The sequence below is a fragment of the Pseudoruegeria aquimaris genome, from assembly GCF_900172235.1.
GTDB lineage: Bacteria > Pseudomonadota > Alphaproteobacteria > Rhodobacterales > Rhodobacteraceae > Pseudoruegeria > Pseudoruegeria aquimaris.
This window is the reverse complement of sequence record NZ_FWFQ01000006.1, coordinates 110,224-151,580: the sequence shown is the minus strand read 5'-3', so window position 1 is coordinate 151,580 and position 41,357 is coordinate 110,224. Positions and strand designations below refer to the sequence as shown.

Genomic DNA, 41,357 nt, shown 5'->3' with positions numbered 1-41,357 from the left:
TGCCTCCTGCTCCTTGATCATCCCGATGATCTGCGCCTCGGTGAAACGGCTTTTCCTCATGTCGTCTGCTCCTTCAGGGTTGAGCAGACTCTACATCATGGTGAGGGATTTTGCGGGGGGCAGGTCAACTTGGTTGGACATCGGTATGTTCCTCTAAAAAGACTTGTTTTCGTGTCGGCTTGTTGCGACACGGACAGAGGTAGCCGAGGCAAACACACACGTTCCACTCACATGGGCGTGCATCACGAGCGCGTTATGTGCCGTGATGGCGCGCCGGCGCAAAATTGGATGTTCCCGGCCGCTTGGTGCCCGGATGTTGCAGGCAAACCGTAAAGAAAGCCTTGCGCTGAAACATTCCCGCACCGGCGGCAAGGGGCGGCAAAGCAAAAGCGGCGCCCGATCACGGCGCCGCTTTCGGAATCGTCAGGAGTTTGTCAGCGCACAACGGGAGGATGTGCCGCCCGGCGGCACGCCGGGAAGTCCCCGGCCGCCTCCACGGGCGGGGGCTTTCAGCCCCACACCCGCGGCCGGGGGCGCCCTCATCACCTTGTGAAGCGTCAGCGCAGGTCCGGCGGGGTCGCTTCGGCGGAGAGCTCCTCGACGATGGCCGCAAGCGGTTGAACCGAGGTCTGTTTTTCGCCAAGCCGGCGCACCGAGACCGTGCGCTCCTCGACTTCCTTCATGCCCACCGCGAGGATCACGGGCACCTTGCCGAGGCTGTGCTCGCGGACCTTGTAGTTGATCTTCTCGTTGCGCACGTCGGCCTCGGCGCGCACGCCGGCGGCCTTCAGCGCGGCCACGACTTCATGCACGTAGTCGTCGGCATCCGAGACGATGGCGGCCACGACGACCTGCCGCGGCGCGAGCCAGAAGGGCAGCTTGCCGGCGTGTTCCTCGATCAGGATGCCGATGAAGCGCTCGAAAGAGCCCAGCGTGGCGCGGTGCAGCATGACGGGGCGATGCTTGGCGCCGTCCTGGCCGATGAAGGTGGCGTCCAGCCGCTCGGGCAGGTTGGCGTCCACCTGAAGCGTGCCGCATTGCCACTGGCGCCCGATCGCGTCCGTAAGGGTGAATTCGAGCTTCGGCCCGTAGAAGGCGCCTTCGCCTTCGAGGATCTCGAACTCATGCCCGGCGGCCTTGCAGGCATCGCCGAGGGCGCGCTCCATCTCGTCCCAGGTCTCATCGGAGCCGATGCGCTGCTCGGGGCGGGTCGAGAGCTTGATCGTCCAGTCATCGAAGCCGAGATCGCTGTAGATCTTCGACAGGAAATCGATGAAGCGGGCGGTTTCGCTCTCGATCTGGTCCTCGGTGCAGAAGATGTGGCCATCGTCCTGCGTGAAGCCGCGCACGCGCATGATCCCGTGCAGCGCGCCGGAGGGCTCGTAGCGCGCGCAGGAGCCGAATTCGGCCATGCGCAGGGGCAGGTCGCGGTAGGATTTCAGGCCCTGGTTGAAGACCTGCACGTGGCAGGGGCAGTTCATCGGCTTGAGCGCGTTCACCGCCTTCTCGCGGGCGTGATCCTCGTCCACTTCGACGATGAACATGTTCTCCTGGTACTTGTCCCAGTGGCCGGAGGCCTCCCAGAGCTTGCGGTCCACGACTTGCGGGGTGTTCACCTCGACGTAGCCGCCGCGCTCCTGCTGGCGGCGCATGTAATCCTGGAGCGTGGTGTAGATCTTCCAGCCGTTGGGGTGCCAGAAGACCTGGCCCGGTGCCTCTTCCTGCATGTGGAACAGATCCATCTCACGGCCCAGACGGCGGTGATCGCGTTTGGCGGCCTCTTCGAGCATGTTGAGGTGCTTGCGCAGATCTTCCTTGTTCTGGAAGGCCACGCCGTAGATCCGCTGCAGCATGGCGCGGTTGGAATCGCCGCGCCAATAGGCGCCGGCGATGCTCATCAGCTTGAAGCCGTCGGCGGGCACCTGCCCGGTGTGCTGCAGGTGCGGACCGCGGCAGAGATCCTGCCAGTCACCGTGCCAATACATGCGCAGCGGCTCATCGCCGGGGATGGCCTCGATCAGCTCGACCTTGTAGGGCTCGCCGTTGTCTTCGTAGTGCTTGATCGCGCGGGCGCGATCCCAGACCTCGGTCCGCACGGGCTCGCGCTTGTTGATGATCTCCTTCATCTTCTTCTCGATGACGGCGAGATCTTCCGGGGTGAAGGGCTCGGCGCGGTCGAAATCGTAATACCAGCCGTCCTTGATGACCGGGCCGATGGTGACCTTCACGTCGGGCCAGATCTCCTGCACGGCGCGGGCCATGATATGGGCCAGGTCGTGGCGGATCAGCTCGAGCGCGGGCTCGGCGTCCTTCATGGTGTTGATGGCGATGGTGGCATCGGTTTCGATCGGCCACTGCAGATCCCAGTGCCGGCCGTTGACCTGCGCGGAAATCGCTTTCTTGCCAAGCGAGGTGGAGATGGAGGCGGCGACCTCGGCAGGGGTCACGCCGGCGTCGTATTCACGCGCATTGCCATCGGGGAAGGTGAGGGAAATCTGGGCCATCTGCTGGCTCTCCTCGTCGGTTTGGCGCCCACGGAACGCCCGGTTGCGGGTTTATGTGTGTGGCGCCTGTTTGGCGCCGGGCGGCGGGCAAGTCAAGCGCGGATGGCGCGCGGGGCGGGGGCGCTGCCCCCCGGCCCTCGCGGGCCTCCCCCCGAGGTATTTGGTGCGAGAGGAAAGCCTGTGCGGCGGCGCGTGCTTCGCGCGTGCGGAAAGAGGCGCGGTGCGGATGGGCGAGTTCAGGCCGCGAGGCTGGCCCGAAACGCGCTCGCCCCCGGCGCTCGGGGCACCGGGGGCGAGAAAAAAGTGCGGCGCCTTGCGGGGCTGGACGTTACTGGGCGAGTTTCTTCGCCACCAGTTCGTTCACGGCCTTCGGGTTGGCCTTGCCGCCGGTGGCCTTCATCACCTGCCCGACGAACCAGCCGGCCAGCTTGGGATTCTGCTTGGCCTTCTCGACCTGGGCCGGGTTGGCGGCGATCACCTCGTCCACGGCGGCCTCGATGGCGCCGGTGTCGGTGACCTGCTTCATGCCACGGGCTTCGACGATCTGGGCCGGATCGCCGCCTTCGGTGTAGACGATCTCGAACAGCTCCTTGGCGATCTTGCCGGAGATGTCGCCGGCCTTGATCAGCTTGATGATGCCGCCGAGCTGCTCGGGGCTGACCGGGCTTTCGGTGATCTCGCGATCGTCCTTCTTGAGGCGGCCGAACAGCTCGTTGATGACCCAGTTGGCGGCGAGCTTGCCGTCTTCGCCCACAGCGGCGACTTTCTCGAAGTAGTCGGCGCTTTCCACCTCGGCCGTCAGCACGGAAGCGTCGTATTCGCTCAGGCCGTAATCGCCCACGAAGCGGGCCTTCTTGGCATCCGGCAGCTCGGGCAGGGAGGCGGCGATGTCATCGACCCAGGCCTGTTCGATTTCCAGCGGCAGAAGATCGGGGCAGGGGAAGTAGCGGTAGTCATGCGCTTCTTCCTTGGAGCGCATGGAGCGGGTTTCGCCCTTGTCCGGATCGTAGAGGCGGGTTTCCTGATCCACCGTGCCGCCGTCTTCGAGGATGGCGATCTGGCGGCGCGCCTCGTAGTCGATGGCTTGCTGGATGAAGCGCATGGAGTTCATGTTCTTGATCTCGCAGCGCGTGCCGAGATGGCTGAAATCCTGCGTTTCCTGGTATTTCTCGTAGTCTCCCGGGCGGCAGACCGAGACGTTCACGTCGGCGCGCAGGTTGCCGTTCTGCATGTTGCCGTCGCAGGTGCCGAGGTAGCGCAGGATCTGGCGCAGCTTCACGATGTAGGCGGCGGCCTCCTCGGGGCCGCGGATGTCGGGGCGGGAGACGATCTCCATCAGCGCGACGCCGGTGCGGTTGAGATCCACGAAGGACATGTTCGGGTCCATGTCGTGCACGCTCTTGCCGGCGTCCTGTTCGAGGTGGATGCGCTCGATGCGCACCTTGCGGCCCACGCCGGGGCCCATGTCCACGAGGATTTCGCCCTCGCCCACGATCGGGTGGTAGAGCTGGCTGATCTGGTAGCCCTGCGGCAGATCCGGGTAGAAGTAGTTCTTGCGGTCAAACGCCGAGAAGAGGTTGATCTGCGCCTTCAGGCCGAGGCCCGTGCGCACCGCCTGTTCGACGCAGAATTCGTTGATGACGGGCAGCATGCCGGGCATGGCGGCGTCCACGAAGGCCACGTTGGAGTTGGGTTCGGCACCGAAGCGGGTGGAGGCCCCGGAGAACAGCTTGGCGTTGGAAGAGACCTGGGCATGGACCTCCATGCCGATCACGAGTTCCCAATCCTCTTTCGCACCGGCGATGACTTTCGGCGCGGGGGCGGTGTAGGTCAGGTCGAGCATTGTTTCGGCGTCCTTCGCGTTGATCGCCTTGCCTTCTAGGGCAGGGCGCGGGCAGGGGCAAGCCTCGCCGGCGCGAAATGGTGGCCGTTCGGGGCAGCGCGCGATCGGCGGAAATCCGTCCATGCACGGCGGCGCGGATGGACGGGGCGCGCCGGTTGCGGCTAGCGTTGCGGATGGGTCAACAACGGATGGAGCCCGCGATGCGCAAGGCCGGCTTTCTGATCTCTTTCCTCTGTGCGGCTTTCCTGTCGAGCTGCGGCGATGCGGCCTTGAGAGACGGCGAGGCCGAGGTCGATGCGCTGCCCGTGATGCGCTGGGATTTCCGCCCCGAGAGCGAGGCCTGGACCCAGGCCGCGATCGCCGCGCTGCTGGAAGATGCCCCGACGCTGCTGGCGATGGTGCCCGCCGACACCGACACCTGGTGCCCGGCCTATCCCGAGAACGGGCCCGAGGAGCGCGCCGCCTTCTGGGCGGGGGTGCTCTCGGCGCTGGCCAAGCATGAAAGCACCTGGAACCCGAAAGCTGCCGGCGGCGGCGGGCGGTGGCTGGGACTCGTGCAGATCGCGCCCAAGAGCGCCAACTACTACGGCTGCGGATTGAACCGAAGCGAACTGTTCGTGGGCACCAAGAACCTCGAATGCGCCGTGAAGATCATGGAGCGGCAGGTGCCCAAGGGCGGCGTCGTCTCGGGCACGAAATCGCCCTGGCCGGGCATGGCGCGCGACTGGGCGCCGTTCCGCTCCGCCTCCAAGCGGGCCGACATGGCCGCCTGGGTGCGCCAGCAGGATTACTGCCGCAAGGAGTGACGCGCCGCGCTCGTGCGTCGGGCCGGTTCGCCGGGCCAGTTCGCCGTGCCAGTGCGCGGGGGCGGTTCGCGGGCGGCCTTCGGGTCAGCCCGTGGCGGGCGCGGCGCCTTTGGCCCAGCTCGGGCGGCGGGTGCTGTCCACCAGAGAAACCGTCGGCGCGTGGCGCCCGCCGAGGGCCAGCGTGGCGGCCCTCAGCACCTCGATGCCCTCGGCGGCCTGCGCCGGCAGATCGCCGGGCGGGATCGGTGCGCCGATGGTGATGCGGTAGGGCTGGCGATCCTTGTTCAGGGTCTCGTGGAAGAGCGTGATGTCGCGCAGCGAGGGGTGGACGAGATCGAAGAGGTAGAAGAGCGCCGAGTTGCGCGCGCGGATGTTGAGCGGGATGACCGGAAGGTCGAACTTGCGCGCCATCATCGCCGCGGAGGCCATCCACGGCCGTTCATGCAGCCGCAGTCCGCGACGCTTGGCCAGCCGGCCGGAGGGGAAGATCACCCCGATCCGTTCCTCGGCCACGGCGGTGCGCATGTAGTCCATCGTGGCGCGGGTCTTCGCGCGCGTGCGCTTTTCCTCGCGCCATTCGACGGGGGCGATGATCGCCTCCATCTGGGGCAGCACGCGCAGGATGTCGTGGTTGGCGAAGTAGAAGATGTCGGGCCGCCGGGCCGACAGCGCCTGCCAGAGCATCACCCCGTCGGCGATCCCGGTGGGGTGGTTGGCCACGATCAGGGCGGGGCCCTTGGCGGGGATGTGTTCGAGCCCGGTCACGGTCAGGTGGTTGGCGAGCATCGCGGCCACCCTGTCCATGATCTCGGGCGCCGGTTCGTCGCGCAGGGTTTCGCCGAGGTCGAGCGTGCGCTGATAGCCCAGCAGCCGGTTCAGCCCGGCACGGCAGGCGCGGGCGACCGGATTGGAAGAAAACAGCCACTCGGCCCGTTCTTCAATCAAAGGATCGATTCTATCTTTCATGGGCCTACACAAACAGACATCAGCTAAGCTTCTATGACATGCAGTCTAGACCAATGAAAATAATACCGTTTCCACTTCAATGCCAGCTTCCTCGGCCGCGGCCTTGAAGGCGGGCACGGGCGGCAGGCACTCCCAGGGGATCGGATGGCGCTGGCCGTTGGTGGCATACAGGGTGGCGGCATGGGAGAAATCCAGCCGCCGGGACAGCCGCAGCCGGCCGATTTCGCCCAGCGTGAAGGCCTCTTCACGGCGGCCGGACCGCCAGCGCAGCCCCGAGGCGTCAAGGCTGAGGCTCGCGCGCCGATCGGTCAGCACGTCCCAGAGGATCAGGGCGGCAAGCCCTTGAACGATCAGGAGAAACCAGATGGAGGCCCCCAGCGCGATCAGCCCGGCGAAGGCCAGAGCGAGCCCCGCGAGCGCGGCGTAGTTCTTCGCGTTCTTGCCGCGGGTCTCGAAGCGGTAGGGCAGCACCGCGCCTAGCGCCCGCCGCTGGCGTCCAGGAACGCCCCCGTCACGTAGGAGGCGCGATCGCTTGCGAGCCAGAGAATGGCCTCGGCGATTTCCCGCGCTTCGCCGGGGCGGCCCATCGGGATCCTGTCTTTCAGGCGCTCTTCCCGGCCCGGCTCGCCGCCCTTGGCGTGCAGTGGCGTGGCGGTGATTCCCGGCCGCAGCACGTTGACGCGGATGCCCTCGCGGGCGTTCTCGTCGGCAAGCCCCTTGGAGAAGGTGTCGATCGCGCCCTTGGAGGCGGCGTAGTCCACGTATTCCCCGGCCGAGCCCAGCCGCGCGGCGACGGAAGAGACATTGACGATGCTGCCGCCCTTGCCGCCGTAGCGATGGGCCATGCGGCGCACGGCTTCCTGCGCGCAGTAGATGCTGCCCAGCACGTTCACGGCGAACATGCGTTCCAGCCGCTCGGGGGGCAGATCCTCCACCCGGCTGGCCGCGCCGACGATGCCGGCGTTGTTGATGAGCGCATCGAGCCGGCCGAGGGTGTCGTCGAAAGTGCTGAACATGCGTTCCACGTCGGCGATGTCGGAGACGTCGCCCGGCAACAGAACGACGCGGGCGCCCGCGGCCTCGGCGCGGGCGGCGACGGCGCGGGCGGCGGCTTCGTCCTTGCGGTAGTTCAGGCCGATGTCCCAGCCTTCCTGCGCGGCGAGTTCCGCCAGCGCGGCGCCGATCCCCGAGGAGGCCCCCGTGATGAGCATGTTCTTGCGGTCCATCGGCCTATCCCTCCAGGATGCGCGTGATCATTTCCGTGGTGTCCCGGCTGAGGCCGGGCTGGTTCAGGATCCGTTCGAGCTGGGCGCGGATCAGCCCCTGCCTGTCGGCATCGTAGCGGCGCCATGTCTCGAAGGCCGAGCACATGCGCGCAGTGGTCTGCGGGTTGACCGGATCGAGCCGGATCAGCCAGTCGGCGAGCAGCGCGTAGCCGGCGCCGCTTTCATGATGGAAGCCGGCCGGGTTTGTGGCGAGGCTGCCGAAGACGGCGCGGAAGCGGTTGGGGTTCTTCCAGTCGAAATCGGCGTGTTCGGTCAGGGCGCGGGCGGTTTCGGCCGCCGCTTCCGGCGCGGCGCAGGCCACCTGGAGCCCGAACCATTTGTCCATCACGAGGCGGTCGGCCTTCCACTGGTCGTAGAAGGCGGCGGTTTCGGCGCGGCCGCGCTCGATGGTGAGCAGGCTCGCCAGCGCGCCGAGCTGCATCGTCATGTTGTCGGCGGCGGCATACTGCCGGCGCGCGGCCTCACCGGAATCCAGCCGCGACAGCAGCCCGAGCACCGTGTTCTGAAGCGCGCGCTTGCCGGCGGCCTTGGCGTCGGGGCTGTAGGGGCCGGGCACGTGCATCTCGGCGTAGAGGCGCGGCAGCAGATCCTGGAGAGCCTCGGCGCGTGCCTGCGCCAGTGTTTCGGCGGCATCGTGGATTCGCGCCGGATCCGGGGTGCGGCCGGCGTCGAACAGGGTCTGGGCGATGTCCTCCTCGCTCGGCTGGCGCAGGGCCAGTGCCCGGAAGGCCGGATCGAGGCTGTCGTCACGGGCCACGCGCTGCAGGGCATCGAGGTAGGCCGGATCGGCCGGGGCGCCGTCGCAGATCATGCGGGTCAGCACGTCCTTGGCCAGCGCGCGCCCGGCCTCCCACTTGTTGAACGGATCGGTGTCATGGGCCAGCAGGAAGGCACGCTCGGCGTTGCTGCTTTCGCGCTGCAGGATCACGGGGGCCGAGAAATTGCGCAGGATCGAAGGGATCGGGCGCGCGGAGAGCCCCTCGAAGCAGAAGGATTGCCTTTCCTGCGTCATCTCCAGCAACGTCGTGGGCTGGATCTCCGCACCGGTGTCGTCAAGCAGCCCGACGAGGATCGGGATGACCTTCGGATCCTTCACGGGCTGGCCCGGCGTGGGGGGCGTGCTTTGCGTGAACGTCAGGGTGTAAGTGCCGTTCTCGAATGCCTCTTCCACCTTCAGGCGGGGCGTGCCGGCCTGGCTGTACCAGAGTTTGAACTGCGAAAGATCGCGCCCGGTGACATCCTCGAAGACCTTCAGCCAATCCTCGATCGTGGCCGCCTGGCCGTCGTGGCGGCGGAAATAGAGATCCAGCGCCTCCTTGTAGGCGGCATCGCCCACGAGCGTCTTCAGCATCCCGATCAGCTCGGCGCCCTTCTCGTAGACGGTGGCGGTGTAGAAGTTGTTGATCTCCACGAAGCTTTCCGGGCGCACCGGGTGGGCGAGCGGGCCGTTGTCCTCGCGGAACTGGCGGCCGCGCAGGGTGAGCACGTCGTCGATGCGCTTCACCGCATGGCTGCGCTGATCGCCGGTGAACTGCTGATCCCGGAAGACGGTGAGCCCTTCCTTCAGGCAGAGCTGGAACCAGTCGCGGCAGGTGATGCGGTTGCCCGTCCAGTTGTGGAAATACTCGTGGGCGATGATCGCCTCGATGCGCTCGAAGTTGGCGTCGGTGGAGGTTTCCGGGCTGGCGAGAACGCAGGAAGAGTTGAAAATGTTCAACCCCTTGTTCTCCATCGCGCCCATGTTGAAATCGTCCACGGCCACGATGTTGAAAATGTCCAGGTCGTAGGCGCGGCCGTAGACCTCTTCATCCCACTTCATGGAGCGTTTCAGCGCGTCCATCCCGAAGGCGCATTTGCCCTCGTCGCCCGGCCGCACCCAGATGTTGAGTTCCACGTCGCGCCCTTCCATCGTGGTGAAGCGGTCGGCGTGGTTGACCAGATCCCCGGCCACCAGCGCGAAGAGGTAGGAGGGCTTGGGCCAGGGATCGTGCCATTCGGCCCAGCCCGCCCCCTTGCCCAGCGGGTTGCCGTTGGAGAGCAGCACCGGCATGTCGCTTTCGATGCGCACGGTGAAGGTGGCCATCACGTCGGGGCGGTCGGGGTAATAGGTGATCTTGCGGAAGCCTTCGGCCTCGCATTGGGTGCAATACATCCCGCCCGACATGTAGAGCCCTTCGAGCGCGGTGTTCTTCGCCGGGGCGATCTCCACTTCCGCTTCCCAGAGGAAGGGGCCGTCGGGCACGTCGGCCTCCAGCCCGCCGTCCACGAAGCGGGGGGTGATCGGGGCGCCGTCGATCCGCGCGCTCAGCAGCTTCAGCTGCTCGCCGTGCAGGAAGAACCGGCGGTCGGTGGCCTCGGGGTTGGGGGCGAAGCGGATGCGGGACAGCACCCGCGTGGCCTCTGGCGCGAGGCGGAAGGTCAGATGCACCTCCTCCACGCGGTAGCCGAAGGGGGTGTAATCCGACAGGTAGATCTTTTGCGGCGCGGCATCTTTCATCGCGGCTCTCCATATGCTGTTGGCGGTAAGGTGTAGCGGTTTGGCGGGCGGGTGCAAGGCGGTGGCAGGGGGCGTGCGATGGGCTTTCCGGCCGCGCGCGGCGTTCTATCTGCCCCGCCATGGTGACGATTCTCTGGTTCAAGCGCGATCTGCGGGTGCAGGACAACGCCGCCCTCCGGCTGGCGGCCGGGCAGGGGCCCGTGATCCCGCTCTACATCTGCGAGCCGGCGCTCTGGGCGCTGCCCGACAGCTCCGGCCGCCAGTGGGCCTTCCTGGCCGAGTGCCTCGCGGAACTGGCGCGCGATCTCGCGGCGCTGGGCGCGCCGCTGCAGATCCGCACCGGCGAGGCGGTGGAGGTGCTCGACGCGCTGCGCGCGGCGCATGGGGTGCGTCGGCTGGTGAGCCACGAGGAGACCGGCAACCTCTGGACCTTCCGGCGCGACAGGCGCGTGGCCGACTGGGCGCGCCGGGCGGGCGTGGCGTGGCAGGAGGTGCCCCAGCCCGGGGTGGAACGGCGTTCGCCGGGGCGCGACGGCTGGGCTGCGCGCCGCACCGCCCGCTTCCGTGGGCCGCTGCTGGAGCCCGTGGCGTTGATCTCTGTGGCCGCCTTGTCGGACCCGCTGGGCGGTGGCGCCATCCCGGCCGATCTCGCGCCGCCGGATACCTGTCCGGCGCGGCAGATAGGGGGGCGCACGCAGGGGCTTGCCTGCCTCGGCGGCTTCCTCACCGAGCGGGGCCGGCATTACCGCAAGGCGATGTCATCGCCGCTGGCGGGGGAGGCGGCCTGTTCCCGGCTGTCGCCGCACCTGGCCTTCGGCACGCTCTCCCCGCGCGAGGCGGCCCATGCCGGTGCCGCGCGGCAGGCCGAGGTGAAGGGCGCGCGGGATGGCTGGCGCGGCAGCCTCGCCAGTTTCCAGGCCCGGCTCGCCTGGCGCGACCACTTCATGCAGAAGCTCGAAGACGCCCCGGACCTCGAGCGGCGCTGCCTGCATTCGGCCTACGAGACCCTGCGCCCCGCCACGCCCGACGCCGCGCGGCTGGAGGCCTTCTTCGCCGGTGAAACCGGGGTGCCCTTCGTGGATGCCTGCATGCGGATGCTGGCGCACACCGGATGGCTGAACTTCCGGATGCGGGCGATGGTGATGTCCTTCGCAAGCTACAACCTGTGGCTCGACTGGCGCGCCACCGCGCCGCTGCTGGCGCAGCGCTTCACCGATTACGAGCCGGGCATCCACCTGAGCCAGTGCCAGATGCAGAGCGGGGTGACAGGGATGAACACGGTACGCATCTACAACCCGGTGAAACAGGGGCACGAGCAGGATCCGGACGGCATCTTCACCCGCCGCTGGCTGCCCGAGCTGGCCGAGGTGCCCGACGTTTTCCTGCAGACGCCCTGGGCCTGGGAAAGGGCGGGCACGCTTCTGGGCCGCCGCTACCCGCATCCCCTGGTGGACCCGGCCGAAAGCGCCCGCGCGGCGCGGGAAGCCGTCCACGCGGTGCGCAAGAGCGCCGGCTTCAGGCAGGAGGCGGTGCAGGTGGTCAGGGCGCACGCCAGCCGCAAACCGCCCCGCAGCCGCCGCCGCAAACCGGCGCGCTTTGATGCCCGGCAGCTGGATCTGGGGCTCTGATGCGGCGCGGCGGCAAGCGGGTGGAAAAGCGCGATCTGCCCAGCAAAACATGTGCCACCTGCGGTCGCCCCTTCACCTGGCGGCGCAAGTGGGCGAAGGATTGGGAGCACGTGCGCCATTGCTCCGAGCGCTGCCGCAGGGCGCGGCGGATTTCAAATTCGGATTGAAGGTGTTTCGCCTCCGTCTTGCAAATTGGTAAAGTAAATTTACCAAAGCTGTTTACTATCGGAAACTTTTTGCGTAACAGGAAACCGGCGCCCCGCGCGCCGGCAAAACGTTCACAGGAGGATCTCGGGGATGGAACGTCAGGAAAAGCACGGTTTGCAGGTGGACAGCCGCCTCGTGGATTTTCTCGAAGGTGAGGCGCTCCCGGGCACGGGCGTCAGCGCCGATGCCTTCTGGGCGGGGCTCTCCGCCCTCGTGCACGAGCTCGGCCCGAAGAACCGCGCCCTGCTGGAGAAGCGCGAGGCGATCCAGGCGCAGATCGATGCCTGGCACGTGGCGCGCCGGGGGCAGCCCCATGACGCCGCCGCCTACGAGGCCTTCCTGAAGGATATCGGCTACCTGCTGGAGGAGGGCGAGGATTTCGAGATCGAGACCGCCAACGTGGACGACGAGATCGCCGCGATTCCCGGTCCGCAGCTGGTGGTGCCGATCATGAACGCCCGGTTCGCGCTGAACGCGGCCAACGCCCGCTGGGGCAGCCTTTACGATGCGCTCTACGGCACCGATGCGCTGGGCGATCTGCCCGCGGGCAAGGGCTATGACGCGGCGCGCGGCGCGCGCGTGGTGGCCTGGGCGAAGGCCTTCCTCGACAAGGCCGTGCCGCTGGCCGAGGGCAGCCATGCCGCCTGCACCGGCTATGCCGTCGAGAACGGCGCGCTGGTGCCGGCGCTGGCCGATCCGGCGGCATTCGTAGGCTACATCGGCAAGGCCGAGGCTCCGGAAGGAATCGTGCTCAGGCACAACCATCTGCACATCATCATCCGCATCGACCGCGGCCACCCGATCGGCAAGGACGATCCGGCCGGCGTCTCCGACGTGACGCTGGAGGCCGCGATCTCCACCATCATGGACTGCGAGGATTCCGTCGCCGCCGTGGATGCCGAGGACAAGGCGCTGGCCTACCGCAACTGGCTGGGCCTGATGAAGGGCGATCTGGAAGAGAGCTTCGAGAAGGGCGGCAAAACCGTCACCCGGTCGATGAACCCCGACATCGCCTACACCACCGCCGGCGGCGCGGCGGCCACGCTCAAAGGCCGCTCGCTGATGCTGGTGCGCAACGTGGGCCACCTGATGACGAACCCGGCGGTGCTGGACCGTGAGGGGCGGGAAGCGGGCGAGGGGCTGATGGATGCGCTCTTCACCACGCTGATCGCCATGCACGATCTGAAGCGGGACGGCGGCAACTCGCTGAAGGGCTCCGTCTACGTGGTGAAACCGAAGATGCACGGGCCGGAGGAGGTCGCCTTCGCCGACGAGATCTTCACCCGCGTGGAAGAGATCCTCGGCCTGCCGCGCCATACAGTGAAGCTCGGCATCATGGACGAGGAGCGCCGCACCTCGGTGAACCTCAAGGAATGCATCCGCGCCGCGAAGCACCGCGTCGCCTTCATCAACACGGGCTTCCTCGACCGCACCGGCGACGAGATCCACACCAGCATGGAGGCCGGCCCCTTCCTGAAGAAGGGCGACATGAAATCCACGCCCTGGATCGCCTCCTACGAGGATCGCAACGTCGATATCGGGCTGCAATGCGGGCTTCAGGGCAAGGCGCAGATCGGCAAGGGGATGTGGGCCATGCCGGACCTGATGGCCGACATGCTCGCCGCGAAGATCGGCCACCCGATGGCCGGGGCAAACTGCGCCTGGGTGCCGTCGCCCACCGCCGCCACGCTGCACGCCACGCACTACCACGAGGTGGACGTCTTCGCCCGCCAGAACGAGATCAAGGCGCAGGGCCGCCGGGGCACGCTGGCCGATCTGCTGACGATCCCGGTGGCCACGGGGCAGAACTGGTCGGACGAAGAAATCACCGCGGAAGTGGAGAACAACGCGCAAGGCATCCTCGGCTACGTCGTGCGCTGGGTCGATCAGGGCGTGGGCTGTTCCAAGGTGCCCGACATCAACAACGTCGGCCTGATGGAGGATCGCGCCACCTGCCGGATCTCCTCGCAGGCGCTGGCGAACTGGCTGCATCACGGGGTGGTGAGCGAGGCGCAGGTGATGTCGGCGATGAAGAAGATGGCCGCCGTGGTGGACGGCCAGAACGCCGGCGATCCGGCCTACCGCCCGATGGCGCCCGGTTTCGACGGCATCGCCTTCAAGGCCGCCTGCGACCTGGTGTTCAAGGGGCGCGAACAGCCCTCCGGCTACACCGAGCCGGTGCTGCACGCCCGCAGGCTGGAACTCAAGGCCTCCTGACATTCACGCGCCCGGCCCCGTGCCGGGCGTTTTCACGTTCAAAGACCGTTGCAAGGAGAGGACAATGGCGGAAATCAGCCTTCGCAAGGCCCGGATGATCATTCGCGGCATTCTGGCCAAGGGCCGGGAAATGGAGCTCAAACCGCTCTCGGTGGTGGTGCTCGACACCGGCGGCCACGTGAAAGCCTTCGAGCGCGAGGACGGCGCCGCGCCGGGCCGGTTCGCCATCGCGCAGGGAAAGGCCTACGGCTCGGTGATGCTGGGCATGGCCGGCAAGGCGCAGATGGCGCGCGCGGAGCAGCAGGCCTATTTCATGGCCGCGGTGAACGGCGCCTACGGCGGGCAGGTGATCCCGGTGCCCGGTGGCGTCCTCGTGAAGGACAAGCGCGGCAACATCGTCGGCGCGGTGGGCGTCACCGGGGATACCTCCGACAACGATGCCGAGGCCGCCGTGGCCGGAATCACCGCGGCCGGGCTTGAGGCCGAGGCCTGAACGCGGGGCCAAAAGCGATCATCTGATCGGGCGCGGGCGGCAAACGGCCCGCGCCTGTTGCAGATTTTTGCAGAAGCTGCACGGTTTTGTGTGCTTTTCGCGGCCAGGCCATCGGCTTATAGTCTGCCGTGGAAAACGCGCAGGGGCACAAATGGCACGGCCAATCGTCGGTATCATCGGCAACAGTTATCTCATCAACGATCAGTATCCCGCCCACGCCGGCGGCACGATGAACTCGGAAGCGGTGGCCGATGTCGCCGGCTGCATGCCGATGCTGATCCCGGCCGACCCCCGTTTCGTCTCCGTTCCCGAGCTTCTGGAGCTGTGCGACGGCTTTCTGCTGACGGGCGGCCGGCCCAATGTCCACCCCGACGAATACGGCGAGGCGGTGACCGAGGCCCACGGAGAGTTCGACCGCGCGCGTGATGCGATCACCCTGCCTTTGGTGCGCGCCTGCGTGGAACGCGGCCAGCCCTTCCTCGGGATCTGCCGGGGCTTCCAGGAGGTCAACGTGGCGATGGGCGGCACGCTGCATCCCGAGATCCGCGATCTGCCCGGGCGGATGAACCACCGGATGCCGCCCGACGGCACGCTGGAAGAGAAGTTCGAGCTGCGCCACATCGTCAGCCTCACCCCCGACGGCCCCTTCGCCCGGCTTTTCGGGGCCACCGAAGTGATGACGAACACGCTGCACGGGCAGGGCATCGCGCGCCCCGGCGCGCGGGTGGTGATCGACGGCCATGCGCCCGACGGCACGCCAGAAGCGATCTACATCAAGGATGCGCCGGGCTTCACCATGAGCGTGCAATGGCATCCGGAATGGAACGCGGCGATGGATCCCGTCTCCCGCCCGCTGTTCACCGCCTTCGGCGCCGCAGTGAAGGACTGGGCCGCGGGGCTGCGTCCGAAGGCGCTGAAAAGCGCTTGAGGGCATTGGATTTTTTCGCGCGGGCTGTGGTGAATTGACGCTAGGTCAGCATTATTCACCTTTCCCTTTCCAAATCTGATATGTTAGTTTCGGAATGCCCCGTCTCGGGGCTGTTTGCGTGCGCGCGAAGAGGAAACGGGAAATGCCCCTTCTGAAATCGCTGGATGTGCCGCCGTTCTGGCTGGCCGTGTTCCTGTTTCTGGCGTGGCGGCTCTCCTTTCTCGCGCCGGGGCTGGGGTTTCCCGGCCCGATCCCGGATTTGCTGGCCGGCTTCCTCGTGGGCGGAGGGCTGCTGCTGATGGTGCTGGCCGTGCAGCAGATGCGCCGCCACAAGACGACCGTGCACCCCCATGGCGAAAGCGCGGCGCTGGTGCAGTCGGGCGTGTTCAAGCGCAGCCGCAATCCGATCTACCTGGGCGACATGCTGCTGCTGGCCGGCCTCATCCTGTGGTGGGACGCCGTTCTGGCGCTGCCGCTGGTGCCGCTTTTCCTCTGGGTCATCGAGCGCCGCTTCGTGCTGCCGGAGGAAGATCGCCTGCGCCGCAAATTCCGCAAGCAATACGCCGCTTATTGCAACAAGGTGCGCAGATGGATCTGAAATGTCGCTGCGTCGCAGAAAATTCACGCTCGACAGTCGTTGAGAAATTTTATTGCGCGGGTTAACAAGCCTGCGTCTGATTGTGTCCTGCTAGTGTTGGGCAGTTCGGGAGAGAGGGAAGAAAACAGTGAAAATCGGTGTTCCGAGAGAGGTCTTTCCCGGCGAAACGCGGGTCGCGTTGACGCCGGAGAGTGCCAGGCAGCTGCAGAAACTGGGCTATGAATGCCTGATCGAGTCGGGGGCCGGGCAGGCGTCGGGATTCTCCGATGACGCCTACGAGGCCGCGGACGTGAAGGTCGTGCCCGATGCGGCCACGCTCTGGAAAGAGGCCGACATCATCGCCAAGGTGCGTCAGCCCGACGCCACGGAGCTGGGCTACCTGGCCAAGGGCAAGACGCTGATCAGCTTCTTCAACCCGGCCGGAAACGAAGAGGGCATGGAGAAGGCGAAGGCTTCGGGGGCCAACGTCATCGCCATGGAGATGGTGCCGCGCATCAGCCGCGCCCAGAAGATGGACGCGCTCTCCTCCATGGCCAACATCGCGGGCTACCGCGCCGTGATCGAGGCGGGCAACAACTTCGGCCGCTTCTTCACCGGCCAGATCACCGCCGCGGGCAAGGTGCCCCCGGCCAAAGTGCTCGTGGTGGGCGCGGGCGTGGCCGGCCTCGCCGCCATCGGCACCTCCACCTCGCTGGGCGCGATCACCTACGCCTTCGACGTGCGGCCCGAAGTGGCCGAGCAGGTCGAATCCATGGGCGCGGAGTTCGTCTATCTCGATTTCGAGGAAGAGCAGCAGGACGGCGCCGCCACCGGCGGCTATGCCTCCGTCTCCTCGCCCGAGTTCCGCGAGGCCCAGCTGGCGAAGTTCCGCGAGCTGGCGCCGGAGATGGACATCGTGATCACCACCGCGCTGATCCCCAACCGCGAGGCGCCCAAGCTGTGGCTGGAAGACATGGTGAAGGCCATGAAGCCGGGCTCGGTGATCGTCGATCTGGCCGCGGAGCGCGGCGGCAACGTGGAAGGCACGGTTAAGGACGAAAAAGTGGTGACCGACAACGGCGTCACCATCATCGGCTACACCGATTTCCCCGCCCGCATGGGCGCACAGGCCTCCACGCTCTACGCCACGAACATCCGCCACATGCTGACGGATCTGACGCCCGGGAAGGACGGCAAGATCGTCCACAACATGGAAGATGACGTCATCCGCGGCGCCACCGTGACCTACGAGGGCGAGATCACCTTCCCGCCGCCGCCGCCGAAGGTCCAGGCCATCGCGGCCAAGAGCAAGGAGAAGCCCAAGGAACTGACGCCGGAGGAGAAGAAGGCGCAGGAAATCGCCGCCTTCAAGGCGCAGACGAAGCAGCAGGTGACCCTGCTGGGCGTGGGCGCGGCGCTGATCCTCGGCGTGGGGCTCGTGGCCCCCGCGAGCTTCATGCAGCATTTCATCGTCTTCGTGCTGGCGGTCTTCGTGGGCTTCCAGGTGATCTGGAACGTGAGCCACGCCCTGCACACGCCGCTGATGGCGGTGACCAACGCGATCTCCTCGATCATCATCCTCGGGGCGCTGATGCAGATCGGCTCGGGCAGTTTCCTCGTGATCCTGCTGGCCGCGCTTTCGGTCTTCATGGCCGGGATCAACATCTTCGGCGGCTTCCTCGTCACCCGGCGCATGCTCGCCATGTTCCAGAAATCCTAAGGAGTAGAGGGCAATGGACTTCGGTTTCACCACCGCCGCCTACGTTGTTGCGGCTGTTCTGTTCATCCTCTCGCTCGGGGGGCTTTCCGGCCAGGAGAGCGCGAAACGCGCCGTCTGGTACGGGATCGTCGGCATGGCGCTGGCGGTCGTCGCCACGCTGATCGGCCCCGGTGCGGGGCTCTGGTGGCTGTCGATCGTGCTGATCGCGGCCGGCGGCGTGATCGGCTACATGCTGGCCAGCCGGGTCGAGATGACCCAGATGCCCGAGCTCGTGGCCGGGATGCACGCGCTCGTCGGCCTCGCGGCCGTCTTCGTGGGCTTCAACGCCCATTTCGAGCTGGGCCGCGTGCTGGCGATGGACGCGGAGGCGCAGAAGGCGCTGGAAGGTTTCGGCGCGCTTCTGGCCAAGAAGGACGTCGTTGAGCAGAACATCCTGCGCGTCGAGCTGTTCCTCGGGATCTTCATCGGCGCGATCACCTTCACCGGCTCCGTGATCGCCTACGGCAAGCTGTCGGGCCGGGTGACCTCGGCGGCGACGAAGCTGCCCGGCGGCCACCTGCTGAATGCCTCCGCCGCGGGCGTCTCGCTGCTGTGCCTGATCTGGTACTTCAACACCGGGGGCTTCTTCCCGCTGTTCCTGATGACGCTGGCCGCGCTGTTCATCGGCTACCACCTGATCATGGGCATCGGCGGCGCCGACATGCCGGTGGTCGTCTCCATGCTCAACAGCTACTCGGGCTGGGCCGCCGCCGCGATCGGCTTCTCGCTCGGCAACGATCTGCTGATCGTGGTCGGTGCCCTGGTGGGCTCCTCCGGGGCGATCCTGAGCTACATCATGTGCAAGGCGATGAACCGCTCGTTTGTCTCGGTCATCCTCGGCGGCTTCGGCGGCGCCTCCGGCCCGGCGATGGAAGTCGAGGGCGAGCAGATCGCGATCGACGCCGAGGGCGTGGCCGCGGCGCTGGAAGAGGCCGACAGCGTGATCATCATTCCGGGCTACGGCATGGCGGTGGCGCAGGCGCAGCAGAACGTGGCGGAACTGACCCGCCGCCTGCGGGCCAAGGGCAAGAACGTGCGCTTCGCCATCCACCCCGTGGCCGGCCGCCTGCCGGGGCACATGAACGTGCTGCTGGCCGAGGCCAAGGTGCCCTACGACATCGTGCTGGAGATGGACGAGATCAACGAGGACTTCCCGGAGACGGACGTCGCCATCGTGATCGGCTCCAACGACATCGTGAACCCGGCTGCGCAGGAGGATCCGAACTCCCCCATCGCCGGGATGCCGGTGCTGGAATGCTGGAAGGCCAAGCAGGTCTTCGTCTCCAAGCGGGGGCAGGGCACGGGCTACTCCGGCATCGAGAACCCGCTGTTCTACAAGGAGAACACCCGGATGTTCTACGGCGACGCGAAGCAGTCTCTCGACCAGCTGCTGACGCTGATCCATTAGACGGACGGCTTTGCCGGACGCGAAAGGGCGCCTTCGGGCGCCCTTTCTTGTTGGCGGGTCCGATGGCGAGGCAGGGGGGGCGCTGCCCCCCGTCCCTTGCGGGACTCCCCCCGAGGTATTTGGAGCGAGAGGAAGCTTCAGTTGCCCGAGGGGCCGTCGATCGCCGCGCAGCGGGCCGGATCGGGGGCGAGTCCAGCGAGGCTTTCGGGCAGGGTCGTCGTGGCGTCAAAACAGGCGGCGGCGAGCTGGCCGCGCTTCAGGCCCCTGGCGGCGGAGAGTTCGGCGCCGCGCAGGTCGGCGTCTTCGAGGTCGGCGCGGGAGAGGTGTGCGCCGTCGAAGCGGGCGCCCGCCAGCGTGCTGCGTTTCAGATCGGCGCCGCGCAGGTCCGCGTCTTCGAAGTCGGCAAAGTCGAAGCGACCGTATTCCATGTCGGCGCCCGAGAGATCGGCCTCTTCGAAATCGAGGCGGCGAAAGCGCATGCCCTTGAGTTCCGCGCCCGAGAGCCGGGCGCCTTCGAGCGTGGCGACGTGGCGCTCCAGCGTGCCGAGTTCGTCGAGGAAGCGCAGCGCGCGGCCGGCGCGGGGGCCGTCCACCACCGCGAGGATGGCGCTCGTCTGGGCGCGGGCCACGGCATCGCGCTGGGGCGCGGGCAGCGCCTGCTGGACGTGGAGCGCCGCCATGCGGTCGAAATAGGCCTGGAGGCCGGCCTCCTGGATCCGGTTTTCCTCGGCCTGCTTCAGCAGCAGCCCGACCATGAGCGTGCCGATGCCCAGCACGGTGGCATTCATCAGCGCGGCGAGCCAGTCCCACAAGGTCTTGCCTTCGAACCCCATCCACGCGGGGCGGGCCAGGAGCCAGCAGGCGGCGAGGGCGAGGATCAGCACGAGGAGGCCAAGGGCGAGGCCGGCGAGCATGGGTGTCTCCTTGCCGGGGGCGGGATCCAGGGCACCGGCGCGCCCCGGAAGCGGCCGGTATACGAATGTATTCACATAAAGCCATGAAATAGAGGAATTATTTACAAATTCCGCAATTGCTTTACCCTGCGGCATTAACCACAGGAGGCCTCATGGCGCAATTCATGCCCCAGATCGCGGACCATCCGGACCGCTACGCGCTGGCCAACGAACTGCACGCGCGCCCCTTTCCCACGCTGAAGGCGCCGGGGCAGGCGGTGTTCCTGGCGATCAAGCGCGAGCACAATGCCGCCGGGCGGGACAGGGGGGCCGACGTGGCCCATCTGCTGGCGCTTCTGGACCGCTACGGGGCGCCGCACCCGCAGCCGGGGGCGACGCATTATTCGGGCGCCATCGGCGCGCATCGGCTGAAGTGGGAAAGCCACACCGAGTTCGTCACCTATACCGTCTTCATGGAGGGGCCGACGGGGCGGGCGTTCGATCCGGCGCTCTTCGAGGTATTCCCGCCGGACTGGCTGGCGGCGGCGCCGGGCGTGCGGATGACATCGGCGTTGCTGCATGTGGTCGAGGAGGCCGATCCCGCCGCGATCCGGGCGCAGCTGGGCCAATGGTTCGTGGACGAAAGCCTCGCGGTTTCGCAGGTCTTGGATGCGGCGGCGGTGATCGCGGGCGATTTCCGCATCGATCCGGCCGGCCACATGCGCTTTGCCGTGTTCCTCGCGCCGGGCACGGGCAGCCAGCGCGCGGGACGCGTCGTTCAGCGGCTCTGCGAGATCGAGACCTACAAGAGCATGGCGATGCTGGGTTTCCGCCGGGTGCGGGAGATGCAGCCGGACCTGGGCGCGCTGGATCGGCGCCTTTCGGAGCTGGTGACGGGGCTCGACGCAGGCGAGGCGATGCCCGAGACCTCGCTGCACAGGCTCATGGAGATCTCGGCGGAAGGCGAGCGGCTCTCGGCGCGCAGCAGCTTCCGCTTCGGGGCGACGGGGGCCTACGAGGCCATCGTGAACCAGCGCATCGAGGTGCTGCGTGAGCAACGCTACGAGGGCTGGCAGACCTTCGGCGAGTTCATGATGCGCCGGTTCGATCCGGCCATGCGCACCGTGAAGAGCACGCGCAGCCAGCTGGAAAGCCTCGCGACGCGGGCGCAGCGGGCCTCCGAACTGCTGCGCACCCAGGTGGACGTGGCCCGCGCCGCCCAGAACCAGGCGCTGCTGGCGAGCATGGATCGCCGGTCCGATCTTGCCCTGCGTCTGCAGCAGACGGTGGAGGGGCTGTCGGTGGTGGCGATCAGCTACTACGCGGTGAACCTGCTGGCCTATGCGCTGGCGCCGCTGGCCAAGGGGGCGGGGGTGGAGAAGAGCCTGCTCACCGCCGGGCTCGTGCCCTTCGTGGTGATCGCGGTCTGGTGGGTGGTTCGGCGGATCCGCAAGGCGATGCATTGACCGCCGCATATGGCGTCTGAACCAAATTCGTTTGATTTCTGACGCTGGGTCAATAAATCTAACACAATGTCAGATATAGGCTCCCCAAGGCGGACGCATCTTGCGGTCACAGGCCTTTCGCCGCGCTTGAGCAAGTCCGAGAGGACACGGGCCGCCATTCTGGATGCCGCGCGTGAATTCCTGCGGCTGCGCCCGTTTCGCGAGCTCACTGTGGCGGAGCTGATGAAGAGCGCCGGCGCCAGCCGTGCGACGTTCTACCAGTATTTCAACGATCTCCATGGGCTCATGGCCACCTTGCTGGACGAGGTGAAGGAGGGGATCGTCACCGGCGCGCAGCCGTGGTTTTCAGAGGTCGGAGACCCGGCCCAGGGCCTTCGGCACAGCCTCGCGGCACTGGTTGCGGTCGGGGCGGAGAAAGGGTTCATCCTGAGGGCGGTTTCGGATGCGGCGACGCAGGACGCGCGGCTGGAAGATGTCTGGGAAGGGTTCATCGGTGCATTCGACGAGTTGGTGGCGGAGAGAATCGCGCGGGATCAAGCCTTGGGGCTGATCGCGCCCTTCGAGCCGTCTGCGGTTGCGCGGGCGCTCAACCGGATGGATGCAGCAACACTGATCCAGGCTTTCGGGCGGCCGCCGATGGCGGACCGTGGCGCCGTTCTTGCGGCTCTGGAACGCATCTGGCTCAGCACGCTTTATCCGGACACGCCGCTTTCCGGCAACGTGCAGGGCCGATGAGAAGGAAACGCAGAGAAATCAGATGGGAGGAAACATGAATCATCTTTATTCCGCCGCGGGCGGGTTTGCCCTCGCGATCGGGCTTGCGGGCGGCGCGCTCGCGCAGGATCCGCCGAAAATGGCGATGACCACGGAGATCCCGGACGGCATCACTACGCCCGACAACATCGAAACCCAGCTGGGCAATCTGACTTTCTTCGACGGGGTGCCGGATGCGGAGACCACCGACAAGATCTACACCCTGCTGGATTTCCACCACGCCTACCAAGCCTACATGGACGGGGTGAAGATCGCTTCGATGGACGCCATGCGGCGTGGGATCGAGGCTTTCGGCCCGGCCAACACCACGGTTCTGCAATTTGCGGACCTGATGGATTCCAAGGCGCTTTTCCTCACCCCCAACACCACCAGCGTCTACCAGACGATGTGGCTGCAGCTCGGCGATGAACCGATGGTGATGGAAACTCCGCCCAACGTGCTCGGTTTCCTCAACGACGGCTGGTTCAAATACGTCACGGATTTCGGCAACCTCGGCCCCGACGAAGGGCAGGGTGGCAAGTTCCTGATCCTGCCGCCGGGCTACGACGGCGAGGTGGACGAGAGCGGCTACACGGCCGTCGTGCCCACCAACACCTACGGCCACTGGGTGATGTGGCGCGGCTACACGGTGGACGGCTCCACAGAGGAAGCGGTGAAGGCCACGCAGGAGACATTCAAGCTCTACCCGCTCTCGCAGGCGGACAACCCGCCGGAGCTGAATTTCGTGAACGTCTCGGGCAAGGAGTTCAACACCATCCACGTGATGGATGAGCGGATGTTCGAGGAGATCAACACCGTGATCCAGAACGAGCCGCTGTTCGGTGAGGAGCCGGAGCTTCTGGGCCATCTGGCCGCCATCGGGATCGTGAAGGGCCAGCCCTTCGAGCCGGACGAGCGGATGCAGGGCATCCTGAAGAAGGCGGCCTCGGCGGGCGCGGTGACGGTGAAGACGCTGATCTCCAAGCCGCGCGATGAGCGCGCCTACTGGTATCCGGGTGAAAGCTACTGGCAGAACGCCTTCCCCGGCGGGGCCTACACCTGGGTGCTGGACGGGGTGACGCTGCAGGATTTCCGCGCGGCCTTCCACTTCTACGCCACGGGCATCACGCCCGCGATGGCGGTGAAGGCCGTGGGCAAGGGCTCGCAATATGCCTTCACCTACCGCGATTCTGACGGCAACGCGCTGGATGGCGGCAAGACCTACAAGCTGACCGTCCCGGCCAATCCGCCGGCCAAGGATTTCTGGTCCTTCACGCTCTATGACAACCAGACCCGCTCCATGTTGCAGACGGATGCGCAGTTCCCGGCCATCGGCTCCAACACCGAAGGCGTGGTGCAGAACGCGGACGGCTCCACGGATGTCTACTTCGGGCCGGTGGCGCCCGAGGGCAAGGAGAGCAACTGGCTGCAGACGGTGCCCGGCAAGGGGTGGAACACGATCATGCGGCTCTACGGGCCGCTTGAGCCGTGGTTCGACGGCACCTGGCGCCCCGGCGAGATCGAGTTGATCAGCGAGTGATCGCCGCTGCCCGGTGCAAGCCGGGCGGCCGGAACGGAAGCCGGAAAGGAAAAGGCCGCGCCCTGTCCTGACGGGGCGCGGCCTTGACGTTTGCGAAGAAAGCGGGCGCCTCAGCGGCCGCGGATGCGCGGGTCCAGCGCGTCGCGCAGGCCGTCGCCGATGTAGTTCACGCTCAGCACCGTGAGCGAGATCGCCAGCCCCGGCCAGATCACCCGCTCGGGGTAGGAGACCATGCGGTCCACGCTGTCGTTCAGCAGCCGGCCCCAGGTGGGGAAATCCGGCGGGAAGCCGAAGCCGAGGAAGCTGAGCGCGCTTTCGGTGATGATCGAAGAGGCGATGCCCAGCGTGGCGGAGACCATGATCGGGCTCATGATGTTGGGCAGGATGTGGTTGGTGATGATCCGCCGCGCAGGCGTGCCGATGGAGCGCGCCGCGAGCACGAACTCGCGCTCCTTCAGGGCCAGAACATCGCCGCGCACGATCCGCGCCGTCTGCATCCAGCTGGTGATGCCGATCAGCGCCACGATCAGGGCGAAGGTGCCGCCCTCCACGCCGAACATGGCCGACAGCGGTTCGCGGAACAGCAGCGAGGCCACGAGGATCAGCGGCAGCAGCGGCAGCGCCAGGAACAGGTCCGTGGTGCGCATCAGCGGGCCGTCGAACTTGCGGAAATACCCGGCCACCACGCCGATCGCCGTGCCCAGCACGATCGAAAGCACCATCGCCGTCAGCCCGACCGCGATGGAGACCCGGCCGCCATACATCAGGCGGGCGAGGTTGTCGCGGGCGAGGTTGTCGGTGCCCAGCGGGTTGGCCCAGCTGACCTTGGCGCCGCTGTCCCACAGCGCGGTGTAGATCGGGCGGTAGTCACGCTGCTTGATCATCTCCACCACCGGCGGGATCGCCTGCGGATCGGCACGCCAGATGAAGGGCCCCAGCGTGACGCCGAAGACGATGATGGCGAAGATCACCAGCCCCACGAGCGCGCCGCGGTGGCTCTTGAACTGATCCCAGACATCCCACCACTGGCTGCGGGACGCCTCGGTCTGCTCCACGTGTTGCACGGTATCAGTCATAGCGGATCCTCGGGTCAAGAATGCCGTAGAGCACGTCGGCGACAAGGTTGAAGAGCACGATCAGCACCGCGAAGATGAAGGTCAGCGTCTGTACCATCGGCAGGTCGTTGGCCTGGATCGACGTGATCAGCAGCTGGCCGATCCCGTTCACCTTGAACACCTGCTCGGTGATGATGGCGCCGCCGAAGATCGAGGGGATGCCGAGGGCGATCACGGTCACCACCGGGATCATCGAGTTGCGCAGCACGTGGGTCATGACCACGGTCCATTCGCTAAGGCCCTTGGCGCGCGCGGTGCGCACGTAGTCCTGGTTGAGGTTGTCGAGCATGGAGGCGCGCATGAAACGGCTGATCTGGCTGGTGATCTGCAGGGCCAGCACCATGACGGGCAGGAACATCTGGTTCAGCTGCACCTTGAAGCTCGCCCAGTCCGTCACCTTGTGCGTGGTGTCGTAGATCGAGGGGAACCAGCCGAGGTTCACCGCGAAGATCACGATCACCAGCACGCCGGAGAAGAACGGCGGCACGGAGAAGCCGACCATCGTGACGAAGGTGCCGGCGTTGTCGAAGACGGAATACTGCCGGTAGGCCGAGTAGATGCCGATGGGCAGGGCGATCAGGATGCCCACGAGGTAGGCCACGCCCACCACCCAGAGCGTCTGCGGCAGGCGCTGGTAGACGATGTCCATCACCGGCGAGCGGGTCTGCCAGCTGATCACGCGCAGCTTGCCCTCTGTGAGGCTGGTGCCGAAGATGTTGTCGATCAGAACCTGCGGTTCGATCCAGAAGAACTGCACGATCCACTTCCAGTACTGGACATAGACGGGCTGGCCGAGGCCGAGCGCCTGGCGCATCTTCTCTTTCACTTCGGGGGGCACGGTCAGGGGCACCTGGGCCATCGGATCGCCCGGCGCGAGCTGGAGAAGCAGGAAGATCACCAGCGAGATGAAAAGCAGCGTCGGGATCGCGAGGATCAACCGACGGATTGTGAAGGTGAGCATGAGGGGAAAGACCCGCGGCTAGGGTGCCGCCGCACCGCCCGCGAGGGGCGGGGGCGCGACGGCGGTTGGTTTACTTGATACGGTACCAGTCGGCAACGTTCCAGAGTTCGGAGTCCCAGACGTTCAGCTTCACGCCGCCGAGGCTGTTGGCGTGGGCCGACAGGCGGCCGCGGTGCACGAGCGGGATCATGCCGCCGCCTTCCACGACCATGCGGTTGAGCTTCTTGGCGATCTCCGCGCGCTCTTCGGCGTTCGCCGTGGTGGCGAGCTTGGCGTGCAGCGCGTCATACTCTTCGGAGCAGAAGCGGGAGATGTTCTCGCCCTGCCACTGGTTGGCCGGAGAGGGCGCCTTGTCGCACAGCGCGTTGCCGAGATAGGTCTGCGGATCGGTGCCGTTGAAGGTGTTGGCATACATTTCCACGTCCGCGTAGAACTTCTGGAAGGTGTCCGGGGAGCCCGGGTCACCGCCGAAGAAGACGGAGGCGTTGATGTTGCGCAGCTCGGTGTCGATGCCGATCTCGCTCCACCACTGCTTGATGAGGGCCTGGAAGTCCTGGCGCACGGCGTTGGTGGAGGTCTGGTAGAGGACCTTCAGCGGCACGCCGTCCTTCTCGCGGATGCCGTCGCCGTCGGTGTCCACGATGCCGGCTTCGTCCAGCAGCGCGTTGGCGCCGGCGATGTCCTGCACGTCACAGCCTTCCACCTCGATGGCGTAGGCCGCCGGGGCCGGAACCCAGGAGCAGGAGACGCGGCCGGCCTTGCCGTAGCCGACTTCCACCAGCAGCGGGCGGTCGATCGCCATGGACATGGCCTTGTAGACGGCCGGGTCGGAGAGGAACGGGTGCGGACGCACCACGGAGCGCTCGTCCGGGCCGAGGGCCGGATCGGGGTTGGTGTTGTTGAGCATGATGCGCTCGAGCAGCGGGCCGAAGCCGGCCACGGCGGTGCCCTTGCCGGCGGCTTCCATGCCGGCGATCACGTCGGGCGCGAGCTGCAGGTTCCAGGCGTAGTCGAATTCGCCGGTTTCCATCACCGCGCGGCCCGCGGCCGTCGCATCGCCGCCGCCCTTGAAGGTCAGGGTCGCGAAGGCCGGTTTGTTCGGGTCACGGTAGTTGGGGTTGGCTTCCATCGAGATCACGTCGTTCGGGCGGAAATCCGTGACGACGAAGGGGCCGGTGCCGATCGGGTTGAAGTTCTGCTCGGTGCACTCGGGCGCCTTGGCTCCCATGCAGTTGGCGAACTGCGCGGCCTGCAGGATCGGGCTCTCACCGCCCACGAAGGGGCCGTAGGGGAAGGGCGTCGGCTTGTCGAAGGTCACCACCACGGTCAGCTCGTCCGGCGTTTCCACGCTGGTCACGCCTTCGAACTTGGTCAGCTGCGCGCAGCCGCCTTCGGGGTGCATGCAGTAGTCGGCGGTGAACTTCACGTCGGCGGAGGTGAAGGGGGTGCCGTCGGACCACAGGATGCCCGGCTTCAGCTTCCAGGTGATGGAGGTCAGATCCTCGGAGACGCCGCCGTTTTCCACCGTCGGGACTTCTTCGGCCAGCCAGGGCACCAGCGTGCCGGTTTCATCGTAGCGGGCCAGCGGTTCGATGATGAGCGAGGCGGATTCGATGTCCTTCGTGCCGCCCGACAGGAACGGGTTCAGGATCGAGGGCGCCTGCCAGTAGATGATGTTCACATGGCCGTCCGCGCCACGCTCGGCCATGGCCATCGGCGCCATGGCAAAGGCGGCGGCAGCGCCCAGAAGGGTTGCTTTGAGGTTCATTCAAGACTCTCCTTGTTGGATTTCCCCGTTTTCGGGTTGCTCCCGAAAATCGTTTTTCACGTTCGTCGCGGACGGCCTCATGGTGCGCCCGGCAGTTCTGACACTGTTTCGAAGCTCCCTGACAATGCCCGCGATACGTGCGGTGGAGTTGACACCGATCACTGCTCATCGAGCAAGCGAATGCCCGTAGTCTGACCACTTCGCGACTTTTGTAAAGGGGCTGCGCCCGAGCGGCCGACATCCCCTTGTGTGCGTTAGTTAACATTGCCAACTATATGTGCAACTCTGCGCGAAAGGGTGGCGAATCGCCCGGCTCCACGAGGCGAGCAGGCGGGAACCGGCCCCGGCGGGTGCGTGCATCCGTTTGACAATTTCCCGCCGCCCTCGCTAGCGTTCGGGCCAGATCAACAGGGTGACAACACATGCTCGACGAACCTCTCATCGATATCCGCAACCTGCGTGTGGAATTCGACACCAATGCCGGCCTCGTGGTCGGTGCGGAGGATGTTTCCTATAAGATTCAACCGGGTGAGACGCTCTGCGTCGTGGGCGAGTCCGGCTCGGGCAAATCGGTGTCGGCGCTGTCGATGATGCGGCTCGTGGAGTTCGGCGGCGGCCGGATCGCGGAAGGCTCGATGCTGTTCCGAATCGGCGACGGCCAGACGCTGGATCTCGCCAAGGCCGAACCCGAGAAGATGCGCGCCATCCGCGGCAACGAGATCGGCATGATCTTCCAGGAGCCGATGACCTCGCTCAACCCGGTCTTCACCATCGGCCGCCAGCTCACCGAGGGGCTGAAGCTGCACAAGAAGATGAGCCAGAAGGAGGCCAACGCCCGCGCGATCGAACTGCTGCGGCAGGTCCGCATTCCGGAGCCTGAAAGCCGCATGAAGCAATACCCGCACGAGTTGTCGGGCGGGATGCGCCAGCGTGTGGTGATCGCCATGGCCATGGCCTGCGAGCCGCGCATCCTGATCTGCGACGAGCCCACCACGGCGCTCGACGTGACGATCCAGGCCGAGATCCTCGCCCTGATCGACCGCCTGAAGCGCGAACACAACACCGCCGTGCTCTTCATCACCCACGACATGGCCGTCGTGGCCCAGATGGCCGATCGCGTCGTCGTCATGTATCGCGGCAACATGGTCGAAGAGGGCAGCGTCGAGGAGATCTTCGAGAACCCGAAGGCCGATTACACGAAGGCCCTGCTGGCTGCCGTGCCGCGCCTCGGCGAGATGAAGGGCAAGCCCGCACCCGAGCCGATGCGCATCATGGGGCAGGAAACCCCGGATTGGACGAAGAAGGCGCCCAAGGCCGCCCCCGGCGAACTGCTGCTGGAGGTGAAGAACCTCACCACCCGCTTCCCGGTGAAGAAGGGGCTGATGCGGCGCACGGTGGCCAATGTCCACGCGGTGGAGGATGTCTCCTTCCGGCTCAACGCCGGCGAGACGCTCTCGCTCGTGGGCGAAAGCGGCTGCGGCAAATCCTCCTGCGGGCGTTCGATCCTGCGGCTGGTGGAGCCGATGAGCGGCGAGGTCCGGCTCGGCGGCACCGACATCATGGCGCTGGATCAGAAGGGCCTGCTGAAGGCCAGGCGCGACATGCAGATGGTGTTCCAGGATCCCTTCGCCTCGCTCAACCCGCAGGTGCGGCTGATGGATCAGGTCTCCGAGCCGCTGCGCAACTACAACATCGCCTCCGGATCCGAACTCACTGATCGCGTGGCCCAGCTGTTTGACCGCGTGCACCTGCCGCGCAGCTTCATGAAACGCTACCCGCACGAGCTTTCCGGCGGCCAGCGCCAGCGCATCGCCATCGCCCGCGCGCTCGCGCTGAACCCCAAGCTGATCGTGGCCGACGAGGCCGTCTCCGCGCTCGATGTCTCGGTGCAGGCGCAGGTGCTGAACCTGATGATGGAGCTTCAGGCCGAGCTTGGCATCGCCATGCTCTTCATCAGCCACGACATGGCCGTGGTGGAGCGCGTCTCCCACCAGACGGCGGTGATGTATCTGGGCCGCATCGTCGAGATCGGCCCCCGCGCCGCGATCTTCGAGGATCCGCGCCACAGCTACACGCAATCGCTGCTCTCGGCGGTGCCGATCGCCGATCCGCGCCAGCGCAAGAGCGAGCGGGAGCTGAACTTCAAGCCGATTCCCTCGCCGATCTTCCCCGTGGGCCACGAACCCGGTCCCTCGCAGTATGACGAGGTGTCGCCCGGCCATTTCGTGCTCCGATCCTGATGCGAAAACGGCAGCGGAACCGGCGGACGGGCAGGAGGCAGCCGTGCACAAGGAACTGACCGCGCGCGAGATCCTGGAAAGGCTGGTGGCCTTTCCCACCGTCAGCAGCGAAAGCAACCTCGCGCTGATCGACTGGGTGGAGGGCTATCTCGCGGGCTTCGGCATCCCCGCGCACCGGGTCTACAACTCTGACGGCACGAAGGCCGCGCTTTTCGCCAACGTCGGCCCCGAAGTGGCGGGCGGAGTCGTTCTGTCGGGGCACACGGACGTGGTGCCCGTCGAGGGGCAGGCGTGGTCCGCCGATCCCTTCACGCTCACCGAGCGCGACGGCCGGCTCTACGGGCGCGGCGCCTGCGACATGAAGGGCTTCTGCGCGCTTGCACTCGCCGCCGTGCCGCAGGCCCTGCGCGCCGGGGTGAAACGCCCGCTTCAGATCGCGCTCTCCTACGACGAGGAGATCGGCTGCACCGGCGCGCCGCCCCTCGTGGCGGCCATGGCCGAAAAACTGCCCCGCGCCGCCGCCGCCATCATCGGCGAGCCGACAGAGATGAAGGCGGTGACCGGTCACAAGGGCATGGCCGGCCTTCAGGTGGAGGTGCGCGGCTTCGAGGTGCATTCCTCGCTGCTGCACGAAGGGGTGTCCGCCATCCTCGAAGGCACGCGCCTCGTGGACTGGGTGCGCCGGCAGAACGCCGCGCTCCAGGCCGCCGACCCCACGCCGCTCGCCGCGGTGTTCGATCCGCCCTTCACCACCGCTCACGTCGGGCAGATCAGCGGCGGCACCGCCCACAACATCACCGCGAAATCCTGCCGGTTCGACGTCACCTTCCGCAGCGTGCCCGGCGAATCCGCCGCCGAATGGGCCGATCGTTTCCGCGCCGAGGCCGCCGCGCTGGATGCCGAACTGCGGGCCCGGCACCCCGAGGCCGGCGTCGAGGTTCGGGAAGATTTCATCATGCCCGCCCTGCGCCCGGAAGAGGATGGCGCGGCGGAAGCTCTGGTGCGCCGCCTCACCGGCGACAACGGCACCCACGTGGTGAGCTACGGCACCGAGGCCGGGCATTTCCAGGCCGGCGGCTACTCCGCCGTCGTCTGCGGCCCCGGCAACATCGCCCAGGCCCACCAGCCCGACGAATACATCACCCTCACCGAATTCGACGCCGGCGCCGCCTTCCTGCGGCGGCTGGTCGATCACCTGGCAGAATAGGAGCAGCCCGATGCCCATCAAGAACCGCTTTGCAGAGCTTCAGGACGAAATCACCGCCTGGCGCCGCGATCTGCACGAAAACCCCGAAATCCTGTTCGAAACCCACCGCACCGCTGCCGTGGTGGCCGAGAAGCTGAAGGAGTTCGGCTGCGACGAGGTCGTCACCGGGCTCGGGCGCACCGGCGTCGTCGGGGTGATCCGGGGCAGGAGCAACACCTCAGGCAAGGTCGTGGGCCTGCGCGCCGACATGGATGCCCTGCCGATCCAGGAAGCCACGGGGCTGGACTACGCCTCCAAGACGCCGGGCGCGATGCATGCCTGCGGCCATGACGGCCACACCGCCATGCTGCTGGGCGCCGCGAAATACCTCGCCGAAACCCGCAACTTCGACGGCACCGCCGTGGTGATCTTCCAGCCCGCCGAAGAAGGCGGCGGCGGCGGCCGCGAGATGTGCGAAGACGGCATGATGGAGCGCTTCGGCATCCAGGAGGTCTACGGCATGCACAACTGGCCGGGCCGCCCGGTGGGCAGCTTCGCCATCCGCCCGGGCGCCTTCTTCGCCGCCACCGATACCTTCGAGATCGAGGTGCAGGGCCGGGGCGGCCACGCGGCCAAGCCGCAGGAAACGGTGGATCCGGTGGTGATGGCGAGCCAGATCGTCACCGCGCTGCAGACGATCGCCAGCCGCAACACCGATCCGGTGAAGCAGGTGGTCGTCTCGGTCACCAGCATCGAAAGCGACAGCAAGGCCTTCAACGTGATCCCGCAGAAGGTCACCCTGCGCGGAACCGTGCGCACCCTGGACGCCGAGATCCGCGACCTGGCGGAAACCCGCATCAAGGCGATCTGCGAAGGCACCGCCGGCGCACTGGGCGGCGCGGCCGAGGTAAACTACATGCGCGGCTACCCGGTGATGGTGAACAGCGAAGCCGAAACCGCCTTCGCCGCCGAAGTGGCCCGCAAGGTCTCCGGCGCCTGCGATGACGCGCCCCTCGTGATGGGCGGCGAGGATTTCGCCTACATGCTCGAAGAGCGCCCCGGGGCCTACATCCTCGTCGGCAACGGCGACACCGCCGCCGTGCACCACCCGGAATACAACTTCAACGATGAAGCCATCCCGGCCGGCTGCTCCTGGTGGGCCGAGATCGTGGAAACCCGGATGCCGGCGGCCTGACGGGGCCGTCTCTCGCGGGGCTCTGCCCCGCACCCCGGGATATTTGAAGAACAAAGTCGGGCGTTTCCTCTCGCCCCAAATACCTCGGGGGAGGCGCCCGCAAGGGCGGCGGGGGCAGCGCCCCCTTGTTTGAATGGGGTCAGCCGCCCGTGTGGCTCATGTGGCGGCTCATCTGGCCGCCGAGTTCCTGCCGGGAATAATCGAAATCATGCCCCCTGGGCTTGAGCCCGATGGCGGCGCGGATCGCGTCCTGCAGCGGGGCGTCATCCTCGGGGTGCCTGCGCAGCGGCGCGCGCAGATCGCTTTTGCCTTCCTGCCCGAGGCAGGTGTAGATCTCGCCGGTGCAGGTGATGCGCACGCGGTTGCAGCTTTCGCAGAAATTGTGGGTGAGCGGCGTGATGAAGCCGATCTTCTGCCCGGTCTCCTCAAGCCGCACGTAGCGTGCCGGGCCACCGGTGCGCTCGGCGAGATCGGTCACGGTGAAGCGTTCGGCCAGCCGCGCGCGCAGATCCTTCAGCGACCAGTATTGCCCGAGCCGGTTCTCGTTGCCGATGTCGCCCATCGGCATGACCTCGATGAAGGTGAGATCCATGTCTTTCCTGGCGCACCAATCCGCAAGGGTGAACAGCTCGTCTTCGTTGAACCCCTTCAGCGCCACGGTGTTGATCTTCACGCGAAGCCCGGCGGCCTGGGCGGCCTCGATGCCGTCGAGCACCTGCGCCAGCCGACCCCAGCGGGTGATCTCGGCGAATTTGGCCTCGTCCAGCGTGTCCAGCGAGATGTTTATCCGGCGCACCCCGGCGTCGGCGAGCGGCCGGGCGAATTTCGCCAGCTGGCTGCCGTTGGTCGTGAGCGTCAGTTCGGAGAGCGCGCCGGAGTCGAGATGACGCGACATGCCCTCGAAGAAGGTCATGATCCCCTTGCGCACCAGCGGCTCGCCGCCGGTGATGCGCAGCTTCTTCACCCCCATGCCGATGAAGGCCGAGCAGAGCCGGTCCAACTCCTCCAGCGTCAGAAGCTCCTTCTTGGGCAGGAAGGTCATGTTTTCCGACATGCAGTAGACACATCGGAAATCGCAGCGGTCCGTCACCGAGACGCGCAGGTAGGTGATGGCGCGCTGGAAGGGGTCTATCAATTGGCTCATGGGCGAAAAGGTAGGAGGCAAATCGCCCAAGGGCAAGCACGGGATTGATCCCGCTTTTTCCGGGGCCTAGGCTTGGCGCATGTTGAAGAGACTCCCGATTTTCCCCGCCCTCGCGCTGACGCTGGTCGCGGGTTGCGCGGCGATCGAAGCGCCGACGACGGCCTCCGCGCCGCCGCCCGAGGTCGTCGCGGCGGATCCCGAGGCCCGCGTGGCGCCGCAGAATGCCGTCACCGTCGAGGACTTCGACACCACCACCGCCGCCGAACGCGCCGAGGCCGAGGTGGTCGCGGCGCCGGCGGGCGAGGCGCTGCTGGGCCGCACCGTGGCCTCGCTCGGCGATCCCACGCTCGGCGGCTTCTGGCTGGAAACGCCGCTCGCCGCCAAGCCCGGGCCGGGGCGCATCACCAGCGTTGCCACGGGCAAGAGCGTTGCCGTGGAATTGCGCCCGCTGGACGCCGCGCGCTCGGCGGGCAGCCGCCTTTCGCTCGCCGCGATGCGGCTTCTCGAAGTGCCGCTCACCGATTTGCCGGAACTCGATGTCTACGGCGGCTGAGCCCTGGCGCCTGATCGATCCGAGCTGGGACTGGAGCGAAGCGCAGGCGCGGTTTCGCTGGCAGGTGCCGGCGCATTTCAACATCGCGGAGGCCTGCTGCGACCGCTGGGCGCGCATGGAGCCGGAAAAGCTCGCGCTGACCCATGTCACCGAGGCCGGCGCCCGCGAACGCTGGACTTACGGCGCGCTGAAGGCGGCGTCGGACCGGCTCGCCAGCGCCTTGGCCGCGGACGGTATTTCCAGCGGGGACCGGGTCGCGGTGCTGCTGCCGCAGGGGCCCGAGGTGCTGATCACCCATTTCGCTGCGATGAAGCTTGGCGCCATCGTGTTGCCGCTCTTCACGCTCTTCGGCCGCGATGCGCTGGAGTATCGCCTCGCCGACAGCGGCGCGAAGATCCTCGTCACCGATCCGGCCAACCTCGAGAAGGCCACCGCGCTCGATGCGCCGCTCTCGGCGATCTACTGCACCGGGCCGGAGAAGGCGGCTGCACCGGTGCGCAGTTTTTCGGAGGCGATCACGCGGGCGCAGCCGCTGAGGGCGCCGGTGAACACCCGTTCAGACGATCCTGCCGTGCTGATCTACACCTCCGGCACCACCGGCCCGCCCAAGGGCGCGCTGCACGCCCACCGCTTCCTGCTGGGGCATCTGCCCTGCATGGAGATCGGGCACATGCATTTCCCGCAACCGGGCGCCGTGGGCTGGACGCCGGCGGACTGGGCCTGGATCGGCGGGCTCATGGACATGGCCATGCCCTGCCTCTACTATGGTGTGCCGCAGGTATCGGGGCGGATGCGCAAGTTCGATCCCGATGCCGCCTTCCGCCTGATCCGCGACGAATCCCTTACCACGCTTTTCCTGCCGCCCACCGCGCTGAGGCTGATGCGGCAGGCGAGCGTGCCGCCCGGCTTGCGGGTGCGCTCCGTCAGTTCCGGCGGCGAAAGCCTCGGCGCGGACCTGCTGGAATGGGGCAGGGCGAAGCTCTCCGCGCCGATCAACGAGCTTTACGGCCAGACCGAATGCAACCTCGTCGTCTCCGCCAATCCCGAGATGATGCGGATCAAGCCCGGTACCATGGGCCGTGCGCTGCCGGGCCACGAGGTGGCCATCATCGATGCCGAAGGCAGGCCGCTGCCCGCGGGGCAGGAGGGCGAGATCGCGGTGAAGGCGCCTGACCCGGTGATGTTCCTCGGCTACTGGAACCAGCCCGAGGCGACGGCGCGCAAGTTCGTGGACGGCTGGCTGAAGACGGGCGATCTGGGGCGGATGGATGACGAGGGCTACATCACCTACGGCAGCCGCGACGATGACGTGATCACCTCGGCGGGCTACCGCATCGGCCCCACCGAGATCGAGAACTGCCTCGCCGGCCACCCCGACGTGCTGGCCGCCGCGGTGGTGGGGGTGCCCGATCCGATCCGCACCGAAGCGGTGAAGGCCTACGTCGTGCTGCGCGAAGGCGCCGAATGGGCCGGGCTTGAGGCGGAGCTGATCGCGCGGGTGCGCCGGCAGGTCAGCGCCCATGTGGCGCCGCGCAGCGTGGAGCGCATTGCCGAGATGCCGATGACGGCGACCGGAAAGATCATGCGCCGGGATTTGCGCGCGCGCGGTTAGAGTGCCGGGGCCTCAGGGCAGGTATTTCGCCGCTTCCCTGCGGGCGAAGGGCTTCATCGCCGCGCCGTGGGCTTCGAGAAAGGCTGCCACCCGCTCGGGCGCGCGCTTGGAAAGATCGCGCAGCCACCAGGCCACCGCCTTCTGGATGAACCAGTCCGGATCCGTCACGTAGCCGGCGGCCCAGCCGAGGATGCGCTCGCGCGCCTCCAGTTCATGGGGTTTCGGATTGTTCATCTTGGCCCAGGGCAACGTCATCACCAGAGCGGCGCGGCGGCTCCACATGTGCTCCGATGTCACCCAGGCTTCCACATCGTCCAGCCGGGCGGGGTCTGCCACCAGCCGCTTCTGGCCGGCGATGCTGGCGTGATCGGCCACGGCCCAGGCGTCGAAATCCGGCACCCAGCCGCGGATCACGCCCCATGCGCCCGCATCGGGGCGCAGCCGGGCCTGCGTGAGCAGCTTGGCCGCTGCCACGCGCGCCTCGTGCACGTCGGTGGCCCAGAGCCCATCGGCCAGCGCCACGCGGGCCTCCACGGAGAGGGCGGCGCGCCAGCCCTTCACGGCGGCGTCGATCTGCGGGTTGGACACCCCTAGGTAACGCCGCGCGGCCTTGTGATAGGCCGCCATCTCACCGGCCTTCTGCGCGTTGCCCTGCGCTTCCAGCTCGGCCAATGCGGCCTGCGGGCTCATTCCACCGTCACCGATTTGGCGAGGTTGCGCGGCTGGTCCACGTCGGTGCCCTTGGCGACGGCGGTGTGATAGGCCAGCAGCTGCGCCGGGATCGCGTAGAGGATCGGCGCCAGAAGATCGGGGATTTCCGGCAGGATCACGCTGCGCCAGACGTCATCGCCGGCCTGTTTCGCCCCCTCGGCATCGGTGATGAGCAGCACCTTGCCGCCGCGCGCCATGACCTCCTGCATGTTGGAGACCGTCTTGTCGAACAGCGCGTCGCGCGGGGCCATGACGATCACCGGGACGTTCTCGTCGATCAGCGCGATCGGGCCGTGCTTGAGCTCGCCCGACGCATAACCTTCGGCGTGGATGTAGCTGATTTCCTTGAGCTTCAACGCGCCCTCCAGCGCGATCGGATACATCGCGCCGCGCCCGAGGAACAGGATGTCCTGCGCCTTGGCCAACTCGCGCGAGAGCGCTTCGATGGTGTCGCTCGCCCCCAGCGCGTGGTTCATCAGCCCCGGCAGGTTGCGCAAGGCAGCAAGGTGATCGCCGAGCGCGGCGTCACTGATTTCGCCGCGCGCGTGGGCGGCGTTCAGCGCAAGCAGGGCCAGCACGTTGAGCTGGCAGGTGAAAGCCTTGGTGGAGGCCACGCCGACCTCGATCCCGGCGAGGATCGGCAGGGCCACGTCGCTTTCCCGCGCGATGGAGCTTTCCGGCACGTTGACCACGGAAAGGATCTTCGCGGCCTTGCCCTCCATGTAGCGCAGCGCGGCGAGCGTGTCGGCCGTCTCGCCGGACTGCGATACGAAGATCGCCAGCGTGCGCGGAGCCACCGGCGGCTCGCGGTAACGGAACTCCGAGGCGATATCCACTTCCACCGGCAGGCGGGCCAGTTGCTCGAACCAGTATTTCGCCGTCAGGCAGGCGTAGAAGGCGGTGCCGCAGGCCACCATTGTGATCCGGTCGAACTGCGTGAAATCAAGCCCTTCGGCCGCGAAGCTCACGCCTTTGCCGTCCTTGGAGATGTAATGGTCCACCGCCTCGCCCAACACCGTGGGCTGCTCGGCGATCTCCTTGGCCATGAAATGCTTGTAGCCGCTTTTCTCGACGCGGCTGGCATCGATCTGGATGGTTTTCTTCGCGCGGTTGGCCAACTGCCCGGCGGCATCGCGGATCTCGAGGCTCGTGCGGGTGATGATCGCCCAGTCGCCCTCTTCGAGATAGGTGATCTCGCTCGTCATCGGCGCGAGCGCGATGGCGTCGGAGCCGACGAACATCTCGCCCTCGCCGTGGCCGATCGCCAGCGGCGAGCCCTTGCGCGCGGCGATCAGGAGATCGTCCTCGCCCTCGAACAGGAAGCAGAGCGCGAACGCCCCTTCCAGCCGGCCCAGCGTCCTTTCGGCGGCCTCGCGGGCACTGAGCCCCTGCGCCATGTGGTGCTGGGTGAGCAGGGCGACGGTCTCGGTGTCGGTCTCGGTGACGAAACTCAGGCCGGCCGCCTTCAGTTCGGCACGCAACTCCCTGAAATTCTCGATGATTCCGTTGTGGACGACGGCGACGGGCCCGGCCTGGTGCGGGTGCGCGTTGGTGACGGAGGGGGCGCCGTGGGTGGCCCAGCGGGTGTGGCCGATGGCGGCCTTGCCGGCCAGCGGCTCATGCACAAGCAGATCGGAGAGGTTGACGAGCTTGCCCACCGCGCGGCGGCGATCCAGCCTGCCGTTGTTCACCGTGGCGATGCCGGCGCTGTCGTAGCCCCGGTATTCCAGCCGCTTGAGCGCTTCCACGACGATCGGCGCGGCCTCGTGATCCCCGAGGACCCCTACAATTCCACACATTATTCCTGCTCTTTCGCCTTGCGGGCCTTGGCGGCCTTGAGTTTTTCGAACATCCGCCGGGCAAGCCCCGGTTTCACGGCCTGCTTGGCGCGGGCCACGGCCAGCGCGCCGGCTTCCACGTCGGAGGTGATGACCGAGCCCGAGGCCGTCATCGCCTCGTCGCCCACTTTGACCGGGGCCACCAGCATGGTGTTGGAGCCGATGAAGGCGCGCGCGCCGATCTCGGTGCGGTGCTTGAACACGCCGTCGTAGTTGCAGGTGATCGTGCCCGCGCCCACGTTGGTATGGGCGCCGATGGCGGCATCGCCGATGTAGGAGAGGTGGTTGACCTTCGCCCCCTCGTCGAGCCGGGCGTTCTTGACCTCCACGAAATTGCCGATGCGCACGTCCTCGGCCAGTTCCGCGCCCGGGCGCAGGCGGGCGTAGGGCCCGACGACGCTTCCGCGAGAAACATGGCAGCCCTCAAGATGGCTGAAGGCCCGGATCTGTGCGCCGCTCTCCACCGTTACGCCGGGGCCGAAGACCACGTTGGGTTCCACCACCGTATCGCGGCCGAGGTAGGTGTCATGGGCGAAGAAAACCGTTTCCGGCGCCACCAGCGTGACGCCGTTCTCCTGCGCTTCGGTGCGCTTGGCCGCCTGCAGCAGCGCCTCGGCCGCGGCCAGTTCGGCGCGGGTGTTGATGCCCAGCGTCTCGGCCTCGTCGCAGGTCACGTAGCCGCAGCCCAGCCCCTCGGCGCGGGCGAGGGCCACGAGATCGGTCAGGTAGTATTCCTCGGCGGCATTGTCATTGCCGACCTTTTCGATCAGCCGGAACATCACCTGCGCATCCGCCGCCAGAACGCCGGAGTTGCAAAGGGTGATGGCGCGCTCGGCCTCGGTGGCGTCCTTGTATTCGACGATGCGCTGCAGGCTGTCGCCCTCGGTGATGAAGCGCCCGTAGCGCTTGGGCTCGGCGGCCTCAAAGCCGAGGAAGACGAGCGGATGGCCGGCCTTGGCCGCGAGCATCGCCTCAAGCGTCTCGGGGCGGATGAAAGGGGTGTCGCCATAGAGCACAACGGCATCGCCTTCGAAGCCCTCCAGCGCCTGGCGCGCCTGCGCCACCGCATGGGCGGTGCCCAGCTGCGACTCCTGCCGCACGACGATCGCCTCTGGATCGTGCGCCCGCGCCGCCTTCGCCACGTCCTCGAACCCGTGGCCCGCCACCACCACCGTTTTCTCGGGCATCAGCGCCGCGCCGGCGTCCATCGCATGGGCCAGCAGCGGTGCGCCCCCGAGCGGGTGCAGGACCTTGGGCAGGTCCGAGTTCATCCGGCTCCCCTGGCCGGCGGCGAGAATGATCAGGGCAATGGGCATGAAACTGCACTCTTTCTTTCGGTTGCCGCCCGTTCTATCCGTCTGTGCGAAAGCCGCAAGGGCGCAGGGGGTCAAAAGAGTTTACCGCCTGTTGCAAGGCGCGGCGGAAACATGCCGACGCAGGCGGGAAAGGGCAGGGCCACATGAAAACGGTGATCTTCGATCTGGACGGCACGCTTGCGGACACCAGCCGCGATCTCATCGCCGCCGCCAACGCCTGTTTCCGGGATCTCGGCCATGGCGACGTTCTGGATCCGATCGCCGATGCCGCCACCGCCTTCCGGGGCGGCCGCGCCATGCTCACGCTGGGCTTCTCCCGCGTGGCGCCCGGTGATGCGACGGCCGCCATCGAAGCGCAATACCCGCGCCTGCTGCAAAGCTACGGCGAGAACATCGATACCCACACGGAGATGTATCCCGGCGCCGCGGAGGCGGTTCGTGCGCTGCTGGACGCAGGCTACCGCGTGGGCGTCTGCACCAACAAGCCGGAAGGGCTCGCGGAAGAGTTGCTGACGCGGCTCGGCGTGCGCGATCTCTTCGCCGCCCTCGTCGGGGCCGACACCTTGCCGGTGCGCAAGCCCAACCCGCAGCCCTACCTTGAAACCGTCGCTCGCGTGGGCGGGGCCGTGGCGCAGTCGCTTCTGGTGGGCGACACGGTGACGGACCGCGAGACCGCCCGCGCAGCCGGCGTGCCCTGCGTGCTGGTCACCTTCGGCCCCGAGGGGCGTGCGGTGGAGGCCATGGCGCCGGAGGGGCTGCTGGAGGATTACTCGGGGCTTGCGGGCTTGGTGCGCCGGCTGATCGGCTGAGACATCAGTGCAAGGTAGGGCGCAAGCCCGTCCCGCGGCAGGTTGCGCACCGTGGCCTCCAGGGCCCCGGCGCGCGCCCGGCCCAGGGCAGGCTCCGCGATCTCGCGATACTTGCCCCGGATCTCGGCCTCTGACGGCGGGCTGTCGCCGTCCCAGCGGGGGCGGTGCCAATCGCTGCGCAGATGCCGGCCGTCCGCAAGTGTGAGCGTCACCCGCGCCAGTCGCGTGCCGGGGAAGGCTGCGTTGGCCTTCTCATGCTCCAGGAGCGTGGTGGCCTGCGCGAGGCGCCGGATCTCCGGGTCCAGCAGGGCGGGACCATCCACGTCCTGCGGGGTGATCCGCCCACGCACGAGCGCCACCGCCAGCGGATATGAGGTGGAATACTGCGCTTCCTCCGTGGTGGCCGGCTCCGCTTTTGCCAGCCGCACCGATTCATGGAAGGTCTCCACCTGCACGGCGCGGATCTGCGCGGGCGAAAGCCCGTGGGCGCGGCGCAGCGCCAGCCCGGCCTCCACCGGCGCATGGGCCCAGCGGCACACGGGGTAGGGCTTGAAATACTGCTCGAGGATCAGCCAGCGCTGCCCGAGATCGTCGAACGCGCCTGCGGCCGCTTCCACCGTCAGCGCCGGGGCGCCGGTGAAGCCCGCCTGCGCGAGATAGGCCGCCGACACACCCGCCATCGCGCCCCAGCCGGAGCCGTCCTTCAGCATCGTGGGGTGGTCGATCACCCGCATCATCTGGCTGCGCGGCCCGTGGTATTCCGCGATCCCCATGGCGTGGCGCAGCGCGGTGCCACCCAGCCCGAGGTAGCGCGCGCCAAGGCCGGCGCAGGCCACCGCCACCCAACTGCCGGAGGTATGGTAGTCGGGCACGCTTGCGTGCTGCACCACCGCGATGCGGCAGGCCGCCTCGTAGCCCGCTACCAGCGCTGCAAGGAAGGCCGGGCCATCCATCCGGCCCGTGGCCTGCGCGTAGGCCAGAAGGGCCGCGAAAACCCCGCAGCCCGCGTGGCCCTTGGCGGGGTTGTAGCCGTCGTGCCCGTCCAGCGCGTCCACCGTCATGCCCGCCGCCAGCGCAACCCCGGCGGGCGAGGCGCCGCGGCCGTCCAGCAGAAGCGGGCAGGGGCCGCCGAACTGCC

General features: G+C 67.2%; 33 protein-coding genes (1 of these 33 running past the window's edge). 18 read left to right on the top strand and 15 right to left on the bottom strand.

Going from position 1 to position 41,357, the window contains the following annotated elements:
- Window positions 1-557: 557 nt before the first annotated feature.
- Window positions 558-2,504, bottom strand: coding sequence for a threonine--tRNA ligase (thrS, locus tag PSA7680_RS06205; protein WP_085867794.1), 1,947 nt, complete (start codon window positions 2,502-2,504; stop codon window positions 558-560).
- Between the two features lie 328 nt (window positions 2,505-2,832).
- Entirely contained in the window at window positions 2,833-4,347 is a 1,515-nt protein-coding gene (gene gatB / locus PSA7680_RS06200; RefSeq protein ID WP_085867793.1) for an Asp-tRNA(Asn)/Glu-tRNA(Gln) amidotransferase subunit GatB, read from the bottom strand.
- A gap of 200 nt (window positions 4,348-4,547) precedes the next feature.
- On the opposite strand from gatB, the gene PSA7680_RS06195 reads away from it, so the two are divergent.
- A complete protein-coding gene (locus PSA7680_RS06195) occupies window positions 4,548-5,153 on the top strand; it encodes a lytic transglycosylase domain-containing protein (protein ID WP_085867807.1) in 606 nt (201 codons plus the stop codon).
- Window positions 5,154-5,237: 84 nt separating this feature from the next.
- Here the strand turns inward: PSA7680_RS06195 and PSA7680_RS06190 are convergent, their stop codons facing one another.
- From PSA7680_RS06190 to pepN, 4 genes are read right to left on the bottom strand one after another with little or no spacing between them, the layout of a single operon-like run.
- Window positions 5,238-6,119: a lysophospholipid acyltransferase family protein gene (locus PSA7680_RS06190; protein ID WP_085867792.1), complete on the bottom strand. Its 882-nt coding sequence runs from the start codon at window positions 6,117-6,119 to the stop codon at window positions 5,238-5,240.
- A 45-nt stretch (window positions 6,120-6,164) separates the two neighbouring features.
- The gene (locus tag PSA7680_RS06185) at window positions 6,165-6,590 is read right to left on the bottom strand and encodes a hypothetical protein (RefSeq protein ID WP_085867791.1); all 426 of its coding nucleotides are present in this window, start codon (window positions 6,588-6,590) and stop codon (window positions 6,165-6,167) included.
- Between the two features lie 5 nt (window positions 6,591-6,595).
- Window positions 6,596-7,345: an SDR family oxidoreductase gene (locus PSA7680_RS06180; protein ID WP_245824486.1), complete on the bottom strand. Its 750-nt coding sequence runs from the start codon at window positions 7,343-7,345 to the stop codon at window positions 6,596-6,598.
- A gap of 4 nt (window positions 7,346-7,349) precedes the next feature.
- Window positions 7,350-9,902 carry an aminopeptidase N gene (gene pepN / locus PSA7680_RS06175; RefSeq protein ID WP_085867790.1) on the bottom strand — a complete coding sequence of 851 codons (2,553 nt, stop codon included), beginning with the start codon at window positions 9,900-9,902 and terminating at the stop codon, window positions 7,350-7,352.
- 119 nt (window positions 9,903-10,021) lie between these two features.
- On the opposite strand from pepN, the gene PSA7680_RS06170 reads away from it, so the two are divergent.
- The 8 genes from PSA7680_RS06170 (at window position 10,022) to PSA7680_RS06135 (ending at window position 19,119) form a co-directional block, all read left to right on the top strand.
- Window positions 10,022-11,530 (top strand): FAD-binding domain-containing protein, encoded by a 1,509-nt coding sequence (locus PSA7680_RS06170; protein WP_085867789.1) that lies wholly within the window; start codon window positions 10,022-10,024, stop codon window positions 11,528-11,530.
- Entirely contained in the window at window positions 11,530-11,697 is a 168-nt protein-coding gene (locus PSA7680_RS19065; RefSeq protein WP_176244088.1) for a DUF2256 domain-containing protein, read from the top strand. The genes PSA7680_RS06170 and PSA7680_RS19065 overlap by 1 nt, the downstream gene beginning before the upstream one ends.
- A gap of 130 nt (window positions 11,698-11,827) precedes the next feature.
- On the top strand, window positions 11,828-13,954 hold the full coding sequence (locus PSA7680_RS06160) for a malate synthase G (protein WP_085867788.1): 2,127 nt from the start codon (window positions 11,828-11,830) through the stop codon (window positions 13,952-13,954).
- Between the two features lie 64 nt (window positions 13,955-14,018).
- Window positions 14,019-14,447 (top strand): GlcG/HbpS family heme-binding protein, encoded by a 429-nt coding sequence (locus PSA7680_RS06155; RefSeq protein ID WP_085867787.1) that lies wholly within the window; start codon window positions 14,019-14,021, stop codon window positions 14,445-14,447.
- A 151-nt stretch (window positions 14,448-14,598) separates the two neighbouring features.
- The gene (locus PSA7680_RS06150) at window positions 14,599-15,375 is read left to right on the top strand and encodes a gamma-glutamyl-gamma-aminobutyrate hydrolase family protein (protein ID WP_085867786.1); all 777 of its coding nucleotides are present in this window, start codon (window positions 14,599-14,601) and stop codon (window positions 15,373-15,375) included.
- 151 nt (window positions 15,376-15,526) lie between these two features.
- Entirely contained in the window at window positions 15,527-15,973 is a 447-nt protein-coding gene (locus PSA7680_RS06145; protein ID WP_085867804.1) for a methyltransferase family protein, read from the top strand.
- Window positions 15,974-16,100: 127 nt separating this feature from the next.
- Complete coding sequence (locus PSA7680_RS06140) at window positions 16,101-17,672, top strand: Re/Si-specific NAD(P)(+) transhydrogenase subunit alpha (RefSeq protein WP_085867785.1); 1,572 nt, start codon at window positions 16,101-16,103, stop codon at window positions 17,670-17,672.
- Between the two features lie 13 nt (window positions 17,673-17,685).
- Complete coding sequence (locus PSA7680_RS06135) at window positions 17,686-19,119, top strand: NAD(P)(+) transhydrogenase (Re/Si-specific) subunit beta (RefSeq protein ID WP_085867784.1); 1,434 nt, start codon at window positions 17,686-17,688, stop codon at window positions 19,117-19,119.
- A gap of 137 nt (window positions 19,120-19,256) precedes the next feature.
- Here the strand turns inward: PSA7680_RS06135 and PSA7680_RS06130 are convergent, their stop codons facing one another.
- On the bottom strand, window positions 19,257-20,033 hold the full coding sequence (locus PSA7680_RS06130) for a pentapeptide repeat-containing protein (RefSeq protein WP_139838568.1): 777 nt from the start codon (window positions 20,031-20,033) through the stop codon (window positions 19,257-19,259).
- A 164-nt stretch (window positions 20,034-20,197) separates the two neighbouring features.
- On the opposite strand from PSA7680_RS06130, the gene PSA7680_RS06125 reads away from it, so the two are divergent.
- The 3 genes from PSA7680_RS06125 (at window position 20,198) to PSA7680_RS06115 (ending at window position 23,771) form a co-directional block, all read left to right on the top strand.
- Window positions 20,198-21,478: a DUF3422 family protein gene (locus tag PSA7680_RS06125; protein WP_085867803.1), complete on the top strand. Its 1,281-nt coding sequence runs from the start codon at window positions 20,198-20,200 to the stop codon at window positions 21,476-21,478.
- Window positions 21,479-21,604: 126 nt separating this feature from the next.
- Entirely contained in the window at window positions 21,605-22,213 is a 609-nt protein-coding gene (locus PSA7680_RS06120; protein WP_176244087.1) for a TetR/AcrR family transcriptional regulator, read from the top strand.
- Between the two features lie 34 nt (window positions 22,214-22,247).
- Window positions 22,248-23,771 carry a DUF1254 domain-containing protein gene (locus tag PSA7680_RS06115; RefSeq protein WP_139838567.1) on the top strand — a complete coding sequence of 508 codons (1,524 nt, stop codon included), beginning with the start codon at window positions 22,248-22,250 and terminating at the stop codon, window positions 23,769-23,771.
- Between the two features lie 110 nt (window positions 23,772-23,881).
- Here the strand turns inward: PSA7680_RS06115 and PSA7680_RS06110 are convergent, their stop codons facing one another.
- The 3 genes from PSA7680_RS06110 to PSA7680_RS06100 all read right to left on the bottom strand — a co-directional run bounded on the left by PSA7680_RS06110 (window position 23,882) and on the right by PSA7680_RS06100 (window position 27,615).
- On the bottom strand, window positions 23,882-24,847 hold the full coding sequence (locus PSA7680_RS06110; protein WP_085867780.1) for an ABC transporter permease: 966 nt from the start codon (window positions 24,845-24,847) through the stop codon (window positions 23,882-23,884).
- Entirely contained in the window at window positions 24,840-25,847 is a 1,008-nt protein-coding gene (locus PSA7680_RS06105; RefSeq protein WP_085867779.1) for an ABC transporter permease, read from the bottom strand. The genes PSA7680_RS06110 and PSA7680_RS06105 overlap by 8 nt, the downstream gene beginning before the upstream one ends.
- 70 nt (window positions 25,848-25,917) lie before the next feature.
- Window positions 25,918-27,615, bottom strand: a complete 1,698-nt coding sequence (locus PSA7680_RS06100) for a peptide ABC transporter substrate-binding protein (RefSeq protein WP_085867778.1) — start codon at window positions 27,613-27,615, stop codon at window positions 25,918-25,920.
- A 422-nt stretch (window positions 27,616-28,037) separates the two neighbouring features.
- On the opposite strand from PSA7680_RS06100, the gene PSA7680_RS06095 reads away from it, so the two are divergent.
- The 3 genes from PSA7680_RS06095 to PSA7680_RS06085 are packed head-to-tail and all read left to right on the top strand — an operon-like array spanning window position 28,038 to window position 32,236.
- Window positions 28,038-29,855 (top strand): ABC transporter ATP-binding protein, encoded by a 1,818-nt coding sequence (locus PSA7680_RS06095; RefSeq protein ID WP_085867777.1) that lies wholly within the window; start codon window positions 28,038-28,040, stop codon window positions 29,853-29,855.
- A 43-nt stretch (window positions 29,856-29,898) separates the two neighbouring features.
- The gene (gene argE, locus PSA7680_RS06090; RefSeq protein WP_139838566.1) at window positions 29,899-31,062 is read left to right on the top strand and encodes an acetylornithine deacetylase; all 1,164 of its coding nucleotides are present in this window, start codon (window positions 29,899-29,901) and stop codon (window positions 31,060-31,062) included.
- A 10-nt stretch (window positions 31,063-31,072) separates the two neighbouring features.
- A complete protein-coding gene (locus PSA7680_RS06085; protein WP_085867775.1) occupies window positions 31,073-32,236 on the top strand; it encodes a M20 aminoacylase family protein in 1,164 nt (387 codons plus the stop codon).
- Window positions 32,237-32,375: 139 nt separating this feature from the next.
- Here PSA7680_RS06085 and moaA read toward each other — a convergent pair whose 3' ends face one another.
- Window positions 32,376-33,380 (bottom strand): GTP 3',8-cyclase MoaA, encoded by a 1,005-nt coding sequence (moaA, locus tag PSA7680_RS06080; protein WP_085867774.1) that lies wholly within the window; start codon window positions 33,378-33,380, stop codon window positions 32,376-32,378.
- Window positions 33,381-33,459: 79 nt separating this feature from the next.
- On the opposite strand from moaA, the gene PSA7680_RS06075 reads away from it, so the two are divergent.
- Window positions 33,460-33,933 carry a hypothetical protein gene (locus PSA7680_RS06075; protein ID WP_085867773.1) on the top strand — a complete coding sequence of 158 codons (474 nt, stop codon included), beginning with the start codon at window positions 33,460-33,462 and terminating at the stop codon, window positions 33,931-33,933.
- Window positions 33,917-35,545 (top strand): AMP-binding protein, encoded by a 1,629-nt coding sequence (locus PSA7680_RS06070; RefSeq protein ID WP_085867772.1) that lies wholly within the window; start codon window positions 33,917-33,919, stop codon window positions 35,543-35,545. Before PSA7680_RS06075 ends, PSA7680_RS06070 begins: the two co-directional genes overlap by 17 nt.
- Window positions 35,546-35,557: 12 nt before the next feature.
- On the opposite strand, the gene PSA7680_RS06065 is transcribed toward PSA7680_RS06070, so the two are convergent.
- Genes PSA7680_RS06065 through glmU form a run of 3 tightly spaced genes read right to left on the bottom strand, consistent with a single transcriptional unit; the run spans window position 35,558 to window position 39,410 of the window.
- Complete coding sequence (locus tag PSA7680_RS06065) at window positions 35,558-36,235, bottom strand: DNA alkylation repair protein (protein ID WP_085867771.1); 678 nt, start codon at window positions 36,233-36,235, stop codon at window positions 35,558-35,560.
- The gene (glmS, locus tag PSA7680_RS06060) at window positions 36,232-38,055 is read right to left on the bottom strand and encodes a glutamine--fructose-6-phosphate transaminase (isomerizing) (protein WP_085867770.1); all 1,824 of its coding nucleotides are present in this window, start codon (window positions 38,053-38,055) and stop codon (window positions 36,232-36,234) included. The genes PSA7680_RS06065 and glmS overlap by 4 nt, the downstream gene beginning before the upstream one ends.
- The gene (gene glmU, locus PSA7680_RS06055; protein WP_085867769.1) at window positions 38,055-39,410 is read right to left on the bottom strand and encodes a bifunctional UDP-N-acetylglucosamine diphosphorylase/glucosamine-1-phosphate N-acetyltransferase GlmU; all 1,356 of its coding nucleotides are present in this window, start codon (window positions 39,408-39,410) and stop codon (window positions 38,055-38,057) included. Before glmU ends, glmS begins: the two co-directional genes overlap by 1 nt.
- A 143-nt stretch (window positions 39,411-39,553) precedes the next feature.
- On the opposite strand from glmU, the gene PSA7680_RS06050 reads away from it, so the two are divergent.
- Complete coding sequence (locus PSA7680_RS06050; protein WP_085867768.1) at window positions 39,554-40,219, top strand: HAD-IA family hydrolase; 666 nt, start codon at window positions 39,554-39,556, stop codon at window positions 40,217-40,219.
- On the opposite strand, the gene PSA7680_RS06045 is transcribed toward PSA7680_RS06050, so the two are convergent.
- Window positions 40,177-41,357: the 3' portion of an MmgE/PrpD family protein gene (locus PSA7680_RS06045; RefSeq protein WP_085867767.1), read on the bottom strand. Its footprint extends 154 nt past the window's final position; only the last 1,181 of its 1,335 coding nucleotides appear in the window; its start codon lies beyond the right edge, outside the window — the gene reads right to left on this strand; it ends in the stop codon at window positions 40,177-40,179. The genes PSA7680_RS06050 and PSA7680_RS06045 overlap by 43 nt on opposite strands.

Excerpts from the sequence above, each read along its gene's own strand:
- thrS (WP_085867794.1), bottom strand. The coding sequence starts at position 2,504 with ATGGCCCAGATTTCCCTCACCTTCCCCGATGGCAATGCGCGTGAATAC.
- gatB (WP_085867793.1), bottom strand. The coding sequence starts at position 4,347 with ATGCTCGACCTGACCTACACCGCCCCCGCGCCGAAAGTCATCGCCGGT.
- PSA7680_RS06195 (WP_085867807.1), top strand. The coding sequence starts at position 4,548 with ATGCGCAAGGCCGGCTTTCTGATCTCTTTCCTCTGTGCGGCTTTCCTG.
- PSA7680_RS06190 (WP_085867792.1), bottom strand. The coding sequence starts at position 6,119 with ATGAAAGATAGAATCGATCCTTTGATTGAAGAACGGGCCGAGTGGCTG.
- PSA7680_RS06180 (WP_245824486.1), bottom strand. The coding sequence starts at position 7,345 with ATGGACCGCAAGAACATGCTCATCACGGGGGCCTCCTCGGGGATCGGC.
- pepN (WP_085867790.1), bottom strand. The coding sequence starts at position 9,902 with ATGAAAGATGCCGCGCCGCAAAAGATCTACCTGTCGGATTACACCCCC.
- PSA7680_RS06170 (WP_085867789.1), top strand. The coding sequence starts at position 10,022 with ATGGTGACGATTCTCTGGTTCAAGCGCGATCTGCGGGTGCAGGACAAC.
- PSA7680_RS19065 (WP_176244088.1), top strand. The coding sequence starts at position 11,530 with ATGCGGCGCGGCGGCAAGCGGGTGGAAAAGCGCGATCTGCCCAGCAAA.
- PSA7680_RS06160 (WP_085867788.1), top strand. The coding sequence starts at position 11,828 with ATGGAACGTCAGGAAAAGCACGGTTTGCAGGTGGACAGCCGCCTCGTG.
- PSA7680_RS06155 (WP_085867787.1), top strand. The coding sequence starts at position 14,019 with ATGGCGGAAATCAGCCTTCGCAAGGCCCGGATGATCATTCGCGGCATT.
- PSA7680_RS06150 (WP_085867786.1), top strand. The coding sequence starts at position 14,599 with ATGGCACGGCCAATCGTCGGTATCATCGGCAACAGTTATCTCATCAAC.
- PSA7680_RS06135 (WP_085867784.1), top strand. The coding sequence starts at position 17,686 with ATGGACTTCGGTTTCACCACCGCCGCCTACGTTGTTGCGGCTGTTCTG.
- PSA7680_RS06130 (WP_139838568.1), bottom strand. The coding sequence starts at position 20,033 with ATGCTCGCCGGCCTCGCCCTTGGCCTCCTCGTGCTGATCCTCGCCCTC.
- PSA7680_RS06125 (WP_085867803.1), top strand. The coding sequence starts at position 20,198 with ATGCCCCAGATCGCGGACCATCCGGACCGCTACGCGCTGGCCAACGAA.
- PSA7680_RS06115 (WP_139838567.1), top strand. The coding sequence starts at position 22,248 with ATGAATCATCTTTATTCCGCCGCGGGCGGGTTTGCCCTCGCGATCGGG.
- PSA7680_RS06110 (WP_085867780.1), bottom strand. The coding sequence starts at position 24,847 with ATGACTGATACCGTGCAACACGTGGAGCAGACCGAGGCGTCCCGCAGC.
- PSA7680_RS06105 (WP_085867779.1), bottom strand. The coding sequence starts at position 25,847 with ATGCTCACCTTCACAATCCGTCGGTTGATCCTCGCGATCCCGACGCTG.
- PSA7680_RS06100 (WP_085867778.1), bottom strand. The coding sequence starts at position 27,615 with ATGAACCTCAAAGCAACCCTTCTGGGCGCTGCCGCCGCCTTTGCCATG.
- PSA7680_RS06095 (WP_085867777.1), top strand. The coding sequence starts at position 28,038 with ATGCTCGACGAACCTCTCATCGATATCCGCAACCTGCGTGTGGAATTC.
- PSA7680_RS06085 (WP_085867775.1), top strand. The coding sequence starts at position 31,073 with ATGCCCATCAAGAACCGCTTTGCAGAGCTTCAGGACGAAATCACCGCC.
- moaA (WP_085867774.1), bottom strand. The coding sequence starts at position 33,380 with ATGAGCCAATTGATAGACCCCTTCCAGCGCGCCATCACCTACCTGCGC.
- PSA7680_RS06075 (WP_085867773.1), top strand. The coding sequence starts at position 33,460 with ATGTTGAAGAGACTCCCGATTTTCCCCGCCCTCGCGCTGACGCTGGTC.
- PSA7680_RS06070 (WP_085867772.1), top strand. The coding sequence starts at position 33,917 with ATGTCTACGGCGGCTGAGCCCTGGCGCCTGATCGATCCGAGCTGGGAC.
- PSA7680_RS06065 (WP_085867771.1), bottom strand. The coding sequence starts at position 36,235 with ATGAGCCCGCAGGCCGCATTGGCCGAGCTGGAAGCGCAGGGCAACGCG.
- glmS (WP_085867770.1), bottom strand. The coding sequence starts at position 38,055 with ATGTGTGGAATTGTAGGGGTCCTCGGGGATCACGAGGCCGCGCCGATC.
- glmU (WP_085867769.1), bottom strand. The coding sequence starts at position 39,410 with ATGCCCATTGCCCTGATCATTCTCGCCGCCGGCCAGGGGAGCCGGATG.
- PSA7680_RS06050 (WP_085867768.1), top strand. The coding sequence starts at position 39,554 with ATGAAAACGGTGATCTTCGATCTGGACGGCACGCTTGCGGACACCAGC.